The sequence below is a fragment of the Desulfofundulus thermosubterraneus DSM 16057 genome (assembly GCF_900142025.1).
In the GTDB taxonomy this organism is placed as follows: Bacteria; Bacillota; Desulfotomaculia; order Desulfotomaculales; family Desulfovirgulaceae; genus Desulfofundulus; species Desulfofundulus thermosubterraneus.
Map to the genome: position 1 here is coordinate 1 of NZ_FQZM01000023.1, position 57,143 is coordinate 57,143.

Sequence of the window (57,143 nt, forward strand, 5' to 3'; positions counted from 1 at the left end):
GCTCATTGTCTCCTAATGCAAAATGTACTTTGTGAATATATACAGAACGTGAATGCCTTGTGTCAGCAAGGTTTTTTCTTTTTTGGTCTATATAACTACTGACCGGGGGCTTTTCTCATTCCGCAATGCCGGCCAGGTTTTTGGCCAGCTTTTTCTTTTTTTCCAGGTCGGTGAGGGCGTAGAGGGCCATCTTCTGGGCCTGGGGGGATCCGGCTCCGTGCCAGGTGCCGGCACCGTGCAGTCCGGCGCACCAGTTCTGAATGAACTTGGCTATGCGCAACCTTAACCCGGCAGAAGCGGCCGCCTTAAAAAATTTCTTCACGTAATGGGCCGTTTCTGTATTTTCCAGTTCCAACTCCGAGGGCATGGTCACGGCCATACCGCCCCCGATATCCCCGGCCCACTTCATGATTTCCCAGAACCCATCGGCTACGGTGAGCTTGGCCACATTGCCGAAGATATCGTCCGGCTGGTAAAACCCCGAACCGGTCGGTTCTTCCCGGCCTTTGACGGCGGCGGCAACGGAACAGGCGTAACAGGTTTCCCTGATCCGGATCATATCGGTAATTTTTTCAACAATATGCGGGGCTTTTTGTACGCCCGCATACTCTGCCGCCAGTTGAGACGCTCCAATGATCAAATCGGCAAATCCAACTTTGCAGGCACCACCGCAATTCATGCGGTGGGTTTTGGCAAAGCGGGCAATCAGCTTGCCGGTAAATTGAGTCTCACCACATAAAAAGACCCTCTCCCAGGGAACAAATACGTTTTCGAAAACCATGGTACAGGTCTCCCTCTGGCCATACAGGGGGTTACCCAGGTATTTAACATCGGGCATTACTTCCCGTTCGGCCGTAAAGGGCGTGTACTGGCTGATATAGGTGATGCCGGGAGCACCGTTGGGAACTGCAAAGGCTACGGCAAAGTTTTCCTCCCCGGGACGCATGGCCATGGTCGGGATGACCACTGTTTCATGGCAACCGATGGCCCCGCTCTGGCTTACCTTGGCTCCTCGTACCACAATACCGTCGGAACGTTTTTCCACTACGTGGACATAAACATCCGGGTCCTCCTGTTGCGCCGGGCGCTTGGTTCTTTCTCCCTTCGGGTCGGTAACGGCACCGCTTACGGCCAGGTCATTTTCCTGTAGATACTTGAGGTATTTGATAAACCGCTGGTGATAGTCCGTCCCCAGGTCCCGGTCCATTTCCCAGGTTACGCCTGCCAGAGCGTTGAGGGTATCCGCCCCCACACACCGGTAGTTGCATGTCCCCAGCATCTGGCTGGTTAAAAGGGCCATCTCGGCCCGCATTTCCAGATCGTGAATGCTTTGGGCAATGTGCAGGCAACGGCTGACCCGCTTGCCGGTATAGGGCGATACGGCGGTCATAATCTCTTGATATTGGAGGTCCTGGGCCAGTTCATACACCCGCGCGTTGGCCCGGACCACAGTCATGGTGGTGGGGTTTTCCAGGAGATTCACCTGCTTGCCTCCCAGGAATATCCTGGGATTCAGCCCCCTCATGCTTTCCAGGTACTCCGCCGCTGTTTTCATTGCAAAACACCTCCATAATCCCGGGGATTGAATTTTCTAACAACACGAATTGGCAGCAAGAATTATGCCAGGCTGGCACGTCCTCAAAAAATGACGTGGCGCGTTATTTGTCAGAAACTAGATCCTCCCTGGGCTTATAAATTTTATAGGGATTGTAAACCTTAAGTGACAGTAGGCGGAATGAGTTGTGGACTCGGTTATTACCCGATATTAGCTTTTGAGGTGGAGAACCGTGTTGCACCCTGCGCCGCAAAGTTTTACCCGCATTATGCTCATGGCAGTTATTTTGGGTCTGGTTTATCAGGTGGCGGCCCCAGCAGCGGCGGCCCCTCCCGGTAACGCCCTGGCCGGGCGGGTAATCGTCATTGATCCCGGTCATGGCGGGGACGACCCGGGGACAGTGGGATGTCACGGCATTGTGGAAAAGGATGTGGCCATGGAAATCAGCCGGCGGGTGGCGGACGTTTTTCGGCAGGCCGGGGCCCGGGTGGTGTTGACCCGCGATGGAGAATGGGAACCGGCACGTGCCGGGGAAAGCGGTGGGGAAAGGATTGAAGCCCACGATCTGGCCCGCCGGGTGGAACTGGCCAATAAATGCGGTGCCCATCTTTTCCTCAGCATCCACTTGAATCATTTTTCCGAACCCGATGAATACGGGGCACAGGTTTTTTACCAGACCGGTTCCCAGGAAGGCCGGAAACTGGCCGAAGCCATCCAGGCGGAGCTGAACAAGAACCTGGTGGATTCGGGGCGCCAGGCTTTGGCCGGTGATTTTTACGTCTGCCGCAACTCCCGCATGCCGGCGGTAATAGTGGAAGTGGGGTTTTTAAGCCACGAACATGAATCCCGGCAGCTAACCGATCCCGCCTATCAGGAACGGGCTGCCCGGGCCATCCTCCGTGGTGTGGTCAACTACTTCCAGGGCGGCAAAGGGGAGGTGAAACAGCATGGTTAGCATTACCCGCCTGGCAGCTCTCCTGCTTGTTTTAAGCCTGACCGCCGGTCCCGCCGTCGCAGGCAATAATATGCCGGTGACCGGAGGACTTTCTCATCAACCGCTGCAGAACATTGATTACTCGCCTTTAAAAAAGCAGATGGAAAAATTTGTGCACGGCAAAAAGTCCACCTTTGCCATTTACTTCGAGGATCTGGCCTCCGGCGCCAGTTTCGGTATTAATGCCGATAAACCAATGGTGGCAGCCAGCACGGTCAAGCTGCCCATGGCCCTGTACATAAACGATTTGGTGGTGCAGGGTAAAATGCACTGGTACGACCGGGTGAGTTACCGCAAGGCCACCGATTATGAAGACGGTTCCGGAGTGCTGCGTTACGAAGCCAGGGACGGAGATACCTATTCCCTGCGCCTGCTGACCAATCTGGCCATCACCATCAGTGATAACGTGGCCTTTCGCATGCTGGCCAGGCACGTGGGCCGGCCGAATTTTTATGCCTATATGAAGGGGCTGGGCGGCCGTACGGTCTATCCGGGAGGGAAAAATTTGACCACCGCCCGGGACCTGGCCACCTATGTCAAGGCCACCCTGGATTTCGCCCGGCGCCATCCGCAGGAAGGGCAGCGCCTGCTGGATGATCTGGTCCACCCGTTTTTTCATATCGGCTTACCGGGACTGCTTCCGCACCAGGTCATGGTGGCCCATAAGGAAGGGGATTTGGATGGGATAGCCAACGACTGCGGGGTGGTTTTTAGCCGGCGGCCTTACATCCTGGTGGTTTTATCCAGCGGGGTAAAAGAGACCCGGGAGGGTTTTGCCGATATCGCCCGGTTAAGCAGGATGGCTTACGATTTTCAGGAATCTCTCCCGGCGGCTGAAATATTCCCGTTATACCAATTACCGGTAAATGTTTCAGTAAAACCGCTCCCACCGGCGCGGTGCCGTCAGCGCGGAGCACCGGAGTGAGCGTGGACAACGCGGCACCATAGCGGGGACACTGAACATTTACAATCACCGAAATAATGGTAAGGAGGTTTATCTAATGTTCGTCCGGAAAATCCTCAGTACCTTGTTGATTTGTTTATTCACCCTGGCTTGTGCCTTACCGGCCTGGGCGGTGAAAGAGAAGGAGGAAGGCACCGGGGGTGGGCTGGATACTACCGCCGAATCCGCGGTGCTCATGGAAGCCCATACGGGCAAGGTTTTATGGGCCAAGAATCCTGATAAGGAATTACCCATGGCCAGTGTAACCAAAATCATGACCCTCCTTTTAGCCGTGGAAGCCGTGGAACAGGGTAGGGTCAGTCTTAAGGACCGGGTGGTGGCCAGTGAAAACGCGTGGGAAATGGGCGGCTCCCAGATTTACCTTGAGCCCGGGGAAGAATTCAGTTTCGAAGAAATGCTTATTGCCGTGGCCGTAGGCTCGGCCAATGATGCCAGCGTGGCCGTGGCCGAGCACATCCTGGGGAGCGAAGAGGCTTTTGTGGAGGCCATGAACCAGCGGGCCAAACAACTGGGTTTAAAACACACCCATTTTGTAAACTGCACCGGCCTGCCGGCCGAGGGCCATTACACATCGGCCTACGATATGGCGGTTATTTTACGGGAATGTTTGAAATATCCCCTTTTCCGCCGCATCTCGTCCATCTACGAATATGATTTGCGCGGTGGAAAGTTCAAGCTGTGGAATACCAACAAGCTGCTCAAGTGGTACGAGGGCGTGGATGCCGGCAAGACGGGCTGGACCAACGAGGCCAAATATTGCCTGGCTTCTTCGGCGGAACGGGACGGCCTGCGGTTGATTGTGGTAGTCCTGGGTACACCCGAACCAAAGAGCCATTTCCGGGAATCCATCAAGCTTTACAAGTATGGCTTTGCCCGTTACAAGGCGGTAAACATCTACCCGGCGGGTGCTAAAGTAAAATCCCTGCCTGTAAGCAAGGGCGTCGTGGATAACCTGGATGTGGTGACAAAAGACCGGGTTACCGTGGTAGCACCAAAAGGGGAGGACCGGGGATTCACCACCCACCTGGAACTGCCCTCCCGGGTAACCGCTCCCGTAACCAAGGGGCAGCAGCTTGGCTTCTGTGTGGTGAAAAAGGACGGGCAGGAAGTGCTGCGGGTGCCTCTGGTGGCCCGGTATGAAGTTAAAAAGGCCAACTTGCTGCAGCAGATCAAAAAAGTATTTACACGCCTGCACAGCGTTCGTTAAAACGGGTGCCCCGGGACAAGGGGCGCCTTAAAATTTGCATTTCGACAGAATATATGGTAACATTTAGCAGGAGAATGCCACCCCGCCGTAGAAGTTCTAAAACTGAAACCGTAAAAATTCGTGAAAACCCGTTTGTTGATACCGTTACAAAACCAATGGTGCGGGCGGCAGTCGTTGCTAAGGAGCGACCCAGCACTCACTAGAACAACGGCCTCGTTAGAATAGTTATTGAGCATATGTGACCAATGTACTCAAAAGAAGTACCTTACCAGTGAGTGCTGGGCCGCCCAGGTGGTTATGCTACAGTATCTAAAACGCGGCAGGGGTGATCTATGGTGGAACTGGATCTGGAAATCAGACAGGATACCCTGTTTGTCCGCCCGGAAGGGGAGCTGGACCTGGGGGTAGCCGATTTACTGCGCAATGCCCTGGAAGAATCTTTAAATAAAAACCCGGTGCGTCACCTGGTGCTCAATTTAAGCCGGGTCTCTTATATTGACAGTTCCTGCTTGGGGGTTATCCTCGGCCGCTATAAGCGCCTGGCCAGGGAAGGAGGCAGGGTTTCGCTGGTGGGTTTGCAACCCCATGTGCGCCGCATTTGTGAGCTTTCGGGGCTTTTCCGGATCATGGGCGAGTATACCACGGAAGAAGAAGCTGTAGCCAGGGCCGGGTGAGGGGGGATTGCCATGAAAGTGATTAACCAGTTAAAGATGGAATTTTTAAGCCTGCCGGCCAACGTAGCCTTCGCCCGGGTGGCTGTGGCCGCCTTTGCCTCCCAGCTGGATTTTACTTTAAATGACCTGGAGGAAATTAAAGTAGCTGTTTCCGAAGCGGTGGCCAATGCCATTGTCCATGGTTATGAAAATTCCCCCACAGGCATCGTACGGGTGCTCGTCACCCTGCTGGAAACCGGGGTGGAAATCCGGGTGGAAGATAATGGCAAGGGCATTGCCGATGTAAAAAAGGCGCTGGAACCGGCCTATTCCACCGACCCGGAGCGCATGGGGCTGGGGTTTGTGTTCATGCAGTCCTTTATGGACCGCCTGCATGTGGATTCCAGCCCGGCCAGGGGAACCCGGATAACGATGATCAAAAACATTAACAACCGGGGTGCAGCAGCAGCTTCCCAGGGAGGGCACTGAGGTGACTGCCCCATGAGTACCCGATTAGTGGAAATGAATTTACCCCGCTTCCCCCTTTTGGGCGATGAAGAGATGCGGGAACTGCTGCGCCGTGCCCGGGCCGGGGACAAGGCTGCCCGGGAAAGGCTAATTAACTGCAATTTAAAACTGGTCTTCAATCTGGTCCGACGCTTTCAAAACCGGGGTTACGAACTGGAGGATTTGTTCCAGATTGGGTGCATTGGCCTGATGAAGGCTATTGATAAATTTGATTTAAACTTCGACGTTAAATTTTCTACTTATGCCGTACCCATGATTGTAGGGGAAATCCGGCGCTTTTTGCGGGACGATAATCCTGTAAAAGTAAGCCGGTCAGTTAAGGAAACTGCCTACCGCATTCAGCAGGCCCGGGAGCGCCTTACCGGGCGGCTGGGCCGGGAGCCCTCAGTGGGGGAAGTGGCTGCGGAGCTGGGGATTTCCCGGGAGGATGTGGTCACCGCCATGGAAGCGGTCCAGGCACCTACCTCCATTTACGAAACTCTTCACCAGGACGATGGCGATCCCATATACCTTTTGGATCAGCTCCGGGATGGAGATGAAGGGGAGATGCCCTGGCTGGATCATATTGCGGTGAAGGAACTGCTCATGTCCCTGCCCGAACGGGATAGAAAAATCCTCATGTGGCGGTTCTTTGAAGACAAAACCCAGGCCGATGTGGCTCGGCGGCTGGGTTTGTCCCAGGTGCAGGTATCACGGCTGGAACGCCAGGCTTTAAAAAAGCTCAAGGAGATGATGCAGCCCGGGGAGGATGGTTGAACCCCGGGTAACTGTTCAGTAAAACCGCTACCACCGGCAGTTGCCAACGCGGCACCATAGCGGGATCACTGAACATTTGCAACCCCGGGTCTTTTTATTGTTTCTTAACCGCATAAAACCCCTTTTTATCGTAGATAATAGCCTTAGCTGTTAAAAAAGTTTATCAAAGGGGGATGACTTTATGCATATTAAGGTTTCGGAATTAGTCGGTGAATCACCCAACGGGTGGAAGGCCGCCGTCCAGGCGGCCGTGGACGAAGCCTCCAAAACCATCAGCGACATCGTTGGTGTGGAGGTGGTAAACCTGACCGCCAATGTGCAAAACGGCCGGGTAACCGAGTACAAGGCCAATGTAAAGATTGCCCACCGGGGCTAGCGGCAATAAACAAGGAAAATCAGCCTTTTCCGTGTTGCTCGGAAAGGGCACCTTGCAAACTCAATCCAGAACAGTCCAGTTTGAAACCCGGTAAAATCAAAGATTCTAGAACAGTTCGTTTGCAAACGGTTTGCAAACTCCCGCTGTGGGTAACGGGGAAAAAAAGGTACCGGAGAACCAAACCTGCCTGTTTTTTTACAGGTGGGTTTTGGTTTTTTGGCACAATTTATCGCTGCCTGTTGAACTGCCCCAAATACAAAAGCCCGCCTACCATCATAGGGAATTCCCATTGGATTTTGTCGGTGCAGTCCGCGGTGTTCCGGTGGCCCTGGAGTGCGAGGGTTTTGTGTAATCTATTGTTTCCAGCCATGCCTTGGTGTACAATGGGGGTGATAAAGGCAGGTGATGACCATGCCAGAGGAAGCAATCAAGGAAATAGCGGCCACCAGCGAACAGCCGCCCGGCGGCAATATGCCACCGCATAGCCTGGTTTCACAGGAATTTTTCTTCCTGCTCCAGCGGATAGATCGCCTGGACGAAAAGTTGTCTAATCGAATAGAACAGCTGGATGAAAAAATTGATCAATTAGAAGACAGGTTAAGTGATCGTATTGATAATCTTCGGTTTTGGGCTATAGGCGCGGTAGTTGCTATTGTGGTCGGATTCATCGGCACGATTGCCACCCTGATCAACCATTAACGTGCGAAATCCAATGTAAATAACCCGTCACTGAAAAGTACCGGGAACAATCCCCGGTGCTTTTCCTTCGGTGACTCCTGTGCGGCCAATGCCAGCCACATCCGTGAAGCCACCCTGCCGGTTCTGGAAGAACTCCTGAATGTAAAGATTGCCCACCGGGGCTAAACACCAAATCGGGACACCACTGCTGGTGTCCCTTGATCTTTCTTGGCGTTTCCGGGCTCCCTCCCGGGCGCATAATCGTCTGGTTGAAAGGAAACCATAACAACCGGGGGTGAGACCTGATGGCCGAGGTGAAAGATTCTCAACCACTTGAGATACAGAAGAAAGAATATCAAAAGATGGTCCAGGAAATTCAACCGAAGCCTACTCTGGGCCGCAATGTTTTCTGGGCTTTTGTTGTGGGAGGGCTAATCAGCGTTTTAGGGCAATTATTTTTGAACTTTTTCCAGGCCCGGGGGCTGGCCTTGCCGGAAGCAGGAGCGGCTACGTCCACGGTGCTGGTTTTCCTGGCCGCCCTGCTCACCGGGCTGGGGGTATACGATGAGATTGCCAAATTTGCCGGTGCCGGTTCCATAGTACCCATTACCGGCTTCGCCAATTCCATGGTCGCCCCGGCCATGGAATACCGGGGTGAAGGACTGGTCCTGGGCGTGGGGGCAAGGCTATTCACCGTGGCCGGACCGGTGCTTGTTTTTGGCATTGTGACAGCCTGGATAGTAGCCATTTTGTACTACTTCTTCCGGTAGGAGGTGAAGCCTTTGCCGGCACCCAAAAAAAACGGGCTGCAGACCGTGTGGTTTCAAAACCCACCGGTAATCATTTCTACGGCCACCATTGTGGGAAACAAAGAAGGTCAGGGGCCTTTGGGTCATACCTTCGACAAGGTGGTGGAAGACAACTATTACGGGGAAAACACATGGGAAAAAGCAGAGCGGCGGATGCTCAAAGAGGTCATGCAAAATGCCATCCAGCGGGCCAACCTGCAACCCCAGAATATCGACTACCTGCTGGCCGGTGACCTTCTGAACCAGATCATCAGTGCTGATTTCGTCGCCAGGGATCTGGGTATTCCCTTTATCGGTCTCTACGGGGCCTGCTCCACCATGTATGAAGGCCTGGCCCTGGGGGCCATGCTCATTGACGGCGGCTTTGCCGAATATGTGCTGGTAGGGGTATCAAGCCATTATTCCACGGCCGAAAGGCAGTACCGTTACCCGACGGAGCAGGGTACCCAGCGCCCCCTGTACGCATCCTGGACGGTAACCGGGGCAGCCGCGGCAGTACTGGCCCGCCAGGGTAATGGCCCGGTGATTACCCATGCTACCATCGGCAAAGCAATTGATTTAGGCCAGGGTGACCCCATGAACATGGGGGCGGCCATGGCCCCGGCAGCTGCCGATACCATGGCCCGCCACCTTCTGGACACCCAGCGCCAACCCGATTACTACGATCTTTTTATCACCGGTGATTTGGGAACTTACGGGCGGGAACTGGCCCTTAAGCTAATGCAGCAAAAGGGTTATGACATTTCCAACCGGTTCAGTGACTGCGGGGTCCTGATTTATTCCCCCGACCAGGACGCCCATGCGGGAGGCAGCGGCTGTGCCTGTGCCGGCGTGGTTACCTGCGGGTACCTGATGCAGGAAATCAAAGCCGGCCGCTTAAAGCGCATCCTGGGGGTGGCTACCGGGGCCCTGCTCAGCCTCTGCAGCTACCAGCAGGGAGAGACTATTCCCGGCATTGCCCATGCCGTAGTCATAGAAGGACGGTGATTTGAATAACATGATTTTTTTAAAGGCGTTTATCGTGGGTGGTCTGTTATGTGTGATTGCCCAGCTCCTGATGGACTTGACCAGCCATAAGGTTACCCCCGCCCACGTGCTGGTAGGTTTTGTTACTGGAGGAGTTATTTTAAGCGCCCTGGGGTTGTACCAGCCGCTGGTGAACTGGGCCGGAGCGGGGGCTACGGTGCCCTTGAGTGGTTTCGGCCACCTGCTGGCCCAGGGAGCCATCGGTGGGGTAAAAGAAAAGGGAGTCCTGGGGGCCTTTTCCGGAGGGGTGGCCGCAACAGCCGCCGGCATAACCGCAGCGGTCGTTTTTGGTTACCTGGCCGCCCTGGCCTTCCGACCAAAAGGATAGGAGTGAATTTCATGAGCCAGCAGACGGCAGACGTGAGCCAACAGGCGGTAGATGCCAGCAATAAAACGCCGGTGAAAAAACGGCTGGAAGAAAATACGGAATTCCTGAAAAAGGCTCTGGGAATAGGGGAAAGCTACGATGTCATCCTGCGGGAACTGAACATTGGCGGGGTCAAGGCAGCCCTGATCTTTGTGGACGGGCTGACCAACGATCAGATTTTTACCCTTATTTTGGAGCACCTGGCGGAACTGGAACGGGAAGGGATGACCATCAATACCTTCCGCAAGCTTTTTTACCGCCACGTCCCCTTCACCGAAGTCAGCCAGGTGAAGCACCTGGAGGACGTGGTGGAAAAGGTGCTTTCCGGCCCCCAGGCACTGCTTATTGACGGGGAAGATAAGGCCATTATCATTGACGCCCGGATTTACCCCGTGCGCCAGCCCGAAGAACCGGATCTGGAAAGGGTGGTGCGGGGTTCCCGGGATGGTTTTACCGAAACGCTGGTTTACAACACCGCCCTCATTCGCCGCCGTCTCAGGGATCCCAGGCTGCGCATGGAAATCCTCCAGGCAGGCAAACGGTCCAAAACCGATATAGTTATTTGCTTTTTGCAGGATGTGGCCAATCCGGATCTGGTGGACAGCATCAAGGAAAAGATTAAAAACATCAACATTGACGGGCTGCCCATGGCGGAAAAAGCGGTGGAGGAATTAATCACTCCCGGCAGCTACTGGAATCCGTTCCCCCGGGTGCGTTACACCGAGCGGCCCGACGTGGCCGCCATGCACCTGCTGGAAGGGCACGTCCTGGTGCTGGTGGACACCTCGCCCAGTGTGGCCATTGTCCCCGCTACCTACTTTCATCACCTGCAGCATGCCGAGGAATACCGTCAGAGCCCGGCAGTGGGTGTGTGGTTGCGGGCGGTGCGCTTTGTGGGGGTGGCCATATCCATCTTCCTGTTACCCCTCTGGTTCTTAGCCGCCCTGCATCCCGAACTGTTACCATCGGCTTTGAAGTTCATCGGCCCCAAAAAAATTGGAGCCGTTCCCTTGATAATACAATTTATTATTGCCGAGTTTGCCGTTGACATGGTGCGGCTGGCTACCATCCACACCCCCACGGGCCTGTCGGTATCCATCAGCTTGATCGCCGCCTTGCTCATAGGCGATATTGCCGTTTCCGTGGGTTTGTTTGCTCCCGAGGTGATTTTGTATACGGCGGTTGCCGCGACCGGGATCTTTCTTACCCCCAGTTACGAACTTTCCCAGGCCAACCGCCTGGTACGCCTGTTCTTACTGGCGGCAGTGGCTGTGGCCGGCCTGCCCGGCTTTATCATCGCCGTACTGGTAACCTTCGCCTTTCTGGTGGCTACCAGGTCCTTTGGGGTCCCATACCTGTGGCCTCTGATCCCCTTTAACTGGACGGCCATGAAAAAAGTACTTGTGCGTTCCCCGGTGCCGGTAGACAACATCCGCCCCAGCATCTTAAAACCCCGGGATAAATACCGGCAGGCCGTTCCTGAACCGGCCCGAAAACGGTAAGCCCCCAGCCCGGGGGCTGTTTTATTTTTTGCCCGGTGGGCCATAATAAGAATATTGCTATGCCGGAAAGGAGTGAACCAATGACCCTTAAGGTAGGTATACCCAGAGCCTTGCTCTATTACTATTACTTACCTTTATGGCGTACCTTTTTTGAAGCCCTGGGATTGGAAGTGGTTATCTCCAGGCCAACCACTAAAACTATTTTAGATGCCGGTTTGCAGAACTCCGGGGATGATGTCTGCCTGCCGGTGCGGTTGGCCTTCGGTCACGTGCTTGATTTAAAAGACCGGGTAGATGTCCTTTTTTTGCCCCGGATGGTAAGTATTGCCCGGCGGGAATATATCTGCCCCAAGTTCCTGGGCTTTCCCGACATGGTCCGGCACGGGATTTCAGGGCTGCCGCCCCTCATAGATCCAAACCTTAACCTTTACCGCAAAGATAGTCTTTATCCTTTCTTTGCTGCCCTGGGCCGCAATTTTACCAGCAACCGGCTCGCTATTTACCTTGCCTACCGGCAGGCCGTGTATACCCAGACCCGCTATGTGCAGCTGTTGGAAAAAGGGTTTTTCCCGGAAGAGGCCCTGGCGGTAATGTACCAGGGACTTACGGAAGGACGGGAACCGGGTGGCGACGGCCCGACGGTGGCTGTAATCGGTCATCCGTACAATATTTACGACCCCTACATCAGCATGAACCTTTTGAGCCGGCTCGCCAGGAACGGGGTGCGAGTTTGCAGCGCCGAAAACCTTCCGGAAACCCTGGTCCGGGAACAGGCCGCCAGGCTGCCCAAGCATCTTTTCTGGAGCCTGGGACAGCGCATGATCGGTGCTGCCTGGCACTACCTGCAGAGCCCGGGTGTGGACGGCATCATCCACGTGGCTTCCTTTGCCTGTGGCCCCGATTCCCTTACCGGGGAACTGATCTCCCGGGAGGTGAAGCGCCGGGGTAAACCCTTTCTCAACCTGACCCTGGACGAACATTCGGCGGAAGCCGGGGTGGTAACCCGCCTGGAGGCCTTTCTGGACATGATAGAGCGCCGGCAGTTTCTTCCAGCAAGGGAGAGTGTATGATGAAGGTCACCTTTCCTCACATGGGACACATGTGGATCTGCCTTGCGGCCATGCTGGAATACCTGGGGGTGGAGGTGGTGGTACCGCCTCCTTCCAGTAAACGCACCCTGACCCTGGGAGCCAGGCATGCCCCCGAATTTGCCTGTCTGCCCTTCAAACTAAACCTGGGCAATTTCATGGAAGCGGCGGAACAGGGGGCGGATACCATTCTCATGGCCGGCGGGTGCGGGCCCTGCCGCTTTGGCTACTATGCCCAGGTGGAACACGCCATCCTGGAGGACCTGGGCTACAACTACCGCCTGGTGGTGCTGGAACCTCCCCGAAAACATGTGGGGGAACTATTGTCCAAGATCAAATACATCACCGGCCACAGTTCCTGGTGGGAAGTGGTAAGGGGTATTCGTTTCGGGTACCAGAAGGCCCGCATGGTGGACGAGCTGGAAAGACAGGCCCATTTCCTGCGTCCCCGGGAGATCCACCGGGGCAGCACAGATAGAGCGTTTAAACGTGCCCTGCAGGAGATTATTGCCATGAAACACCCGCGGGATCTGCCAGAAGCCCGGGAACGGGTGCGTAAGATCATGGACGCTGTGGCCATAAAGCCCAGGCCGGTTCTGCGCGTGGGCATCGTCGGTGAAATCTTCACCCTTTTGGAACCCTTTGCCAACCACGATCTGGAAAGGAGGCTGGGTTACCTGGGTGTGGAGACCGACCGGTCCATTTATTTAAGCGAGTGGATCAATGATCACCTTTTCCTGGGCCTGGTAAGAGGGCTGCGCAGCCGCAGGGAGGCCTGCCAGGCGGCGCCTCCTTATTTAAACCATTTCGTGGGAGGCCACGGACAGGAAACCGTGGGCAGCGCGGTTATATACGCCCGGCAGGGTTATGACGGTGTAATCCAGCTCCTGCCCTTTACCTGCATGCCCGAAATTGTGGCTCACAGCGTGCTGCCCGGACTGAGCAACAAGCTGGGCATCCCTACGTTGACCATCACGGTGGATGAGCAGTCCGGGGAAGCCGGGTTGGTAACCCGCCTGGAGGCTTTTGTGGATTTGCTGGCCAGAAAAAAAGGAGTGGTAGTATAATGAAGGGGTATCTGGGCATTGATGTCGGTTCCGTAAGCACCAACCTGGTCTTTATGGATGAAAATGGCAAAATCAGAGAAGCCATTTACCTGCGTACCCGGGGTCAGCCCATTTGTGCTTTGCAGGAGGGATTGCGGCAGCTGGCCGGACGCCTGCCCGCAAATACCGCTGTCCGGGGGGTAGGTACCACTGGCAGCGGACGTTTTTTGGCCGGAATAATTGCCGGAGCTGACGTGGTAAAAAATGAGATTACCAGCCACGCCGTGGCTGCCTCCACCCTGGTGCCGGGAGTGCAGACGATCCTGGAGATCGGGGGCCAGGACTCCAAAATTATCATCCTGCGCAACGGCGTAGTGACAGATTTTGCCATGAACACTGTTTGCGCCGCGGGTACCGGTTCTTTCCTGGACCAGCAGGCGGCCCGGTTGAATATTCCCATTGAAGAATTCGGTAATCTGGCACTGGAATCCACCGTTCCGGTACGTATAGCAGGCCGTTGTGCCGTTTTTGCCGAATCGGACATGATTCATAAACAGCAGATGGGCTACAGTCTGCCCGATATCCTGGCCGGTTTGTGCGAGGCTCTGGTCCGCAATTACCTCAACAACGTCGGCAAAGGCAAGGAGATTCTCCCCCCGGTTGTTTTTCAGGGGGGGGTAGCGGCCAACGCCGGCATGCGGCGGGCCTTCGAGCAGGCCTTGGGTCTGGAAGTACATGTGCCTCCCCACTACAACGTGATGGGAGCGGTAGGGGCGGCCATCTTAGCCAGGGAGAAAATGGCCGGCGGGGGGACCAGCCGGTTCCGGGGGTTCGGGGTGGCTGAAACCCGCTTCAAAGCCGGGGGCTTTGTCTGTGAAAATTGCCCGAACCTTTGTGAAGTGGTGGAAATCACCCGTGAAGGCGAAGTTATTGCCCGCTGGGGGGATCGCTGCGGTCGCTGGTCCGGCTCCCTGGGGTATCAAGAGAGCGCCGTTTAAAGATACTGTTGCAAAACCAAAAGGAAACGGGCGGCGGTTGTCCTTCAAGGAGCGACCCAGCACTCACTGGAACATCTCTTTCTTTAGAATAGCCATTGATCATGTGTATGTAAAGTTACTCCGAAGGAGCGCTTTACCAGTGAGTGCTGGGCTGAGGTTAGCAAACCGGCAGCGCGAATCGCGCTGGTAACAGTCTATAGAATGATTCAGCGACTTATGCTGCAGCTATCCATAAGGATAAGAGAGTCCCGGCGCATAGGCAGCGCCAGCCAGTTTCGCTTCGAACCTGCAGCACGGAGTGACGGGGACGACCGCCGCCCCGGGTAGTTAACAAGGGACGGTTAAAAAACCGTCCCTTGTTGCGGTTAAGCCCGCACAGTCCAGTTGTAACCGTTGTTGTTATCCCAGTTGTTGGCTGAATCCTTAAAGCAGAAGGACATCATGCCGTTTTGCATGCGCAGGGTACTTTCCCAACCCCGCTGGGTGCGTTCCATTTTAATGGTGCTGACATTTTGCCAGTTTTTAGGGTCACCAAATCCGCAGTGCAGGTAAACCTGGTCGGCACCACTTTTGGCCAGAAGCCCGTTGTAAATAATGTTCACTTCATTGAAGCCAGCTGGCCTTACCTCGACGCCTTTCGGAGTATCGGACCAACCTTGAATCAAAACAAAGCACCTCCTGCATTTTAAAGTGTTGCCACTGTTAGAGTCCCCCGTAGCTCTTAAGGTATGCGCGGACATTTTTCCCTGTCATGGAAATTAACACTTAAGTTAATTCGTATCTTCCAGGAGGAAATGCCTGCACGCCGGCGAAAATAAGAAGGGTGCGCTTACGGCGCAATAAAGGTATATTTTTTATAGAAGGAGCATAGAAGAGATGAGCGAAACCAAAATCCTGCTTGCGGAAAAAGAAATGCCTACGCATTGGTACAACATCCAGGCTGACATGCCCCAATTGCCCCGGCCGCCTTTACATCCGGTTACCGGAAAGCCAGTAGGACCGGATGATTTAAAGGCCATTTTCCCCACGTCATTGATTGAGCAGGAAATGACCCGGGAACGCTGGGTGGAAATTCCGGAAGAAGTGCGGGAAATTTACCGCCTGTGGCGGCCCAGTCCCCTACACCGGGCGCACCGCCTGGAAAAGGCCCTGGACACGCCGGCCCGCATCTTTTATAAATACGAGGGAGTAAGTCCCGCCGGAAGTCATAAGTTGAACACGGCCGTCCCCCAGGCTTATTTCAACAAAAAGGAAGGTATCAAAAGGTTGACCACGGAAACGGGAGCAGGCCAGTGGGGGGTGGCTCTGTCCCAGGCATGTAACTTTTTTGGCCTTGAATGTACCGTGTACATGGTCAAAGTCAGCTACCACCAGAAACCCTATCGCCGCTCTATGATGGAAATATTTGGAGCCAAAGTCTATGCCAGCCCCAGCGAACAAACTGCCGCCGGCCGCAGGATCTTAAGCGCTGAACCCGATTCCCCCGGCAGTCTGGGCATTGCTATCAGCGAAGCGGTGGAAGATGCTGCCGGCCGGGAAGATACCAATTACGCCCTGGGCAGCGTGCTCAACCACGTCCTTTTACACCAAACGGTGATCGGATTGGAGGCCAGGGAGCAAATGGCCAAGGCCGGATACTATCCGGACGTGGTCATCGCCTGCTGTGGCGGCGGGAGTAACTTTGGGGGGCTTGTTTTCCCCTTCGCCCATGACAAGCTGGCGCGGGAAGCAAAGGTGCGGCTGGTGGCCGTGGAGCCCAGCGCGTGTCCCACTTTGACCAGGGGCAAATTTGCTTACGACTACGGTGATGTGGCCGGGTTAACGCCCCTATTGCCCATGTATACCCTGGGGGCCGAATTCATGCCTCCCGGAATCCATGCGGGGGGCCTGCGCTACCACGGTGACTCCCCCCTGGTAAGCCAGCTGGTACATGACGGCGTTGCCGAAGCGAGAGCCTTTAACCAGACCGATGTCTTCCAAAGTGCCATTATGTTTGCTCGCTCCGAGGGAATCGTACCGGCTCCCGAGTCGGCCCATGCCATTGCCTGCGCCATTCAGGAGGCTCTGGCAGCCAGGGAAGCGGGGGAGGCAAAAACCATCCTGTTTAACTTGAGCGGCCATGGTTTCCTGGATCTGCCCTCCTATGACGCCTACCTGGCCGGCAAGCTCGAGGACTACCCCCTGCCGGAAGAAGAGCTGGCCAGGTCCCTATCCCGGCTTCCCAAGGTGGATTTGGGGTAGGTTAGAATTAGAAAGTTGTTGACAGTACCAGGCGTCCGTGTTACAATGGGACAAAATTGTATACATTATGCCTCATCTCCCTTTGGAGGTGGGGTAGAGGTTGCGGGCAACAAGAGTACCCTGGTGGAGGAACCGGGTTTTCGGGGAAGCCGGGGAAAAGGGTTGTCCGCCGAAGTTCAGCCGTTGCCCGGAACGGCTGGGCTGGGCCGTCATCGAACAGGTGCCGGACTGTCACCCGGTGGTTGCCCTGCTGCCGGGTGGAGCGCTATCTCACCAGGGGGAGGGGTTTTTTTACATGTGCATAAGACGGCCCCTTACCCGGGAAGCCGTCTCATTTTATGCCCCAGGACGGTAAGTATTCAGTAAAAATCGTTTTGACAAGGGTGTGGCGCAACAGCAAGCTCCGGACCCAGCACTCACTGAACAATGTTCCTCTTTCCATAGCTGCTGTGACAGGTTGTGAATTGTGGTCCTTGAAGTGCGTCTTTTTCAGTGAGTGCTGGGGCACATACGGGGACAACAGGTCTTCTTAAAACCGGAAAGCGAAGTCATGTTTTAGCGAGTGCTGGGCCGCATCCGGAGGAGCTAGCTGAATATTTCTCCGGGCGTATTATATCCGTGGGAGGTTTTGAAAAATGATGCTGCACGGCACCATGACTATCAACAGCAGGGGTCACCTGGAAATTGGTGGCTGCGATACTGTACAGCTTGCTTCTACCTTCGGCACCCCCCTTTACGTGGTGGATGAAGAGCTTTTCCGGCAGAATTGCCGGGAGTACTACCGGGCTTTCACTGAAAAATACGGTGCCGAGGTCATATATGCGGCCAAGACATTACTCACCCTGGCCATCTGCCGCCTGGTGGAGGAGGAAGGCCTGGGTATGGATGTAGTTTCCGGTGGCGAGCTATATACCGCCCTGCAGGCCAAATTCCCCATGTCCCGGGTTTATTTCCACGGGAACAACAAGTCCAGGGAAGAACTGCGCCTGGCCCTGGAGGCGCGGGTGGGGCGCTTCGTGGTGGATAACCTCTACGAGCTGGAAATGCTCAACCAGCTGGCCGGTGAGATGCACAGCAGGGCAGACGTTATCCTGCGCCTAACCCCCGGCGTCGAGGCCCATACCCATGAATATATTAAAACCGGCCAGATTGACAGCAAATTCGGCCTGGTTATTGAGAACGGCCAGGCTCTGTCCGGGGTAAAACTGGCTCTGGAAATGGATCATATTGCTCTTCACGGTCTGCACTGCCATATCGGTTCCCAGATTTTTAAGCTGGATTCTTACGCCCACGCTGCCGGAGTAATGATGGATTTTGCCGCCCGGGTAGCCAGGGAGACCGGGTGGGTTCCATCAGAACTGGATCTGGGAGGCGGGCTGGGCATTTACTACGCCGAAGGGGATCAACCCCGCCCGGTGGCCGAATATGCCGATGTAATTATGCGGGCCGTCCGGGAAAAGGCCATGACGCACGGCTTGCCCGTACCCAGGGTTATCGTGGAACCCGGACGTTCCATCAGCGGTCCGGCGGGCACCACCCTTTACACTGTCGGGGCGGTAAAGGACATACCCGGAGTGCGCAAGTACGTGGCCGTTGACGGCGGCATGGGCGATAACCCCCGCCCGGCCCTGTACCAGTCCCGTTACGAAGCCTGCGTGGCCAATAAGGCTGCCGCACCGGCGGAGGAAGTGGTTTCCATCGCCGGCAAGTGCTGTGAATCCGGGGACATGCTCATTTGGGATATCGCCCTGCCCAGGGTTGAGCCCGGGGATATTCTGGCAGTCAGCTGCACCGGCGCCTACAACTACTCCATGTCCATGAATTATAACCGCCTGCCCCGGCCGGCCATGGTGCTGGTTAAAGACGGCCGGGCCGATATCATTGTGGAGCGGGAGACCTACGCTGATCTTCTGCGTAATGACGTGATCCCGGAAAGGTTGCGCAAGAGCCGGCGGCTAAATGTGGCTTCTGCACGTTAAATCTTTCGTCCGTCAGCATCCCTAAAAAAGGGGTGCTTTTTTGTATTGTCGCAAAGCGGAGCTGTGAAGGAGCATTTTTGGTTACGAAGAAAGAAGAGTATGATATAATCAAAAAATAGTGTACCACGAGGTCTAGGAGAGAGGAGCTGCCCATGGATATTATTACCACCCACACCAATACGGATCTGGACGCCCTGGCCGCCATGGTGGGGGCACAAAAACTCTACCCCGAAGCGGTGATGGTCTTTCCGGGCAAGCTTTCTAGGAACGTGGAGGAGTTTATGGCCCTGCACAAGGACGCCCTGGCCGTGTCCAGCATGCGGGACATCCAGCTGGAAAAGGTGCGGCGGGTGGTGCTGGTGGATACAAAAAACCCCAGACGGCTGGGCAAGCTGGCGGAAGTGTTCAACCGCCGCGGGGTGGAAGTACATATTTACGATCACCATCCCTGGGCTGAAGGGGACGTGCGGGGAACGGTGGAAGTGGTGGATGCGGTAGGTGCCACCGCTACCCTGCTGGTGGAAAAGATAAGGGAACAAAACATATCCTTAAATCCGCTGGAAGCAACGATTCTGGCCCTGGGTATCTACGGGGATACCGGTTCCCTGGTATTTACCAGTACCACTCCCCGGGATGTGGCGGCAGTGGCCTATCTTTTAGAAAAGGGGGCCAACCTGGGAGTGGTAGCCGAGTTTCTCGGCCGGCCCCTGACCGAGGAACAAAAGTCCTTGCTTAAATCCTTATTGCTTTCAGCCCGCCGCCACCAGGTCAACGGGGTCAAGATCCTCCTGGCTACCGCATCGGTGGAAGAATTTGTGGTCGGCCTGGCCCTGCTCACCCACACCATTTCCGAAATAGAAAGGCTGGATGCGGTATTTACTGTCGTGGAAATGGAGGACCGGGTATACATAGTGGGCCGCAGTAACGTGGCCCAGGTGGATGTGGCCGAAATTCTGGGTCCCTTTGGAGGGGGCGGCCACCCGGCGGCGGCCTCGGCCACCATTAAAGGGGCACCTCTAAACCAGGTAGCAGAAACACTCATGAAAATCATTCAGCAAAAGGTGCGTCCTCCCCTGACAGCAGCGGGGATCATGTCCAGTCCGGTTAAAACCGTTACTCCCGAAACTACCATTAAGGAAGCCGGCCGCATCATGATGCGCTACGGCCATACGGGCCTGCCCGTGGTGCAAAAGGACCGGCTCGTCGGGGTGATATCCCGGCGGGATGTGGAAAAGGCCAACCTCCATGGCTTGGGACATGCCCCGGTAAAAGGCTTTATGAGCCAGAATGTGGTCTGGGTGACTCCCGATGTTCCCGTGACGGAAGTGCAACAACTGATGATTGAACACGATATCGGGCGCGTACCTGTGGTGTCGGAAGGTCGCCTGGTGGGTATTGTTTCCCGGACCGATGTTTTGCGTACCATGCACGGCGATTTACCCTCCCGTTACCGGACCATTCACTCCGGTCACCTGCCTGCCGCCGGGGCAAATATTTCCGAACTCATGCACCAGGTGTTGAGCCCCAGGGAATGGGAGATCATATGCCGGGCCGGGGAAATTGCCGCCCGTCTTGGCTACCGGGTTTTTGCCGCCGGCGGGGTAGTACGGGATATATTGCTTAAAGCGGGTAATCTCGACATAGATCTGGTGGTGGAGGGTGATGGCATAGCTCTGGCGGAAGCCCTGGCTGAGGCCTACGGTGCCCAGGTGCGGGCTCACCGCAAATTTGGTACTGCGGAAGTGCTGTTTTCCGATGGCTTCAAGGTTGACGTGGCCACGGCGCGGGTGGAATTTTACGAGTATCCGGCAGCTCTGCCCCGGGTAGAAAGTTCCTGCCTGCGCCATGACCTTTACCGGCGGGACTTTACCATTAACGCTATGGCCGTTGACTTGAACGGGGAAAATTTCGGTGATTTAATTGACTTTTTTGGAGGGCGCCAGGATTTACAGCAGGGGCTGATCCGGGTATTATATAACTTGAGTTTTATTGAAGACCCCATCAGGATGTTGCGGGCCGTGCGCTTTGAGCAGCGCTACGGGTTCAAGATCGAACCCCAAACCTTAAAGCTGATCCAGGAAGCTGTGCGCCGGGAAGTTCTCGCCCGGGTTTCCCCCGAACGCCTCTGGGAAGAATTAAAGCACATCCTGATGGAAGAAAAGGCCGGGAGGATGCTGGAGCGTCTGCACCAACTGGGCATGTGGCCCATTGCTTTTCCCGGGGTGACTTACTGGGAAGTACAGCCGGTACTGCATGATCTGGGTGAATCCATGCAATTGCTGGAAGAATGGGGCTTTCCCCCGGGGTGTGATCCCTGGCTTTGCTATTTTATTGCCGCTTTGCACTGGACCGGACCGGAAACCGCCAGGAGTTTGTGCGAACGCTACCACTTGAACAAGCGCCAAACCGAAAAGGTTTTGGTCTCCCTGGCCAGCTGGCGTCCGGTCTTGTCCCTGCTATGCCGGCGTGATGGGGTGCGCACCAGTGAGCTGGGCCGGAACCTTATCCTTTTGCCCCCGGAGGCCCACCCCCTTATTCTTACCCTTCTGGATGAGGAATGGTTGAAGGAACGTTTCCGGCAGTTGCTCGTACTCCTGCGGGAGAGCAAGCCAACGGTGGATGGCACCTACATTAAGAGTCTGGGCTACCGGCCAGGGCCCATTTTCCGCCAGGCATTAGATGCGGTCTGGCAGGCCCGTCTGGACGGCCTGGTGAAAAACAGCGACGAGGAAAAGGCGTTTGTGCAGGAATTTCTGCGCCGTCACCAGGGAGAGGATTCACATGTTTAACCTGCCCAGTTTATACGAAATGGGCATCATGTTGCCGGCTATTGTTTTAGGCCTTACTTTCCACGAACTGGCCCACGGCTGGGTGGCCGATCGCCTGGGGGATGCCACGGCCCGCTACCAGGGCCGGCTGACATTAAACCCCCTGGCCCACGTGGATGTTATCGGTTTGATCATGCTCTTTGCCGTTGGTTTTGGCTGGGCGAAGCCGGTACCCGTCAACCCCTATAATTTCCGCGGCGATATGCGGCAGGGCATAATGCTGGTCTCCCTGGCCGGGCCGGCTGCCAATATGTTGTTGGCAATAGCGGGGTCGGTGGCCCTGGGCCTGGGGGCGTGGAAGCTACCCTATGGCCAGGATATTGTTTTAAAAATTATCTATATCAATGTCATCCTGGCGGTTTTTAACCTTCTACCGGTTCCCCCGCTGGACGGTTCGAAAATACTGGCCGGGCTCTGGTCTGGCCAGCAGCAGTGGCTTTATACGCTGGAAAATTACGGTACCATCATCCTTTTGCTGTTATTGTTTACCGGTATTATCGGGAAGGTGCTCAGGTGGATTATTGTTCCCCTGTACCATACCCTGATTGGTCTGGCCAAAGCGGTTGCTTTCCTGGTTTCTTAATGCAAAGCAAGATGGGAAAGGAGATACCACACCAATGCCTGTACAAAGAATTCTAAGCGGCATGCGTCCCACCGGCCGGTTGCACATCGGCCACCTGAGCGTGCTGGAGAACTGGATTGAACTGCAAAAGGACAACCAGTGCTTCTTTTTTGCCGCCGACTGGCACGCCCTGACTACGGCTTTTGAACATACCGCCGGAATCAAAGACAATGTCCGGGAAATGATCGCCGACTGGCTGGCTGTAGGTCTTGATCCGGAAAAAAGCGTGATCTTCGTCCAGTCGGATGTCCCCGAAACGGCAGAGTTACACCTGCTCTTTTCCATGATTATTCCTCTGGGCTGGCTGGAAAGGGTGCCCACATACAAGGATCAGGTGCAGCAGTTCAAACAACAGGGCAGGGATATTATGACTTACGGTTTCCTGGGTTACCCTGTTTTGCAGGCTGCGGATATTTTGCTTTACCGGGCCGATGCCGTGCCCGTGGGCGAGGACCAGCTTCCCCACCTGGAACTGTGCCGGGAACTGGCCCGGCGGTTCAACCACCTTTACCGTCCCATTTTCCCGGAACCGCAGGCCAAACTGTCCCGTGTGGCCGTTCTTCCCGGCGTGGACGGCCGCAAGATGAGCAAAAGTTACGCCAACGATATAGGCTTGATGGCCGGGCTGGATGAAATCAGGGGGCGGGTAAACGCCATGATTACCGACCCGGCCCGCATTCGCAAAACCGATCCCGGCCACCCGGAGGTGTGCGTGGTGCACAAGTACCACGGCATTTATACCGGCCACCGGCTGGCCGAAATCGAGGAGGACTGCAGGGCGGGCCGGGTGGGCTGTGTGGCCTGTAAAAAGTTGCTGGTTGAATCCCTGGAGGCCGTGCTGGCTCCTTTGCGGGAGCGGCGACGCCAGATAACCAGCCGTTCCGGCTATGTCGAAGAGGTGCTCGCCGAAGGCGCCCGGCGGGCCCGGGCAGAAGCGGTAAAAACCATGGCCATGGTGCGGGAGGCCATGCAAATCTAGATGCATGATTTCCCCCTTTCCGGTAAACAATGTTGCCGAAAGGGGGAATTTAATTTGCGCAGATCACTTTTACTTATTGTCTCTCTGCTTTTGGTTTGGGGGATGGCCGGTTGCGCCGTAGCCAGAAAACCGGCCCCGCCGAAACAACCCCGGACTGTGGTTATTCCCGAAACTACCCGGGTTTCCTTTGAGCAGACGGACCTGGCCAAGGCACCGGACGCAGTCAAGGATGTGGCCAAAGCCCTGGAAAACACCGATGCCAGCACCTGGGTACGGGCGGGAAATGACCTCTACCTGCTGTTCAGCATGAGTCCCCGTAACAGGGAGTACAGGGCGGAAGTCACCGAAATCCGCCAGCGCAATCCTAGGGCGGACTTCAGCTGGCTGGATGTGCAGGTCAGATATACCAGGCAGGACACCGGGCAGGCGCCCCCCAACGCTCCCGTTTTTACTGTGGTACGGGTGGGACGGTTGGACCGGCCGGTAAGTGGCGTGGCTTTTCAATTTAACCGGGAGAAGGGTCCCGGACCTGCCCCAATGCCGGCTGCCGGGCCGCAGCCCGCCGTAAAACCTGCTCCGGCGGAATCCCCGGAAACGGCCCCCCGGGTAGAGGGAGAAGCAAGCATAGATGAACCCGCCCCGGGCCAGGAAACCACCAGCCCGGTGAAGGTAGTGGGCCGGGCCAGGCATTCTGCCGGAGAGGTGCGGATTCGTCTGGTTGATGAAGGGGGCACGGTCCTATCGGAAAAAACCATTGCTGTTGGACGGGAGAGTTTCACCGATTTCGAAACTTCCCTTAGCTATGGGCCTCCTGCTTCCCCAAAGAAAGGATTTGTGGAAATAGTAGCCCTTACCCGGGGCAAGGAGCAAAGCCTGGCCCGGGTACCGGTAACCCTCAAATAATCATCCTGGAGTAGAAGTCCGCCGGTGGCCGGAAAGTTTATGTTTAGCTTCCCGGCCATTTTCCTTTGCGTTGGATGCCCCTTCGCATACATTTGAAGGCCGGCGGGAAAATATGACCGGTGGTGTTTGGTGTGTGGTTGTGGTGGTTGATTTTAATCCTCTTTTTCCTGTTCTGCGTTCTCGTTGTGGTACCCCTGAACCTGGAGTTATATTACCGCCGCCGGGGACAGGACCATTGCCTGTTCCTGGTAGTCAGCACCTGGTTCAATATTAAATACCAGCTTATACCGCGGGAGCGCCCGCCAAAACCGGCCCCCGGGTTAAAGGCGGCAAAGAAGGAACCACGGGGTGTTTTGCCGGAAAAAGAGAAAGGGAAGTCTCCTGGCGGACCTTTAGAGTTATTCCGCCGCCTGATCAGCTATGTCCAGTTAGGACAAAGGGTATGGCCTGCCCTGAAGTTTCTCCTGCACCGCACCGAACTCCGCCGGTTTGAATGGCGAACCCTCGTCGGCCTGCCCGATGCCGCCCATACCGGCATGGCCGTGGGAGGGCTGTGGTCCATTAAAGGAGCGGTTTTGGCGGCCCTTTACCGGCTGGTCAGCAAAAAATCCGTACTGCCCGAAGTCGCCGTGGTTCCTCACTTCACCGGCTCATCCTTCGGGCTTTTGATTCACTGCATATTTACCGTCCGGCTGGGCCATATTATGGTTACGGCAGTAAAGCTGGCTTTCGTATTCATCCGCGATGGTTTAAAAAAGGCCTTGCCTTTTACGAGACTCCTCAAGGGGTGAGATGCAGGTGCCGGAACATCCAATTGAAGGCTTGATGAAAACGGCCATGGAAAGCATCAAGGAAATGGTGAATGTGAACGTGGTGGTGGGCGACCCCGTGGAAACAGCCGATGGAACAGTAATCATACCCGTCTCCCGGGTGGCCTGTGGCTTTGGCGCGGGCGGTGGGGAACTGGAAGCCCAGGGCCGCCAGGCCCAGGACGGGGAGCAGCTCCCGTTTTTCGGTGGAGGCAGCGGGGCAGGGGTATCGGTTCAGCCGGTGGGATTTTTGGTGGTGGGACAGGGTCAGGTCCGCCTTTTACCCGTAGATGGTAATGCTGTAATTGACCGCCTAATAGACCTGGCTCCCCAGCTGGTTTCCCAAATACAATCCATGTTTAAGCGGGAACACAACCGCAACCAGGTAGCCATGCCCCCTCCACCGCCGCCTCCGGGAGGAACCATTCCTCCAATGTGACTAACATCTAAAGGGTCAAGATATTGAAGTCCGTCCGGAAGAGGCGGGCTTTTTTTAATGTAGCATTTGCCTGCCGCACGCGCTCGCTCCGTTCCTCAGCACTCACCGGATCCAGGTACCTGCGTAGAGATTGAAGCTCCCGTTTGCCCCTGATCAATGACCTTTTGCTTGCCTTCGGAATATACTGGCAAAAATGAACACAAGGAGGAGGTGCGGGAAATGGTTATCGTCGTTGGGGGCGGTTGGGCGGGATGTGCGACGGCTTTTGCCGCGGCCCAGGCCGGCGCGCGGGTTACGCTGCTGGAAAAGACCGATATGCTCCTGGGCACCGGCCTGGTAGGTGGAATAATGCGTAACAACGGACGTTTTACGGCTCTGGAAGAAGTATGGGCCATGGGGGCCGGCGACTTCCTGCGGCATATAGAGGGTGTGGTCAGGCACCGCTGGCTGGATTTTCCCGGCCACCGCCATGCAACTCTTTACGATGTGACCAGAATCGAACCGGTAATACGCCGGGCTCTTTTAGATATGGGCGTTGACGTTAAGTTACAGAAAAGAGTGGTAGGAGTTTTTAAAAGGGGTAACATTATTACCGAGGTCTACACGGCCCAGGGGAACAGCTTTACCGGAGATGTGTTCATTGATACCACTGGCACTGCCGGTCCAATCAAGAATTGTTCCCAGTACGGTTCCGGGTGCGCCATGTGCATATTACGCTGCCCCGCCTTCGGCCCCCGGGTAAGCCTGACAGCAAAAGCAGGCATTGAAGAAATCAGGGCCGGCGACGGGTTCCCCCATTTTGAGGCCATGAGCGGCTCCTGTAAACTGGACAAAAAGTCCCTGGCTCCCTGGCTGGTGGAAAACCTGGAGAGGGAAGGCAAGGTGGTGCTCCCCCTGCCCGAACATCTTCAGAAACACGATTTGCTGGCCAAAAAAGCCTGCCAGCAGTACAACCTGGTAGAATTTGCCCGAAACCTGGTTTTGCTGGACACTGGTCACGCCAAGCTGATGACACCCTATTTCCCCCTGGAAATATTGCGGAACCTGGAGGGTTTCGAGAACGCCCGTTATGCAGATCCCTATTCCGGCAGCAAAGGAAACTCCATCCGGTTTATGGCCATTGCCCCCTGTAATGATGCCCTACAGGTAGAAGGTGTAGAAAATCTTTTCTGTGCAGGGGAAAAAACCGGGTTGTTGGTTGGGCATACCGAAGCTATTGCCACCGGATTTTTGGCTGGATACAATGCGGTCCGCTATCTTGCCGGTAAAAAAACCCTTGTTCTGCCCGGTGAACTGGCAACGGGAGATATCATTGCCTTCATGCACCGGGAAATGAAAACCCCCGAAGGGCTGAAGAAAAAATATACTTTCTCCGGTTCGGTTTATTTCCAGCGCATGCAGGAGCGGGGATTATACACCACTGACGTCCAGGCCATTCGGGAACGGGTAGCCCGCCTGGGTTTACTTGATATTTACAGGGAAAAGCTCTTGCGGTAGATATATTTCCACTAAAGGAAACATTAACCTGGCCGGTTCTATTCCTCTACTTTCCCTCATAAAACTGAAAATATAAAGAGCAGTGGTTTTTTTCGGGGGTGGCAGGAATGGTCAACTATGTCTGGCTGGGGATGATTGTCTTTGGCATTCTGGTGGCCGGGGCCAACGGACAGGTGGAGGTGGTGACCAGGGCAGCCCTGGAAGGGGCGGATAAAGCAGTCAAAACCTCTTTAAATCTTATTGCCATAATCACCTTCTGGCTGGGCATCATGAAGCTTGCCGAGGCCGCCGGGCTGGTGCGCGCCCTGGCCCGCCTGGTCAGGCCCGTGACCCGGTTCCTTTTCCCCGGCGTTCCGGCCAACCATCCGGCCATGGGGGCCATCATCATGAACCTCAGCGCCAACATTCTGGGGCTTGGGAATGCCGCCACCCCCATGGGTCTGATTGCCATGCAGGAACTCCAAAAATTAAACCGGGGCGATCCCAGAACGGCCACCGGCGCCATGTGCACCTTCCTGGCTCTCAATACCTCTTGCATTACCCTCATTCCCACCACCATCATCGGTATCCGCGTGATGTACGGGTCCACCGATCCCACGGCTATTGTGGGGACAACCATCTTTGCCACCGCCTGCGGGATGACCGTGGCCGTAATTATGGACCGGATGCTGCGCGTTTTCTACGGTCGCCAGGGGTGATCTGCCGTGTATGAGCTGATTAACGAAATTTCCCGCTGGGCCATTCCCCTTACCCTGCTCCTGGTGCCCCTGATTGCCATGTTAAGGGGTGTTTCCGTTTTTGAAACCTTTGTGGAAGGGGCGGCGGAAGGCTTTACCACAGCCGTCAAAACCATCCCCTATCTCGTAGCCATGCTGGTAGCCATCAGCATTTTCAGGGCTTCCGGAGCTATGGATGTCCTGGTGCACGTCCTTTCCCCTATCCTTGACCCCCTGGGTTTTCCCCCGGAGGTGCTGCCCCATGCGGTGATGCGCCCCCTTTCCGGCGGGGCGGCCCTGGGCATTGCCACCGACCTCATTGCCACCCACGGACCGGATAGTTTTATCGGGCGCCTGGTTTCCACCATGCAGGGAAGCACCGATACCACCTTTTATGTCCTTACCCTCTATTTTGGCTCCGTAGGGGTAACCCGCTACCGTTATGCCATCATCTCCGGTCTGGCCGCGGATCTCACCAGCCTGGTGGCTTCAGTGTTTATTGTCAACCAGCTGTTCAGGTGAGGCAAAACCCCTGAATCTTTCGCCCTGTTTTGTGGTAAAATGCTCCTGGGGTGATGCCCATGGAGCGCCTGCAGAAAGTGATGGCCCGGGCCGGGGTGGCCTCGAGAAGGCATTGTGAGGAACTGATTGCTGCCGGCATGGTTAAGGTAAACGGGCAGGTGGTGACCCGGTTGGGAACCCGGGTGGACCCCGGAAGGGACACCATCGAAGTGGCCGGCCGTGTATTACCCCGCCAACCGCAAGAGAAAGTGTACATTTTACTGAACAAGCCCCGGGGCTATGTGACCACGGTTAAGGACCCCCAGGGCAGGCCCAAGGTAATGGACCTGCTGCGGGGGATAAAGTTACGGGTATATCCTGTAGGACGGCTTGATTACGACAGTGAGGGATTGCTTTTGCTGACCAATGACGGGGAGCTGGCCTTTGCCCTTACCCATCCCCGGCACCAGGTACCCAAGACCTACCTTGTGCTGGTAAAGGGGCTACCCGGCAATGACAAGCTTGCCCGCATGGCCGGCGGCCTTGTACTGGAGGACGGCCCTACAGCGCCGGCTAAAGTACGCCTGGTGGGGAAGAAAAACGGCAATGCCCTTCTGGAAATCACCACCCACGAAGGTAAAAAGCGCCTGGTGCGAAGGATGTGCGCCCATATCGGCCATCCCGTGCTTCGATTAAAAAGAACTCGAATCGGTTCCCTCACCCTGAAAGGACTCAAGCCCGGCCGGTACCGCTTTTTAACCCGGGAGGAGATCCGGCAGTTACGGCAAGCGGCAGGACTCGGGACATGATGTACACCATTCCATAATCCTACAGGTCGTTCATATAAGCCCGGAACATAGGCAGGCAGTCAAAATATTCACGCCAGGTATCTTCCAGAAAAGTGAACCGGATTGGTTCGTTTCTGCTGAAAAGCACTTTCCCGCGAGTTGCATGATAGCGCAGGGCTACAGGGGCATAGTTGAGCGTTAATACATCCACCGGCATGCCCACCAGGTGGTCCAGGGACATGGCCAGCTTTGCCTCATATTCCCAGTGTTTCTGCGACAGTGCGCTGTCTTCCAGATAAATTGCAATGTCTATATCCCCACAAGGCACCGGCAAAAGAAAAGAGCCGTGCAGGTAGGCAAAAATAATTTCCTTATGACGGGACAATTCCCGCTTCAGGATTTTCTCAACCTTCTTTTTCTCTGCAGCCGTCATCAGTCGTTTTTCCCTTTCCATCTTTCCGTTCCTTTTCTGAAACAGTTCTCAGGAATAACTTGATTTCCTGGATATATCTGATCAGATCCCCGGTGTCATTTTTCATTATACGATATACAATTGAATCATCCACCTTCCCGTATTGGTGCACCAGGAGGTTCCTGAATTTAGCCATGGAGACCATCTTTTGCGCCAACTCCTGGGAGATAATCCGGCTTTTCCCCAGAATGCGAAAGCAGTCTGCGTAGCTGTCAGGAGCCTCCCTGGCCACCCGGGCAGCCAGGTGGTTGCAGATATTCTGAGCTGCTTCGATAGATAGAACAAATTGATATTTCGCTCCCGAAATCAGTATCTGATCTTCCAGGAAATCCTGTTCCGGTGTCAGGGCAATTTGATCCAGCAGGGCAAGGGCTTTTTCAATGTCGGTGATCTTTTCCCTGATTAAGTCATGGTTGATATAAAGCTTTTTCCCTCCCATAAGGCCTGCTTCATACCTCCTGCATCGCGTCGAATAAAGCGTTTATGGTTAGATTATAACGCAGTCTTCCAGACTCTGGCAATAGTTTGCCAATGGCCATTGTGCCGGTATCAGGACCGGCCGGCGCCCCGCGTCCCCCATTTTTCTTAAAGCAGCTCAAACGACAGTATTTCTTGCTGCTTTTACCATCCGGCAGGAATTTCCCGGTCCCCAGCGAAATAACAAGAAATGCGTATTTTTTTGCTGGGGGGTGAAGTTTTGGAAGACCTCACCACCGGGATCAAAGCTAAAGTGAGGTTGGATTTTAAAGGAGTAGGGCGACCCGGCCGTCTTTTTTTTGGCGGTAAATCAACCGATAAGGCTGCTGAAGAAGCCCGGGAACAGCAGCTGGCCTTACTGCGCAACGTACCCATACAGGGCATACATATTGAGGACGTGGATTTAAGCCTGGATGTTTATACCGTCTACGACGACGTAAACAACCAGGAGGTTGCCTATGCCCCGGTGGTTTTACAGTTAACCGCCGATACCCTTGAAGATCTGGTTCGTTTTGTCGCCCGGGATGAATTTCGCAAAATCGAAATTATTGCCCCCGGTTCCTTATCATTAAACAAGTATGAGATAGAAAGGCTGATGTTCCGCATTTTCGAAGAGTTTAAAAACTACCGCCAGCATTTGGAACGCAAGTACAACGTGAAGTGATTCTTTTCGGAAACACGAGAACCGCTTTAAGGTTTTGAGATCTCCAATTAAAGCAAAGTGTCCGCCGGGCCACCGGGGGAAGCCGCGGGAGCCCCGTCCGGTGCGGGGGAGGGGAGCAAACCAGAACCCGACGTCAACTGAAAGTGGAGATGCTACAGGTTACGCCCGTTGTTTTTTTGCCCTGGTTGTCCTATAATGTTTGTACCAGCGATCCTGGTTTCATGGCCCGAATGGAGGTGGGCGGGATGGTCTCGCAGGGAAGCAGGCAGGTAGCCCGGGTAGCCCTGACCATGGCTTTGAGCGAGGACAGGGAACAGGAGCGGGAGTTAAAGTCCCGTTTTGCCCGGGAGGGTTTTAAAACAGCTGCCGTGGATTACGGTGGTGATTTTATCTCTTCGGTAAATAAGATTACCGAGCGGGCGGTGGTAGCCGCCAAGCGGGAAGGCGTGATCAGGGAAGTCCACGCCGAAGAAGGAGCAGTGGCCGGAGCAACCCGGGAGGCCCTCTCCCAGATCATGCCCAAGGCCATCGGTTTAAACGTAGGAGGCAAAATAGGTATTGCCCGGCACCAGGATCATATCAGTGTTGCCGTTTTCTTTGGGGTGGGACTTTTACACCTGGATGATGTGGCTGTAGGACTGGGACACAGGGCGGTTTCTTCTTAAATAATCACATTTAAAATGTCATGTAATTGCTGTTATCTTATTACCAGGGGGACGGTAGGATGGCAAAAACATATGTACGGGGTATCCGGGGAGCCATAACGGTAGAACGGAATACGGCTGAGGATATCATTCAGGCCACGGGGGAACTGTTGCAGGCTATTATGGCGGAAAACGACCTTGACCCCGAGGACATTGCCAGTGCTTTTTTTACCGTTACTGCCGATCTTAATGCTGAATTTCCGGCTACGGCAGCGCGGGAACTGCTGGGGTGGAAATATGTACCCCTTTTATGTGCCCGGGAAATTGATGTGCCGGGGCGCCTGCCCCGGTGCATACGGGTGCTGGTTCACGTGAACACAACCCGCTCCCAGCGGGAAATCAAGCACGTTTACCTGCGGGAAGCTACCCAACTGCGCACTGATTTGCTTCCCCAGTAAGGGCACCATAAAGAATAGATGGATCAAAATATCCCGTTTCAGGGCGGAACTCGGGGGAATTGCCCCCTTGACAAAACATGTTCTCCGTGGTAAGGTACGTTTAGCTAAATATGGTGCTAGGTTTTTAGCTGAGTTAGCAGAGTTGAGTTGAGGGGAGCTTCAGTTGAGGCATGGCGAGTCTTCGTGCGGATGTAGACTGCCGGTGCTCATTGGAGCGCCGGCTTTTTGTTTTTTGACAAAGGGGGGTTTTAGGTTTGATTTTTCCCTCGGAAGAAGAGTACTTGCAGCTGGCCTCCCATTACCGGCTGGTACCCGTGAGCGCTGAATGGGAGGCGGATATGGAAACACCTATTTCCCTTTTTTCCCGACTGGCCACCAGGGGACCTTCCTTTCTATTGGAAAGCGTGGAAGGTGGTGAAAAGCTAGCCCGTTATTCCTTTATTGGTCTCGAACCCCTAGCCCTGTACCACCAGAAGGATGGTCTGGGGCAGATTATCCTTGGGGCCGGGAATTCTTCCGGCCTGATAGATGCCATTAAGTCAGTTAGAAGAGAATGTATGATAGCATACCGGAGGGGGTTGTTATCCAACGGCACAGACGGAGTTACATCAGGTGGTTCGGGATGCCGGTATTATATGGAAGGTAACCCTTTTGTTATTGTTGAACAACTGATGAACTATTTACGAGGTCCCCACCTGCCTGCGTTGCCCCGCTTTTACGGGGGTGCTGTAGGTTACTTTGGCTACGATCTGGTACGCTGGTTGGAGAGGTTGCCTTTTTCGGCCACCGATGATCTGGGATTACCCGACATGATCCTTATCTTCACCGGCACCGTGCTTATCCTGGATCACGTGCGCCACACCTTAAGGGCGGTAGTTAATACCATCCCTGGAGGGGAGCCTTCAGGCGCATACAGGCAAGCAGTAGGAACGATTGAAAAAATTTACCGGTTAATTAACGGATCCTCTGCTCACAGGGAAGCTATCAGTGGTCTTAAGCCCTGTAGAAAGCTGGACATGCACGGATTTCAACAACAAGCATTAAAGAAATGCTCCTCAACGAACAAAAGCGCCGGCTCCAGTATAAGCACCAACCTGACTCAAGGAGAATTTATCTCCCTGGTGCAAAAGGCCAAGGAATATATCAGGCAGGGGGAAATCCTGCAGGTGGTTCTTTCCCAGCGTTTGCAGGTGCCCTTTAACGGAGATCCCTTCCAGGTTTACCGGCGGTTGCGCCGCATTAACCCCTCCCCCTATCTGTATTACCTGAACTTGGGGCCAGTAGTAATGGCCGGTTCTTCACCGGAGATGCTGGTACGCGTGGAGGGCGATACGGTAGAAACCCGGCCCATTGCAGGAACACGCCCCCGGGGAGCTACCGTTTCAGAAGACGAAGCGCTGGCGGCGGAGTTGCTGGCCGATCCCAAGGAGCGGGCGGAACACGTAATGCTGGTGGACCTGGGACGCAACGACCTGGGCCGGGTATGCACCCCGGGGAGCGTAACCGTACCCCAGTTCATGAGCGTCGAGAAATATTCCCACGTCATGCATCTCGTTTCATCGGTACAGGGCGTTCTAGCTCCCAACGCGTCAGCTTTCGATGCCTTCAAGGCCTGTTTTCCGGCCGGTACGGTTTCCGGAGCGCCCAAAGTACGGGCCATGGAGATTATCGAAGAACTGGAACCCTTACGCCGCGGTCCTTACGCCGGTGCCGTGGGTTACCTGGGGTATAACGGCAACCTGGATACAGCCATCACTATCCGCACCGTCACTTTTTACAAGGGTTTTGCTTACGTGCAGGCGGGGGCAGGCATTGTGGCCGATTCCGTACCGGAAAGGGAGTACCAGGAAACCTTGAACAAAGCCCGGGCACTGCTGCAAACCCTTGACCTGGAAAATGAGGGGTGAGAGCAATGTTTGCCGCACCGGTAGGGACCGAACAGCTCAGGTTACCGGCAGGTGAAGAGATAAGGTTACTTATGATCGATAACTACGACTCCTTTACTTATAACCTTGTGCAGTATTTTGGGGAACTCGGTGTACCGGTCGAGGTAAAGCGCAACGATCAGATTACCCTGGATAAAATAAGAGCCTTAAGCCCCACCCACATAGTCATTTCCCCCGGTCCCGGAAACCCCGACGGGGCGGGGATTTCCCTGGCGCTGGTGAAGAACCTGGCCGGGAAAGTACCTATCCTGGGGGTGTGCCTGGGTCACCAGACCATAGGCCAGGCCTTTGGCGGCTGCGTTGTTCAGGCTCATCAGCTGATGCACGGCAAAACCTCGGCCATCCATCACGACGGCCGGACCATTTTTCACGGGCTGCCTTCCCCCTTCACGGCTACCCGCTACCATTCCCTGGTGGTGGATGAGCATCACCTGCCCGGTTGCCTTGAGGTAAGTGCCTGGACGGTGGAAGGGGAAATCATGGGTTTACGCCACCGGGAGTTTACCGTTGAAGGGGTGCAATTCCATCCCGAATCCATTCTTACGGAATACGGGCGGGATTTGCTGGCCAACTTCCTGCGGTGCCGGGGTGGCCGGTGGGCCGCCTGAAGCGATTTAACTTTTGCTGAGGGGAGACGAGTGAAGATGATCAAAGAAGCCATCAGCCGGGCAGTGGCCGGGCAAAGCCTGACCGAAAAAGAAGCGGAACAGGTAATGGATGAAATCATGACCGGACAGGCGAGCCCGGCGCAGATTGCCGCGCTGCTCACTGCCATGCGTTTTAAAGGGGAAACAATAGAAGAAATTACCGGCTTCGCCCGGTCCATGCGCCGTCACGCCACGCCGGTTCGTTCCAGGCACCCCTTGCTGGTGGACACCTGCGGCACGGGGGGAGACGGAGCCAACACCTTTAACATTTCCACCATCGCCGCCTTCGTGCTGGCCGGGGCAGGGGTTCCGGTAGCAAAACACGGCAACCGTTCCGTATCCAGCCGCTGCGGGTCTGCCGACGTACTGGAAGCACTGGGGGTAAATCTGGAGTTATCTCCCGCGGACCTGGAGAAGTGCCTGGACAGAGTAGGAATGGCCTTCCTTTTTGCCCCGGTTCTGCATAAAGCCATGAAGTATGCGGCGGGACCCCGGCGGGAAATAGGCATTCGCACGGTCTTTAACGTCCTTGGCCCCTTAACCAATCCTGCCGGAGCAAAAGCCCAGATTATAGGGGTGTACAGTGCGGAACTGGTACCCGTTATCGCCCGGGTACTGGCCCGGCTGGGGACCAAGCGAGCCTTTGTAGTGCACGGAGCGGGGGGGCTGGACGAAATCTCCCCGGCCGGCCCGGCAGTGGTGGCCGAAGTGCGGGAAGAAGAAATCAGGGAATATTCCCTGGATCCGGCCGATTACGGTTTTTCTTACGTTCCCGTGGAGGCCCTGGCCGGGGGCGACCCGGAACACAATGCGGCCCTGGCCAGGGAAATACTCCGGGGAGCTCCCGGTCCCTGCCGGGATACCGTGCTCCTTAACGCCGCTCTGGGCCTGGTGGCTGCCGGCAAAGCCGAAGATCTGGCCGGGGGTCTGGCCCTGGCCGCCGCCAGTATTGACAGCGGCGCGGCCGCAGGAAAGCTTGACGAACTGGTGGCCTTCACCCGCCGGGCCGGCAGGCAGGTGGTCAGCCTTTGATCCTGGAAAAAATTATTGCCCACAAACACCGGGAGATTCAATCCCGCCGGGAAATGCGCCCCCTTTCCCGGTTAATTGACCGGATCCAGGCGCTTGGACCCACCAGGCCCCTGGGCAGTTTCTTGCGCCGGCCCGGGAAAGTGACCCTCATAGCCGAGATCAAGCGGGCATCACCATCTAAAGGTTGGCTGGTAAAAGGCCTGAAACCGGTAGAAACAGCCCGGATTTATACCCGGGCCGGTGCCGCGGCCATTTCCATACTTACCGATAACCGCTTTTTCCGGGGGCATCGCGCGTTCCTGCCCCTGGTGCGCCGGGAAAGCCCGTTGCCACTTTTGTGCAAGGACTTTATCATCGACCCTTATCAAATTTACGAAGCCCGCTGCCTGGGGGCAGATGCCGTCCTGCTTATTGTCGCGGCGCTTAATGACCGGCAGTTGACCACCTTTCAAGCACTGGCCGGTGAGCTGGGCATGAGCTGCCTGGTGGAAGTGCACACTGCGGAAGAACTGGAGCGCGCCCGGGCATCTGGAGCCACCATCATCGGCATTAATAACCGGAACCTGCACACGTTTTCTACGGATCTCAGCACTACCTTCCGCCTGCGGGAGAAAATCACCGACCCTGGAGTGGTGGTGGTCAGCGAAAGTGGCATTAATTCCAGAGAGGATATGCTGGCCCTGGCCCGCTACCGGGTGGATGCGGCCCTGGTGGGAGAGGCCCTGGTAAAAGCCGGAGATGTGGAGCAAAAGGTGAAAGAACTGCTGGGAGAAGGTATCGTTCCATGGTAAGGGTAAAAATCTGTGGTATCACTGATATTTCCAGTGCCCTGACGGCTGCTGAAGCAGGAGCGGATGCCGTGGGTTTTATCTTTGCTCCCAGCCCCCGGCGCATCACCCCGTCCCAGGCCTGCCGGATTTGCAGGGAATTGCCGCCCTTTATCACCCGGGTGGGAGTATTTGTAGATGCCCCGCTGGAAGAGGTGCGGGCTGTGGCGGAATACTGCGGGCTGGACGCGATCCAGCTGCATGGCAGCGAATCCCCGGACTACTGCCGCTCCCTGGGCCGCAGGGTGATCAAGGCCTTCCGGGTTGGTGATGAAATCGACCCGGCAGAGTTGTCCGATTATCCGGCAGATGCCATATTGCTTGATACCTTTGTGGCCGGTCAAAAGGGAGGCACCGGACAGCCCTTTGACTGGCAGCTGGCCGCTGGCTTAAAGCTTTCCCGTCCCCTCATCCTGGCTGGCGGCCTGACACCGGAAAATGTCGGCCGGGCCGTTTCCATAGTGCAGCCCTACGGGGTGGACGTCAGCAGCGGGGTGGAAAAGGAGGGTCAGCCGGGAAAAAAGGACCCGGACAAAATCCGCCGCTTCATTGCCGCAGTCAAAGGCCTTTAACTTAGAACACAAATAAATATTCAGTAAAACCGTTATGACTGGGATGCGGCGCTGTTCTGAGCGAACGACGCAGCACACGCCGGTAACAGCACCCGCCCAGCACTCACTGGTAATGATGTCCTTGATAAGCCTGCAACAACAAGTTATCAGTCTAGGGCCTCGCCGCATCCAACGGGATTCACTGATATTGACAAACACAAGGAGGAAAAACACATGCCTTTACCGGATGAACGGGGCTACTTTGGATCCTTTGGAGGTCGTTACGTGCCGGAAACCCTTATGCCGGCCCTGGAAGAACTGACCGCGGCCTACCAGGAAGCCCGCCGGGACCCGTCCTTCTGGCAGGAGCTGGAATATTATCTGCAGCAGTACGTGGGACGGCCCTCACCATTGTATTTTGCCCGCCGTCTGAGTGAATACTGCCGGGGGGCCAGGATTTATCTTAAGAGGGAAGACCTCAACCACACCGGTGCCCACAAGATAAATAATACCATTGGCCAGATTCTCCTGGCCCGGCGCATGGGTAAGAAGCGGATTATTGCCGAAACGGGTGCCGGCCAGCACGGGGTGGCCACAGCTACCGCCGCTGCGCTGTTCGGCATGGAATGTGCCGTATACATGGGCGAAGAGGATATGGCCCGCCAGGCCCTGAACGTCTTCCGCATGCGCATCCTGGGTGCCACGGTGGTTGGTGTGACGGCGGGGAGCCGTACCCTGAAAGATGCCATGAACGAAGCCATGCGGGATTGGGTGACCAATGTCGATACCACTTATTACCTGATCGGATCGGTAGCCGGCCCCCATCCCTATCCCGTGATGGTGCGGGATTTCCAGCGCGTGATTGGGGTGGAGACCCGCCGGCAGGTGCAGGAACAAACCGGGAGGTTGCCCGATGTAATCGTGGCCTGCGTGGGCGGGGGGAGCAATGCCATGGGTATATTCCACCCCTTCCTTGAAGACAGGGAAGTAAAACTGGTCGGGGTGGAAGCAGCGGGCTGCGGGTTGGATACCGGTAAACACGCCGCCACCCTTAACCGGGGCCGCCCGGGTATATTGCACGGCTCGAAAAGCTACGTCCTGCAGGACGAAGATGGCCAGATCAACCTGGCCCACTCCATTTCCGCCGGGCTGGATTACCCCGGTGTTGGCCCCGAGCACAGCTATTTGAAAGAAACGGGCCGGGTTGTCTACACTGCCGTAACCGATGAGGAGGCCCTGGAAGCCTTTCAACTGCTCTGCCGCACCGAGGGAATCATTCCGGCCCTGGAGAGTGCCCATGCCCTGGCCCAGGCAGTGAGGATGGCCGGGGAAATGCCTCAAGATGCCATCATCGTGGTAAACCTCTCCGGCCGGGGGGACAAGGATGTGCAAACCGTGGCCCGCGCCCTGGGAGGGGAGGACTAAAAAAATTTAAATCTTAAAGGAAAGGAGTAACCAGGCCCTCCTGGGAAACAGCCATGAAAGGAAACCGTATCACCCAATGTTTTTCCGCCCTGGCTCAAGAAGGGAAAAAGGGGCTAATCACTTACATTACCGCCGGGTACCCGGATCTGGATACAACCGCCCGGCTGGTCAAGACCATGGTAGATGCCGGGGCCGACCTGGTGGAAGTGGGCATCCCCTTTTCGGACCCCGTAGCCGACGGCCCGGTCATCCAGCAGGCCTCTGCCCGGGCCCTGGCCAACGGCATGCGGGTGAAGGACATCATCCGCATGTGCGCCGGCATCCGGCAAAAAAGCACCGCTGTTCCTTTAATCCTGATGACCTACTACAATCCCGTTTTTCAGTACGGCCTGGAGGATTTTGCCCGGGACGCCGCCGGGGCCGGGGTAGACGGCCTGATCGTGCCCGACCTGCCCTTTGAAGAGAGCGAAGAATTGCTGGGGCATACTGATCATTACGGACTCGCCCTCATACCCCTGGTGGCTCCCACCACCACCGAAAAAAGGCTGGCCGCCATGGCTCCCGCGGCCCGGGGCTTTGTCTACTGCGTTTCGGTTACCGGGGTGACCGGTGCCCGGGAGGAAATTCACACTGACCTGGCGAAATTCACGCAGAAGGTGCGCCGGCACATACAGCTTCCCTGCGCCATTGGCTTCGGCATTGCCGGTCCGGCGCAGGCTGCCGCGGTGGCACCATACTGTGATGCCATGGTGGTGGGCAGCGCCATCGTCGACCTGGTGGCCCGGGCGGGTATGGGCGATCCCGCTCCGGCGGTGGCTGCCCTGGTTAAGGATATCAAGTGCGCTATCGAAAAGTGTGCCTGATGTTCAAAGGGTTGTTAAGGAGGTCTGCACCTTGCCTGCCTATGAACTGGCTGGCCGGGAACACCAGCCGCAAAACACAGTGATTGATCTGAAAACCTGCCGCCTCGGGGATGGACAGGTGGTAATTATTGCCGGTCCCTGCGCCGTAGAGAGTGAGGAGCAGATGCTGGGGCTGGCCCGGACCCTCAAGGAGATGGGGGTACATATCTTAAGGGGCGGAGCCTTTAAACCCCGCACCTCTCCCTATTCCTTCCAGGGACTGGGAGAAGAAGGTTTGCGTATTCTGGCCCGGGCCCGGGAACTGACCGGTTTGCCCGTGGTCACCGAGGTCACCGACGTGCGCTACCTGGACCTGGTTTTGAAATATACCGATATTCTCCAGATCGGCAGCCGCAACATGCAGAACTTTGACCTGTTGCGGGAAGCCGGACGGGTTCAGCATCCCGTGCTGCTTAAAAGAGGGTTCGCCGCCACCATCGAGGAGTGGCTGCTGGCCGCGGAATATATTCTGGCCGGGGGCAACCACAAGGTTATCCTGTGCGAGCGGGGCATACGCACCTTTGAAACCTATACCCGTAACACCCTGGATATAAACGCCATCCCTGCCGTTAAGGAGCTTTCCCACCTGCCTGTAATTGCCGATCCCAGCCACGGCACGGGACGCCGCTCCCTGGTGGCCCCGGTGGCCAAAGCGGCGGTAGCGGCGGGAGCCGACGGATTGATGCTGGAAGTTCACCCCTGCCCTCAAGAGGCCCTTTCCGACGGCTCCCAGTCCCTGTTCCCCGAACAACTGGGGCGGCTAATGGCAGAACTGCGCCCCCTGGCTGAAAGCCTCGGACGCAGGCTGTGCTAAAAAGCCAGAGCTATCATAACTTACAATAACCACTATCACTCTAAAAAGCGTTGCCAGCAATGGTGGCATATGCTAAGATAAAACTGTGTTATTGTTGCAGGATGGTAGTACGGTAGGGGAGGGATGGTCTGTGTATTTTTGATCTTGCGGGCACCACCTGAAAGGGTGCCCTGTTCAGTTTTACGGGTAAAATAACGGCAGTACGGGCAGTACGGGAGGTAAGAAAATGATTGTCGTTATGCAACAGGATGCAACCAGTGAGCAGGTAGAAGCAGTAGTGGATCGGCTGGAAAAAAGCGGTTTTCAAGTGCATCTCTCCCGGGGTGTAGAGCGGACCATCATCGGGATCATTGGCGACCGCACCCGCCTGGGGGATATGGCCCTGGAAGCCATGCCCGGCGTGGAAAAGGTAATGCCGGTGCTCCAACCCTACAAGCTGGCCAGCCGGGCCTTTCATCCGGAAGACAGCGTGGTCATGGTGGGGGATCTGGCCATCGGGGGGGAAGAGATCCATGTGATGGCCGGCCCCTGTGCGGTGGAAAGCCGGGAACAGTTGCTGGAGGCGGCCCGGCAGGTAAAAGCTGCCGGGGCTACCATTTTACGAGGGGGGGCTTATAAGCCCCGTACTTCCCCCTATTCCTTTCAGGGGCTGGAAGAGGAGGGTTTGAAGCTTCTGGCCGAGGCCCGGGAACTCACCGGGCTGAAAGTAGTCACGGAAGTGATGGATGTACGCACCCTGCCCCTGGTGGCAGAATACGCCGACATTCTACAAATCGGTGCCCGGAACATGCAAAACTTCTTCCTCCTGCGGGAAGTGGCCCGGGTCGATAAACCTGTCCTTTTAAAACGCGGCCTTTCATGCACCATTGAAGAGTGGCTCATGGCGGCAGAATACATTATGTCCGGGGGCAACCAGCGGGTGATCCTTTGCGAGCGGGGCATCCGCACTTTTGAAAACTACACCCGCAACACGCTGGATCTTACCGCTGTGCCGGTGGTCAAATACTTAAGCCATCTGCCGGTGGTGGTAGACCCCAGCCACGGCATCGGTAAATGGCAGTTTGTGCCCACCATGGCCCGGGCGGCGGTCGCCGCCGGTGCCGACGGCCTGCTAATCGAGGTGCACCCCAACCCGGCGGAAGCCCTGTGCGACGGCCCGCAGTCATTAACCCCGGAAAATTTTGCCCACATGATGAAGGAATTACGCAGTGTAGCCCGGGCCGTAAACCGCCAGCTGGCCGGGGGAGTTGCTGATGTTTAACCGGGTGACCATCATCGGCGTGGGTTTAATAGGCGGCTCTCTGGGGCTGGCCCTGCGCCGCCGCTCCCTGGCCCGCCGGGTGGTAGGGGTGGATAAAAACCCGGAAAACCTTCGCTTGGCCCGGGAATCAGGGGCCGTACACGAAGCGTCGTTTGATGCTGCGGAAGCGGTATCCGGATCGGAACTGGTCATCCTGGCCACACCGGTGGGTGAAACCCTGTCCGTCCTGGCCCGGCTGAAATCACATCTTTCGCCGGGTACGGTGGTCACCGATGTGGGCAGCACCAAAGCGGTGGTCTGCGCCCGGGCGGCAGAAATAATGCCGCCCCAGGTCTGGTTTGTGGGAGGCCACCCCATGGCCGGCTCGGAATATACGGGCATGGCCGGGGCGGATCCCTACCTTTTTGAAAACGCCTTCTACATCATCACCCCCCTCCCGGATACACCCCCGCCGGCCCTGGAGCGGGTAAGGTCACTGGCCGCCGGGGTGGGGGCTAAAGCAGTGGAAATGACCCCTGCAGAACACGACCGGGCGGTGGCCGCCGTCAGCCACCTGCCCCACTTGGTGGCGGTGGCCCTGGTGAATGCCCTGGTGGATTTACCAGGGGGAGAAGCATTTCTCCCCCTGGGTGCCGGGGGGTTCCGGGACACCACCCGGGTGGCCGCCGGCAATCCCCTGATGTGGCGGGATATTTTTCTCTCGAACACACCGGCCGTTGCCGGGGTGCTGACCGTCTTTCGCCGGCAGCTGGATCAGCTGGAAGAAGTAATCAAAAACGGTGATGGCGAAAAAATCCTCGCCCTTTTAGAACGGGCCAGCCGGGTGCGCAAAAAAATCCCCGCTCGCATGCGGGGATATCTGGGGGCCATGCATGAAATAGTGGTGGGGGTTCCCGACCGCCCGGGTATGATTGCTAAAATAGCCGGCCTCTTGGGAGACGCGGGCATCAACATTAGCGACATCGAAATCCTCCGGGTGCGGGAAGGGGAAGGTGGTTCCATACGCCTGGCCTTCGCCACCGCCACCGAACAGGACGAAGCAGCGAATATCTTAAGACAGGCCGGCTACCAGGTAGTGAAGCGGTAGTGAAGAGACACTTATGACGCTTTCAGCGCCACTGCCGTTTTGCACGGAAGCGAGCGACATTGACCCAGCACTCACTGCAACCAGAGTTCTCTGATGGTATGATGCTAACTAGAGACTTTTTAAATGCCTGCGAAGGTCCTACGCCCGATGGGTGAATGCTGGGGAACGGAGCGAGCGCGTGCAAACGGCAGCAAGTACTATTTTCAAAGTCAGGTAAAAAATAAGTGAAAGGCAGGCAGGGTATGAACCTGGAAATTACTCCACCCCGGGCACTGCGGGGAATCACCAGGGTTCCCGGGGATAAATCCATCTCCCACCGGGCGGCCATGCTGGGCGCCCTGGCTAAAGGTGATACCCATATTGAAAATTTTCTCACGGGTGCCGATTGCCTGGCCACGGTGAAATGCCTAGCCGAAATGGGAGTATCTTTCACCGGTCCCGATGAAAAAGGCCGGCTCACGGTACACGGCCGGGGTCCTGCGGGCCTGAAGGAACCGGAAAACGTGCTGGACGCAGGCAATTCAGGGACAACCATACGCCTTATGCTGGGCATCCTGGCCGGGTTGCCCTTTTTTACCGTGATTACCGGCGACGCTTCCCTGCGCCGGCGGCCCATGAAACGGGTCACCGCCCCTTTATCCCTGATGGGTGCCCGCATCTGGGGACGCCAGGAGGCCAATCTGGCTCCACTGGCACTACGGGGTGGTGAACTGCAGGGTGGCAGCTTTTCCCTACCCGTAGCCAGCGCCCAGGTTAAGTCGGCCCTGTTGCTGGCCGGCCTTTCGGCCCGGGGCGAAACACGGGTCGTTGAACCCGCTCCGTCCCGGGATCATACGGAGCGCATGCTGCAATACTTCGGTGCCGAAATACATAAAGAGGGGCTTACCGTTTGGATAAAGGGCGGGCAGGTCCTGACGGGGCGGCGGGTAACAGTGCCGGGCGACATCTCCTCGGCTGCTTTCCTTATGGTGGCGGCGGCGATGATACCTGGTTCCGACGTGACCATACGGGAAGTCGGGGTCAACCCCACCCGGGACGGCATTCTGGAAGTGCTGCGGGCCATGGGTGCCGATCTGGAGATTTTTAACCGGCACCACCTGGGTGGTGAGCCGGTAGCCGACATCCGGGTTCGCCATTCCCGTCTTAAAGGTGTTACCATTGGTGGGGAATTGATTCCCCGCCTCATCGATGAAATTCCCATTCTGGCCGTGGCCGGTGCCCTGGCAGAAGGAGAACTGGTGGTACGGGATGCTGCGGAGCTGAAGGTGAAAGAAAGCAACCGCATTGACACCGTGGTGAGAGAGTTAAGGAAATTCGGCGTGGAAGTGGAGGCGCTGGCCGACGGCCTGCGGGTACGGGGTGGCCGCCCCCTCACGGGGACCTCATGCGCCAGCCACGGCGATCACCGCATAGCCATGGCTATGGCCGTAGCCGGTCTGGTCGCCCGGGGCAAAACGGTAATCCAGAATGCGGGGTGTGTTGATGTTTCCTTCCCCGGGTTCGCCAGTATTTTAAGCTCTTTACGGGTAGACTAATGCCGGGAGGATTTCCCCCGGCTTCTTTTTTCTCTTATTGAAAGGAAAAAATTTTGCGGTGTCGAAATTAATATGATATTTGTGTTACTATAATAGGGAGATGACCATGGTTCCCAGGATGTCTGTTGCCATCGATGGCCCGGCCGGGGCGGGTAAAAGTACGGTGGCCCGGGAACTGGCCCGGCGGTTGGGCTTTTTATATATCGATACCGGAGCCATGTACCGGGCAATAACCCTGAAGGCCTTGCGCTGGGGGTTAAACCTTACCGATGAAGAGTCTTTAAAGGCATTGGCCAAGGAGAGCCGGATAGAATTAACCACTGATCCCGACCGTCTGACCCGGGTTTTTCTTGACGGCGAAGACGTAACCCGGGCCATCCGGGAGCCGGAAGTCTCACGCCACGTTTCACTGGTGGCCAGCCTGCCCGGAGTGCGGGAAATCATGGTGCGCAGGCAGCGGGAGATGGCGAGCTGTAAAAATGTGGTTATGGATGGGCGGGATGTGGGTACAGTGGTTCTTCCGGACGCAAAAGTGAAAATTTTCCTTACCGCCTCGCCCGAAGCACGGGCCAGGCGCCGCCAGCTGGATTTGCTGGCCCAGGGGCACCACGTTCCTCTGGATTCCTTAATTCAGGAAATTGCGGAACGGGACAGGCAGGACAGCTGCCGCTCCGTGGCTCCGTTGATACCGGCTCCTGATGCCTGGATTATTGATAGTTCACACCTGAGTGCCGAACAAGTAGTGGAAATGATTGCCGCCCGGGTCCTGGGGAGGTTATCCTGATGTTCTACCGTTTTGCCCGGGCATTATGCCGGGTGATCCTGGCCCTTGTCCGTCGTTGGGAAGTGGTGGGGGCACATAACCTTCCCCCTTCGGGAGGGGTGCTGGTGGTCAGTAACCACGTCAGCTACTGGGATCCCGTGGTGGTCGGTTGTGCCCTGGAGCGCCAGGTGCACTTTATAGCCAAGGCCGAGTTATTTGGCATACCCCTCCTGGGACCGGTAATACGGGCTTTAGGTGCTTTCCCCGTGCACCGGGGCGGTGGCGACAGGAAGGCCATCCGGCGGGCACTGGAACTATTGAAGCAGGACCGGGTGGTAGGTATTTTCCCCGAAGGAACCAGAAGCAAAAGCGGTGAGCTCCTTGAACCGCATCTGGGGGCGGCCATGCTGGCCCTGCGGGCAAAAGTGCCGGTACTGCCAGTGGCGGTGATCAACACCCGGGGAGTCTTCGGCAAGGTCCGGGTACGTATAGGTAAACCGCTGGTGTTTTCCCGTGACGACCAAACCGGCCGGCCGGATTACCAGGCGGTCAGCCGGGAAATAATGCACGAAATTGCCAGGCTCATGGACAGCGGGTTAGTAAGTCGGTGATTTGTCAATGCAAGTGCGGCGGGCTGCAAAAGCGGGTTTTTGTTTTGGCGTAAAAAGAGCATTAAATCTGGCGATGATCACGACCAGGGAACGGGACGGGCCCGTTTACTGCCTGGGCCCCCTGATCCATAACCCCCAGGTAATGGAAAAGTTGGCAGCAGCGGGGGTACAGGAAATAGCCGGGGTGAAAGAAGCCCGTCCCGGGGGGAAGCTAATCATTCGCTCCCACGGCGTAGGCCCCGGTATTCTGGCCGCTGCCAGGGAACGTGGTTTGAAGGTAGTGGATGCGACTTGCCCCTTTGTGGGCAGGGCACAAAAGCTGGCCCATTCGGAAGCTGCCGGCGACACGCTGGTAGTGGTAGTGGGCGATAAAAATCATCCCGAGGTTCAGGGTATTGTGGACTGGACCGGTGGGCGGGCGGTAGTGGTGGAAGGGCCCCAGGAAGCCCAAAAGTTGCCGGCGGTGTCCCGTGTGGCCGTGCTGGCCCAAACCACCCAACCGCTGGCCAACTTCCAGGCAGTGGTGGATGTCCTGCAACAAAAAGCGGGACAACTAAAAGTATACAATACCATCTGTCACGCCACCGGGGCCAGGCAGCAGGCCGCCCTGGAACTGGCCCGGGAGGTGGATATGATGGTGGTGGTTGGTGGAGCGTCAAGCGCCAACACCCGCAAGCTGGCTACCCTGTGCCGGCAGGCGGGTGTACCAACCTACCAGGTGGAAACCGCTCGGGAACTGGATCCCGCCTGGTTCAGGGGGGTGAAGGTAGCGGGATTGACAGCGGGGGCATCCACACCTGACTGGATTATAGAGGAGGTAGAACGACGGATGAAGGAGTTGGGCGAGATGGTAGCTGTGGAGGAAAACATTAAAGACACCAATGTAGCCGGGGAGGAAGGACAAATGGCAGCTCCAGGCGGTGCTGCCGGGGAGACTGCCGGAGAAGCTCCCCATGCCGCCCAGGACACCACTGCCAGCACTGCCGTCCGGGAAGCTGTGCCAGGTATAACTGCCGCCGACAGCGCAACCGGTGAAAATGCCGCGGAAGCCGCCAGTGGCGAAGAAGGCATGAAAGAAGCCGTAGAGGTAAAGTCACTGCGTCCGGGGCAAATCGTGAAGGGTGTAGTGGTTCAAGTAGGTACCGATGAAGTGCTGGTAGATGTAGGAGCCAAATCGGAAGGCATTATTCCCTTAAGGGAATTATCCTGTTGGAATGTAAGTTCCCCCGCAGAAGTGGTAAAAGTCGGGGATGAGATAGAAGTAGCCGTCATTAAAGCAGAAGACAATGAGGGCCGGCTCATCCTTTCCAAGGAACGGGCCGATGCAGAAAGGGCCTGGGTTAAATTAAATGAGCATTTGGAGAGCGGCGAACCGGTGGAAGGCACCGTGCGGGAAGTTGTCAAAGGCGGTCTTCTGGTGGATGTGGGCTTAAGAGCCTTTTTGCCTGCCTCCCTGGTTGAAAGGGGCTATGTGGAGGATCTGAGCAAGTATGTGGGAGAAACGGTCAGAGCCAAGGTAATCGAGTTGAACCGGGGCAGGCGGAAAGTGATCCTGTCCCGCAAGGCGGTACTGGAGGAAGATGCGGTCCGCAAGCGCAGAGAGATGCTGGAAAGTTTGCAGGAAGGCCAGGTGGTACGGGGCGTGGTACGCCGGCTGACCAGCTTTGGCGCCTTCGTGGACATTGGCGGTGTGGATGGACTCCTGCACATTTCTGAAATGGCTTGGTACCGGGTCAACCACCCCTCGGAAGTAGTAAATGTGGGCGACGAAGTAGACGTGATGGTCCTCCGGGTGGACCGGGAGAATGAAAAAGTTTCCCTGGGCTTGAAACAGGTGTTGCCCAACCCCTGGGATAACGTGGAAGAAAAATATCCCGTGGGCAGCATCGTACGGGCAAAGGTAGTCAGACTCGCACCCTTTGGGGCCTTTGTACAGCTGGAACCGGGGGTGGAAGGCCTGGTGCACATTTCTCACCTGGCCGACCGGCATGTAGCTACTCCCGATGAAGTGGTCCAGGAAGGAGACGAGGTGGAGGTCAAGGTGCTCAACGTTGACCGCGCCGAAAAGCGGATCCGCCTGTCCATCCGGGAAGTCAACCGGGAAAGGGAAAGCCGGCGCGCTAAGGAGCAGAAGCACCAACACACCGACAACGGTGGCAGCGTAACTATAGGTGAGGTCGTAGGGGACCTTTTTGAAAAATAAACTTGCCTTTAAGGAACAGTGGCGTGTAAGACGCCGCTTTTTTTTTGCATATTTACACCCCGCCGGGGCAGTCTAAAAAAAGAATTAACAAAGAGGAGGATTGCAGATGACCGGCTTTCCCGTGGGTTTCACCGCACTGATTATTGTCTCCCTTTTAATCTTTTTCGGCCTGGCACACCGGGCCCTGGACCGCATGCGTCTTACCGACCGGGGTGCCCTGGCGGTAATTGTGGCCATGATCATAGGCAGTTTTATCTCCCTACCTATTCCGGGCGGCCGCTACCCCGTTTCCATTAACGTCGGCGGCGGTCTGATTCCCCTGGGTTTGGCCATTTACCTCCTCTCCAAAGCAGGTACCGCTGCGGAACGCACCCGTGCCCTGGTGGGGGCGGGGGTGACAGCCCTGGTAGTCTATGCTGTAGGCTCCTTAGTGATGCGCGGCCTACCGGAACCCGGGGGCAGGTACGAAATCCTGGATGCCTTGTGGCTTTACCCGCTGGTGGCTGGATTGGTGGGTTACCTGGCCGGACGTTCCAGGCGGGCTGCTTTTGTCTCAGCAACCCTCGGGTTACTGGCTCTGGATATAGGTTACTATTTCTGGCTGATCGCCCGCGGTGCTCCTACAGGCCGGGTGGCCATTGGCGGGGCCGGCGCCTTTGATGCCATTGTGCTGGCGGGAATCGTGGCCGTACTCCTGGCCGAAGTGGTAGGCGAGGTGCGGGAACGGCTTCAGGGGGGTCCTGTAATGAAGGGGCGGCCGGAAGCACTGCTCAAGGCTTTGCGCAAACCAGGAACGGATCCCGACGAGGGCAAAGAGAGCACAGCCGGAAAAGAGGGTCCGGAAACCGGTGAAAGGGGGTCATTAAAGTGACCGGGGCAAAAAGCAGGATCATTTGGGGAATCGGCCTGCTACTGGTAGGGATGTCCTTGCTGGTGGGTTTATCAGCTTCCCGGCTCACCCAACCGGTATGGTCATTGGCTTCCTTTTTCAAAGAAGCAGAAAACGACCACCGGGTGGGCAACGTATGCACGGTAAAGGACGAGCATGGCCGGGTAATCAGTCAGGTTTCACGCCGGGTTGCGGGGGGTGACGAAATTTTCACCGCCGAAGGCCGTCATTACCGGGTGGTCCGAGTACAGAGTAATACCGCCTACGCCCGTTTTATCGGGATGGACAAGGACCTGCTGGCCTACAACGAATTTTACAGCCGGCTGGAGGTTCCCGTCGTCCAGATGGCCCGCAACACCCGGCCGGTGGGTATCTACCATACCCATAGCGATGAATCCTATGTGCCTACGGACGGCTCGGAATCCATCCCCTTTAAGGGAGGCATTTATCAAGTGGGGGAGTCCCTGGTGAACCGCTTGAAAAATGGTGGGGTGAGAGTGGATTACGACAAAACCCCTCACGACCCCCACGATGATAACGCCTACTACCGTTCCCGGAGAACGGCAGTAAGATTGATGCAAAATAACCCCATTGCCCTTTTCGATGTGCACAGGGATGGCGTACCCGACGCCACCTATTACCGGCGTTACATTTCCAATGAACAAGTGGCTCAAACACGGCTGGTGGTGGGACGAGAAAACCCCCGGATGCAGGCCAACCTTGATTTTGCCAAGAGGCTGATGTCCTATGCCAACAGCGTGCACAAGCCGATAGTCAAAGAAATCTTCACCGCCCGGGGTGACTACAACCAGGATCTCATGCCTACCGCCCTGCTCATTGAAGCAGGTACCCACACCAACAGCAAGGAGGAGGCGGAGCGGGGCATCGCCCTCCTGGCCGACGCCGTCCCGGTTGTACTTGGTCTCACCGGGCCCACGCCTGAAGGAATGCCCAAACCAATTACCGACCGCACGGCGGGAACACCGGGCAGCTGGAAAGCCCTGGGCTGGATTATCGCCTTGACCCTGTTGGGTGGTGGTGCCTTTCTGCTCATCAGCGCCGGCAGCTGGGACAGGGCCAAAAGCAGGCTCAGCGACTTCTTTGGCCGGGAACTTGCCAGTTTCTTTGCTCCCCGGCGGGCCAGAAAACCAGATCTGGATACTGCCGAAAAGGCTACCCATACTCCAGCACCGGGTCATAAGGACCCCGATGCCAGCGAAGCGGCTAAGGATCACCTGGAACGCATTCGCCAGGATTAGGAGTGGGAAGTAAATTGGAACATTACCTTGGTACCATCATTGCCGGGACACTAGCCGGGACTGTGGCCCGCATGGTCATGCTGCGCCTGGACTACCGCCAATATCCCGGCTACCCTCACGGCTATCTCTCCCACCTATCCCTTGGTTTTATTGCCTCAGCCCTGGGAGCGGTGGCCATCCCGGCTATCCTGAAACCGGATTATACTGCAGTAACCTTTCTGGCCCTGGCCGCCAGTCAATTCCGGGAAATCCGGGGTATTGAAAGAAAAACCCTGGAACATCTGGATGAAAACGAACTGGTCAAGCGAGGCAGCGATTATATCGAAGGGATAGCCCGTACCTTTGAAGCCCGCAACTACCTGGCCATGGCCTGCGCCCTCCTTACCGGCATTGCCTATGAGCTGGGGAGGGCTCCGGCGGCAATAATTATGGCCCTGCTTTCCATAATCTTTGTGCGTACATTTATGGCCGGGGAGACCATTGGGGATATATGCGAGGTTGTTCCGGCCAAACTGTGGTTTAAAGATTCCATCCTCATGGTGGAAAATATCGGGTTTATTAATATCGGCCTGAAGGAAATACGCGAAAAGATTACGGCTGAAGGCCTGGCGGTTTTAATCACGCCAAAGAATGCCGATGCCCGGGCCACCATCCATGATCTGGGACAGCGCCAGGCCATGGCTCACACCGTCACGGTTCTCCTGGGAACCAAAAAGGACGTGGATCTTCCCGAATTCACCCCTCTGGCCCGCATCGACCCTGACAGCGGGGCGGTGGGGCTTTATGCAGTGCCGGTGGAAAGGGACATTGATGCTTTAATTCTGGCGGTAAAACGCACCCCCGTGTTGGAAAGTGCCCGCTCCAGACCTTTGAAAACCCAGGCGGGACGCATGGCCGCTAGGTAGAAAACGGTGGAGATGATGGCAAAATGACAGACCGTATCCTGGCCGTGGTAACCTTGAACATGGATATTGTCGCCGGAGGAGCGCCTATTTTTTTTGCCCGCAACCAGGAAGAGCAGGTCAAAATGGCCCGTTATCTGGCCCGCACCCTGGACGCCATGGTCCACGACCTGGAAAACGGCGTCTACATCATTGTGAAGCACTAAGGACACGCAGCATTCCAATACTTGCGATACGGCGTGAAGTTACAATATAATACTGTTACGTATTACTAAGCGATCGATAAATGTTCAGTAAAACCGCTCTGTTAATGCAAAGGCACGGCGTTGTCTAGAGCGAACGATTTTGCGGAGCGCCGGTAACAGCACCCGGCAACCCAGCACTCACCGGCAAAAATGCCCATTCTAAGCCTGATGCAACAGACAGTAGATGACTTGGTCTTTGCAGTACAGCTTATTCAGTGAGTGCTGGGCGGCTCGGCTCTCGAGGATGCATGATGAACTACCCGGGAGAAGACGTTTAAGACATATTTATTTCAACAGGTAACAACGAAGAACAATTGGTGGCGGGCAATCCGCAGAGAGCCAGAGCCGGCCCGAAGCGAACCGTGGTGCTGTCGGCGCGGAGCATATGAGTGAGCGGGACAACGCCGTGCCTTAATAGGGTTGACTAAACATTTACAGCGGTCATAACGTTTTCCAGCGAAAGGTGACTACCATGACGGTGCAGGGTCTCGTAATAGAAAGAGTAGCCCCCGGCAGCATTGCCGCCGAACTGGGCATGGAGCCGGGAGACCGGCTGGTGGCCGTAAACGGCCTGCCGGTGGAGGACATTCTGGACTACCGCTTTTTGACCTGTGAAGAAGAACTGACGATTACCCTGGTCAAAGCCAACGGTGAGGAATGGCTTTGCGACGTGGAAAAGGATTACGATGACGACCTGGGCGTGGATTTTGCCGGCGGGGGGCTGGAACCCATCCGCCGCTGCCAGAACCGCTGCCTTTTCTGCTTTGTCGATCAAATGCCTCGGGGCCTGCGCCCCACCCTGTACGTCAAGGATGACGACTACCGCCTTTCCTTCACCCAGGGGAACTTTATTACCCTGACCAACTTAAGGGAAGGAGATTTGGAGCGCATTATTAAGCAGCGGTTGTCTCCCCTTTATATATCAGTGCATACCACCAACCCCGCTTTAAGGGAAAAAATGCTTGGCCACCCCCGGGCCGGCAAAATCATGGAGCAACTGCAGCGGCTGGCCCGGGGGGGAATTGAAATGCACACACAGGTGGTTCTGTGCCCGGGGATAAATGACGGAGTGGAGCTGGAACGCACCGTAAGGGATCTGCTAAATTACTGGCCGGCAGTGCGTTCCGTAGCCATCGTTCCGGTAGGTCTCACCCGTTACCGGGAGGGGCTATTTCCCCTGCGCCCCTTTACCCGGGAAGAGGCGGCAGAGATAGTGGAACAGGTACAAACCTGGCAGGATCATTGTCTGGAACGCTGTGCCCGCGCGGTGGTTTTTGCCAGCGATGAGTTTTACCTGCTGGCGGAGAAGGAAGTTCCTCCCGCCCTGCGTTACGATGATTTTCCCCAGACGGAAAACGGTGTAGGACTGGTGCGCCTCTTTCTGGATGAATGGGAGCAGGTGTCCCCATCCCTACCCCGGGCACTGCCCTGCCCCCGTAGGGTGACCGTGGCTACGGGAGTGCTGGCCGAAAGTGTCCTGGCGCCAGTGGTGGACAGGTTAAATGAGATTGAAAATCTGGCGGTGGAACTGGCCGTCATCCCCAACCGTCTGTTTGGCCCGCAGGTGACCGTGGCCGGCCTTGTTTCTGGAAAAGACATTTTAGAAGCCCTGGAAGGCCAAAATCCGGGACAAACCTTAGTTCTGCCCGCAGTAATGCTGCGCCAGCCGGAGCAGGTTTTTCTGGACGGTATGACTGTGCAGGAACTTTCCAACCGTCTGAACCGCCTGGTGATAGTGGTTGGCGGACCGGCAGGCCTGGTAGAAGCCTGTGTGAAATGTTGACATAAATAAACGGTACTGCAGCCAGTGGATTGACAGAATATTTACGTCTATTCATAAAGGGAGGGTCCTCCCCTTGCCGAAACCAATTGTAGCCATTGTGGGCCGCCCAAATGTAGGGAAATCCACCCTTTTCAACCGCCTGGTGGGGAGCCGCATAGCTATAGTGGAAGATGAGCCTGGAATAACCCGGGACCGGCTCTACCAGGATGCCGAGTGGGCCGGACGCGTTTTTACCCTCGTGGATACTGGCGGGCTGGATTTTATAGAAGCGGGGGATATTCCCAATCAGGTGCGCCGGCAGGTAGAGCTGGCTATAGAAGAAGCCGACGTCGTACTCTTCCTGGTGGATGCCCGGGCGGGATTAACCAGTACGGACGAGGACGTGGCCGCCCTGCTGCGGCGAACCAAAAAGCCAGTATTGCTGGTGGCCAACAAGGTGGAAAATTTCCAGCGCACCGGTCAGCTGGTGGACTTTTTCCGCCTGGGCCTGGGCGAGCCCATTCCCATTTCGGCCGCCCAGGGGATGAACACCGGGGATTTGTTGGACCGCCTGGTGTCGGTTTTGCCTCCCGAAGCCGCGGAGGAAGAAGAACCGGATACCGTCCGCATTGCCGTCATCGGGCGGCCTAATGTGGGTAAGTCTTCCCTGGTCAATGCCATTCTGGGGGAACAGCGGGTGATCGTGAGCGAAATCCCCGGTACCACCCGGGACGCCATTGACACCTATTTTGAGCGGGAAGGGCGCCGCTACCTGCTGGTGGATACGGCGGGCATCCGGCGCAAGAGCCGCATCGAGGAGGCCATAGAAAAATACAGCGTAATCCGTTCCTTAAGGGCGGTAGACCGCTGCGAGGTGGCCCTGGTGGTGCTGGACGCCCTGGAAGGCGTAACCGATCAGGACAAACGCATTGCGGGCTATGCCCATGAGCAGGGCAAGGCCAGCGTGCTGGCAGTGAACAAATGGGACCTGGTGGAAAAGGATACCCATACCTCCCAGCGCTTCACCGAGCTTATTCGCCGGGAACTGGCCTTCATGACCTATGCCCCGGTAGTTTTCATCTCCGCCCTGACCGGGAAGCGAGTACCCAGGCTTTTAGAGATGGTGGATCTGGTGGCGCAGCAGCAGTGTTTGCGCATCAGCACTTCCGATCTAAACAGGCTGATCAGGGACGCCGTTTTGCATAACCCCCCGCCGGCCGGTAAAAACCGGCGTTTGAAAATACTCTACGCCACCCAGGGTGGGGTAAAACCACCCACTTTCATCATGTTTGTCAACGATCCGGAGTTGATGCACTTTTCTTACCTGCGCTACCTGGAAAACCAGCTCCGGGCAGCTTTTGGCTTTGAGGGAACGCCCATCCGCTTTGTACTGCGGCAGCGGGATTAAAAGGGGGGAGAAAAATGGGTGTTCTGGCCGTGGTGGTCAGCTATCTGATTGGCTCAATTCCCGTTGGTTACCTGCTGGGACGTGCCCGGGGGATAGACATCCGGCAACACGGCAGCGGCAATATCGGGACAACAAATGTCTGGCGGAACCTGGGCCCTGTGGCGGGAGCAATTGCCCTGGCCGGTGATACCGGCAAGGGTCTTGCGGCCGTACTCCTGGGGCGCTATCTAGGGGGGCACGGTCTTGAGCTGGCCTGTGGCCTGGCCGCAATCGCCGGGCACAGCTGGCCAGTGTTCCTGGGCTTTAGGGGGGGGAAAATTATTGCCACCGGCCTGGGGGTTTTCCTGGGTCTTACCCCGGCAGCAGCCATTCTAGCCCTGGGGCTGTGGGTAGTGGTGGTGGCAGCTTTTCGTTACGTCTCCCTGGGCTCCATAGTGGCTGCCGTTTCAATGCCCTTGTGGATGTTAATTTTAAAGCAACCTCGTGAGTACCTGTTTTTTGCGCTGGTGGTGGCGGTTATTGCCGTATACAAGCACATGCCCAATATCCGCCGGCTGCTGGCCGGCACCGAATCAAAAATCCGTTAAAGGGAAGGGTTGGCGGTAGTGAAACAAAAGGTAGCCATCCTGGGAGCCGGCAGCTGGGCCACTGCCCTGGCCGTGCTGCTGGCCGGCAAAGGAATACCGGTGGACATGTGGTCGCGCCGGGCGGGCCTGGCCGATCAAATTAATGCCGAAGGCCAGAACAGCCGTTACCTGCCGGGAGTTTCTCTCCCCCCCAACATACGTGTGGACACAGCTCTTGCCGCGGTGGTAAAAAACGCCCAGGCAGTTATTTTCAGCGTACCTTCCCATGCTTTCCGGGAAGTCCTGCGCGCGTCACTCCCGCACCTGCCGGCCAGGGCATTGTTGATCAATGCGGCCAAAGGCATTGAAGAAGACAGCCTCCTCACCCTTTCCCGGGTATTTGCTGCGGAAGCCGGGGAGGAGGAAACCAGCCGTTACGTGGTTCTCTCCGGCCCCAGTCATGCCGAAGAAGTGGGGCGGGGGATTCCCACTGCCGTCGTGGTAGCCAGCCGGGATATGGCCGCGGCAGCGGCCGCCCAGGACCTGTTCATGACCGGCAACTTCCGGGTTTATACCAATCCCGATGTAGCCGGGGTGGAGCTGGGGGGCGCCCTCAAAAATATTATTGCCCTGGGTACGGGGATTGCCGACGGGCTGGGTTTCGGGGACAACACCAAGGCAGCCTTGATGACCCGGGGCCTGGCCGAAATCACCCGCCTCGGACTGGCTATGGGGGCCAACCTCCTGACTTTTGCTGGCCTGGCCGGGGTAGGGGATTTAATTGTCACCTGCACCAGCATGCACAGCCGCAACCGCCGGGCCGGGATTGAAATCGGCCGGGGGAAGAGCCTTTCCGAAGCGGTGGCCAGTGTGCAGATGGTGGTGGAAGGGGTGCGCACCACCCGGGCGGCCTACCGCCTGGCGGGCCGGTACGGGGTGGAAATGCCCATTACCGAGCAGATGTACCGGGTGCTTTTTGAGGGTATGTCCCCCCGGGAAGCGGTAGTCAACCTGATGAGCAGGGGCCGCCGGCGCGAGATGGAGGAAGTGGCTCTGGCCGCCGCCCAGTGGCGTGAAAAAAACTGTAAATAAAACGCCCGCTTGTCCAAGGCGGGCGTCTTTTTTAGGTTTGTTTAGATTAACGAAGGATTCTGGTTGCTCCTTTGTAATTGGCGGCATAGTAGGACTCGGTAAGGGAAGAATATTTTACTCCTTGGCTGGAAGAAGCATGAATAAACCGGTCCTGGCCCACATAAATACCTACATGGTCAATGCCACCGCTGCCGTAATAGCTGAAGAAAACCAGATCCCCGGGGGATAAATCATCACGACCAACCCGGGTGCCGAGCCGGGCTTGGGCCTCCGCGTTGTGGGGCAAGCTTATACCTGCTGCTTCCCGAAAAACATAGGAAGTAAAGCCCGAACAATCAAATGCTCCAGGACCACTGCCCCCGTATGCGTAGGGCTTGCCCAACAGGGAAACAGCCTTGGCCAGCACTGCCCTTGCGCCGTCTGTTTCCCCGCGGGAAACTTGAGGAGCAGGAGACACCCGGGTAGTGCCGCCGGGTATAATTAAAACCTGTCCCGGAAAAATCAGGTCGGAGGTTAGGTTATTTGCCTGCTTTATCGCCTGTACTCCCAAACCGTAACGCTGCGCGATCGTATACAAAGAATCCCCCGGACGGACGGTGTATCTGTTAACCCCGGCACGGGTATTTTTACTGGCCGCTACGGTGTTCTGAGCTGGCTTTGCCTCTGCCGAGCCGGGGATAACCAGTGTCTGACCAGGGTAGATCAAATGTCCGTTTACACCATTGGCGGCCTGTAAAGCCTCAACGGTTATTCCATACCGCCGGCTCAGTTCGTATAGTGTTTCACCGGCCGCCACCGTGTGCTTGAGGGCAGCCCACGAAATTGAAGGAACCAGGGACACCAGTAAAAAATTCAACAAAAGGACCCGCCACAGGAACCCTGCCTTTACTGGCGGGCAAGGTCTCCTTTTCATGCATCACTCCCCTCTCCTGACAACTTTTTCTTCTGTTAAAGATTGTTCGACATTAATAGCAGGAGTCCTCCTGAATATACAACTTTTTTTCTGACTAAAACCAACCTCATGGAAATCCCGCTAAAAAAAAGTTACCCCGGTCATAATCTGCCGGGGTCTTAATATATATATATTGTTAATGTATGCCATTGGAAAAAACTAGTCTCGTAAGCTTTAGGCTGCAAAACCTTTTAGGGAGGGAATACATCCATGGAAAAGGTGGATATCTTCCGGGATATCGCGGAACGTACCGGTGGCGATATCTATCTGGGGGTGAGTGGCGGCGTCCGCACGGGCAAGTCCACTTTTATCAAGCGTTTTGCCGAACTGCTGATGATACCAAACATCGAAAATCCCTACGACCGGGAACGGGCCAAGGATGAGCTGCCCCAGAGTGGTGCCGGCAGGACGGTAATGACAACCGAACCCAAATTCGTGCCCAATGAAGCTGTGGAAATTACCATTTCGCCCAACCTCAACGTGAAAATGCGCCTGGTGGACTGCGTGGGTTACCGGGTGGAGGGCGCCCTTGGCTACGAGGATGAAAGCGGACCGCGGATGGTATCAACACCCTGGTTTGACGAACCCATTCCCTTCCAGGAGGCGGCGGAAATCGGCACCCGCAAGGTGATTACGGATCACTCCACTATGGGTGTGGTAGTCACCACTGACGGAAGTATTACCGATATTCCCCGGGAAAACTACGTGGAAGCTGAGGAAAGGGTCATTGCCGAGTTTAAGGATATCAACCGTCCCTTCGTAGTGCTTCTGAACAGCACCCATCCCCACGACTCCCAAACGGTAGCCCTGGCTGAAGAGTTGGCCGAAAAATACGATGTTCCAGTTTTGCCGGTGGATTGCCTGCAGATGAGCCAGCAGGACGCCCTGTTTATTCTGGAA

General features: G+C 56.3%; 58 protein-coding genes and 1 riboswitch (1 of these 59 running past the window's edge). Of the genes, 53 read left to right on the forward strand and 5 right to left on the reverse strand.

Annotation, left to right across the window (positions count from 1 at the left end; all coding sequences use genetic code 11):
- Positions 1-115: 115 nt before the first annotated feature.
- Positions 116-1,555 carry a 4-hydroxyphenylacetate 3-hydroxylase N-terminal domain-containing protein gene (locus BUA65_RS09680; protein WP_072869271.1) on the reverse strand — a complete coding sequence of 480 codons (1,440 nt, stop codon included), beginning with the start codon at positions 1,553-1,555 and terminating at the stop codon, positions 116-118.
- Between the two features lie 235 nt (positions 1,556-1,790).
- On the opposite strand from BUA65_RS09680, the gene BUA65_RS09685 reads away from it, so the two are divergent.
- The 15 genes from BUA65_RS09685 to BUA65_RS09760 all read left to right on the forward strand — a co-directional run bounded on the left by BUA65_RS09685 (position 1,791) and on the right by BUA65_RS09760 (position 14,547).
- Entirely contained in the window at positions 1,791-2,510 is a 720-nt protein-coding gene (locus BUA65_RS09685) for an N-acetylmuramoyl-L-alanine amidase family protein (RefSeq protein WP_084062266.1), read from the forward strand.
- Complete coding sequence (locus BUA65_RS09690; protein ID WP_072869273.1) at positions 2,503-3,474, forward strand: serine hydrolase; 972 nt, start codon at positions 2,503-2,505, stop codon at positions 3,472-3,474. Before BUA65_RS09685 ends, BUA65_RS09690 begins: the two co-directional genes overlap by 8 nt.
- A 76-nt stretch (positions 3,475-3,550) precedes the next feature.
- Entirely contained in the window at positions 3,551-4,720 is a 1,170-nt protein-coding gene (locus BUA65_RS09695; RefSeq protein ID WP_072869275.1) for a D-alanyl-D-alanine carboxypeptidase family protein, read from the forward strand.
- A 332-nt stretch (positions 4,721-5,052) separates the two neighbouring features.
- Complete coding sequence (spoIIAA, locus tag BUA65_RS09700; protein ID WP_207543881.1) at positions 5,053-5,394, forward strand: anti-sigma F factor antagonist; 342 nt, start codon at positions 5,053-5,055, stop codon at positions 5,392-5,394.
- A gap of 12 nt (positions 5,395-5,406) precedes the next feature.
- Positions 5,407-5,862, forward strand: a complete 456-nt coding sequence (gene spoIIAB, locus BUA65_RS09705; RefSeq protein ID WP_013822962.1) for an anti-sigma F factor — start codon at positions 5,407-5,409, stop codon at positions 5,860-5,862.
- A 12-nt stretch (positions 5,863-5,874) separates the two neighbouring features.
- Positions 5,875-6,657 (forward strand): RNA polymerase sporulation sigma factor SigF, encoded by a 783-nt coding sequence (sigF, locus tag BUA65_RS09710; protein ID WP_072869277.1) that lies wholly within the window; start codon positions 5,875-5,877, stop codon positions 6,655-6,657.
- A 181-nt stretch (positions 6,658-6,838) separates the two neighbouring features.
- Entirely contained in the window at positions 6,839-7,033 is a 195-nt protein-coding gene (locus BUA65_RS09715) for a dodecin family protein (RefSeq protein ID WP_013822960.1), read from the forward strand.
- Positions 7,034-7,444: 411 nt separating this feature from the next.
- The gene (locus BUA65_RS09725; RefSeq protein WP_114281486.1) at positions 7,445-7,732 is read left to right on the forward strand and encodes a hypothetical protein; all 288 of its coding nucleotides are present in this window, start codon (positions 7,445-7,447) and stop codon (positions 7,730-7,732) included.
- A 284-nt stretch (positions 7,733-8,016) separates the two neighbouring features.
- Positions 8,017-8,481 carry a stage V sporulation protein AC gene (spoVAC, locus tag BUA65_RS09730; RefSeq protein ID WP_072869281.1) on the forward strand — a complete coding sequence of 155 codons (465 nt, stop codon included), beginning with the start codon at positions 8,017-8,019 and terminating at the stop codon, positions 8,479-8,481.
- Positions 8,482-8,493: 12 nt separating this feature from the next.
- Positions 8,494-9,507: a stage V sporulation protein AD gene (spoVAD, locus tag BUA65_RS09735; protein ID WP_072869286.1), complete on the forward strand. Its 1,014-nt coding sequence runs from the start codon at positions 8,494-8,496 to the stop codon at positions 9,505-9,507.
- 10 nt (positions 9,508-9,517) lie between these two features.
- Positions 9,518-9,874: a stage V sporulation protein AE gene (spoVAE, locus tag BUA65_RS09740; RefSeq protein ID WP_072869361.1), complete on the forward strand. Its 357-nt coding sequence runs from the start codon at positions 9,518-9,520 to the stop codon at positions 9,872-9,874.
- 11 nt (positions 9,875-9,885) lie between these two features.
- On the forward strand, positions 9,886-11,415 hold the full coding sequence (locus tag BUA65_RS09745) for a spore germination protein (protein WP_242656299.1): 1,530 nt from the start codon (positions 9,886-9,888) through the stop codon (positions 11,413-11,415).
- A gap of 80 nt (positions 11,416-11,495) precedes the next feature.
- Positions 11,496-12,485 (forward strand): acyl-CoA dehydratase activase-related protein, encoded by a 990-nt coding sequence (locus BUA65_RS09750; protein WP_072869288.1) that lies wholly within the window; start codon positions 11,496-11,498, stop codon positions 12,483-12,485.
- Positions 12,485-13,570, forward strand: coding sequence for an acyl-CoA dehydratase activase-related protein (locus BUA65_RS09755; protein WP_072869290.1), 1,086 nt, complete (start codon positions 12,485-12,487; stop codon positions 13,568-13,570). Before BUA65_RS09750 ends, BUA65_RS09755 begins: the two co-directional genes overlap by 1 nt.
- Positions 13,570-14,547: an acyl-CoA dehydratase activase gene (locus tag BUA65_RS09760; protein WP_072869292.1), complete on the forward strand. Its 978-nt coding sequence runs from the start codon at positions 13,570-13,572 to the stop codon at positions 14,545-14,547. The genes BUA65_RS09755 and BUA65_RS09760 overlap by 1 nt, the downstream gene beginning before the upstream one ends.
- A gap of 365 nt (positions 14,548-14,912) precedes the next feature.
- On the opposite strand, the gene BUA65_RS09765 is transcribed toward BUA65_RS09760, so the two are convergent.
- On the reverse strand, positions 14,913-15,212 hold the full coding sequence (locus BUA65_RS09765; RefSeq protein WP_072869293.1) for a carbohydrate-binding protein: 300 nt from the start codon (positions 15,210-15,212) through the stop codon (positions 14,913-14,915).
- Between the two features lie 211 nt (positions 15,213-15,423).
- Here BUA65_RS09765 and BUA65_RS09770 point away from each other — a divergent pair, with 211 nt between their 5' ends.
- From BUA65_RS09770 to BUA65_RS09830, 12 genes are all read left to right on the forward strand, one after another.
- Complete coding sequence (locus tag BUA65_RS09770; protein ID WP_072869295.1) at positions 15,424-16,788, forward strand: TrpB-like pyridoxal phosphate-dependent enzyme; 1,365 nt, start codon at positions 15,424-15,426, stop codon at positions 16,786-16,788.
- 86 nt (positions 16,789-16,874) lie between these two features.
- Positions 16,875-17,064, forward strand: a riboswitch (Lysine riboswitch).
- Between the two features lie 359 nt (positions 17,065-17,423).
- Positions 17,424-18,767: a diaminopimelate decarboxylase gene (gene lysA, locus BUA65_RS09780; protein ID WP_072869298.1), complete on the forward strand. Its 1,344-nt coding sequence runs from the start codon at positions 17,424-17,426 to the stop codon at positions 18,765-18,767.
- 152 nt (positions 18,768-18,919) lie between these two features.
- On the forward strand, positions 18,920-21,556 hold the full coding sequence (locus tag BUA65_RS09785; RefSeq protein WP_072869299.1) for a CBS domain-containing protein: 2,637 nt from the start codon (positions 18,920-18,922) through the stop codon (positions 21,554-21,556).
- The gene (locus BUA65_RS09790) at positions 21,549-22,178 is read left to right on the forward strand and encodes a site-2 protease family protein (RefSeq protein WP_072869300.1); all 630 of its coding nucleotides are present in this window, start codon (positions 21,549-21,551) and stop codon (positions 22,176-22,178) included. The genes BUA65_RS09785 and BUA65_RS09790 overlap by 8 nt, the downstream gene beginning before the upstream one ends.
- A gap of 34 nt (positions 22,179-22,212) precedes the next feature.
- Positions 22,213-23,196: a tryptophan--tRNA ligase gene (gene trpS / locus BUA65_RS09795; protein ID WP_072869301.1), complete on the forward strand. Its 984-nt coding sequence runs from the start codon at positions 22,213-22,215 to the stop codon at positions 23,194-23,196.
- Positions 23,197-23,250: 54 nt separating this feature from the next.
- Positions 23,251-24,099, forward strand: a complete 849-nt coding sequence (locus BUA65_RS09800; protein ID WP_165613231.1) for a Gmad2 immunoglobulin-like domain-containing protein — start codon at positions 23,251-23,253, stop codon at positions 24,097-24,099.
- Positions 24,100-24,230: 131 nt separating this feature from the next.
- Positions 24,231-24,890, forward strand: a complete 660-nt coding sequence (locus tag BUA65_RS09805) for a DUF2953 domain-containing protein (RefSeq protein WP_131821488.1) — start codon at positions 24,231-24,233, stop codon at positions 24,888-24,890.
- Position 24,891: 1 nt separating this feature from the next.
- On the forward strand, positions 24,892-25,347 hold the full coding sequence (gene ytfJ, locus BUA65_RS09810) for a GerW family sporulation protein (RefSeq protein ID WP_072869304.1): 456 nt from the start codon (positions 24,892-24,894) through the stop codon (positions 25,345-25,347).
- Between the two features lie 219 nt (positions 25,348-25,566).
- A complete protein-coding gene (locus BUA65_RS09815; protein WP_072869305.1) occupies positions 25,567-26,844 on the forward strand; it encodes an FAD-dependent oxidoreductase in 1,278 nt (425 codons plus the stop codon).
- A 107-nt stretch (positions 26,845-26,951) separates the two neighbouring features.
- Positions 26,952-27,542: a nucleoside recognition domain-containing protein gene (locus BUA65_RS09820; RefSeq protein WP_072869306.1), complete on the forward strand. Its 591-nt coding sequence runs from the start codon at positions 26,952-26,954 to the stop codon at positions 27,540-27,542.
- 6 nt (positions 27,543-27,548) lie between these two features.
- The gene (locus BUA65_RS09825; RefSeq protein WP_072869308.1) at positions 27,549-28,082 is read left to right on the forward strand and encodes a spore maturation protein; all 534 of its coding nucleotides are present in this window, start codon (positions 27,549-27,551) and stop codon (positions 28,080-28,082) included.
- A 53-nt stretch (positions 28,083-28,135) separates the two neighbouring features.
- Positions 28,136-28,870 carry a pseudouridine synthase gene (locus tag BUA65_RS09830; RefSeq protein WP_084062269.1) on the forward strand — a complete coding sequence of 245 codons (735 nt, stop codon included), beginning with the start codon at positions 28,136-28,138 and terminating at the stop codon, positions 28,868-28,870.
- Between the two features lie 19 nt (positions 28,871-28,889).
- Here BUA65_RS09830 and BUA65_RS09835 read toward each other — a convergent pair whose 3' ends face one another.
- Together BUA65_RS09835 and hepT are read right to left on the reverse strand one after the other, a co-directional pair.
- Positions 28,890-29,282, reverse strand: coding sequence for a nucleotidyltransferase domain-containing protein (locus BUA65_RS09835; RefSeq protein ID WP_242656300.1), 393 nt, complete (start codon positions 29,280-29,282; stop codon positions 28,890-28,892).
- Entirely contained in the window at positions 29,254-29,760 is a 507-nt protein-coding gene (gene hepT, locus BUA65_RS09840) for a type VII toxin-antitoxin system HepT family RNase toxin (RefSeq protein WP_072869313.1), read from the reverse strand. Before hepT ends, BUA65_RS09835 begins: the two co-directional genes overlap by 29 nt.
- Before the next feature lie 258 nt (positions 29,761-30,018).
- Here hepT and BUA65_RS09845 point away from each other — a divergent pair, with 258 nt between their 5' ends.
- From BUA65_RS09845 to BUA65_RS09965, 25 genes are all read left to right on the forward strand, one after another.
- Positions 30,019-30,462, forward strand: coding sequence for a hypothetical protein (locus BUA65_RS09845; RefSeq protein ID WP_013822937.1), 444 nt, complete (start codon positions 30,019-30,021; stop codon positions 30,460-30,462).
- A gap of 245 nt (positions 30,463-30,707) precedes the next feature.
- Entirely contained in the window at positions 30,708-31,127 is a 420-nt protein-coding gene (locus BUA65_RS09850; protein ID WP_013822936.1) for a HutP family protein, read from the forward strand.
- A 59-nt stretch (positions 31,128-31,186) separates the two neighbouring features.
- Positions 31,187-31,564: a chorismate mutase gene (aroH, locus tag BUA65_RS09855; RefSeq protein ID WP_013822935.1), complete on the forward strand. Its 378-nt coding sequence runs from the start codon at positions 31,187-31,189 to the stop codon at positions 31,562-31,564.
- A 254-nt stretch (positions 31,565-31,818) separates the two neighbouring features.
- Positions 31,819-33,471, forward strand: coding sequence for an anthranilate synthase component I family protein (locus BUA65_RS09860; protein WP_072869316.1), 1,653 nt, complete (start codon positions 31,819-31,821; stop codon positions 33,469-33,471).
- A gap of 5 nt (positions 33,472-33,476) precedes the next feature.
- Entirely contained in the window at positions 33,477-34,118 is a 642-nt protein-coding gene (locus BUA65_RS09865) for an anthranilate synthase component II (protein ID WP_072869318.1), read from the forward strand.
- A 36-nt stretch (positions 34,119-34,154) separates the two neighbouring features.
- On the forward strand, positions 34,155-35,189 hold the full coding sequence (trpD, locus tag BUA65_RS09870; RefSeq protein ID WP_072869319.1) for an anthranilate phosphoribosyltransferase: 1,035 nt from the start codon (positions 34,155-34,157) through the stop codon (positions 35,187-35,189).
- Positions 35,186-35,980, forward strand: coding sequence for an indole-3-glycerol phosphate synthase TrpC (gene trpC, locus BUA65_RS09875; RefSeq protein WP_072869321.1), 795 nt, complete (start codon positions 35,186-35,188; stop codon positions 35,978-35,980). The genes trpD and trpC overlap by 4 nt, the downstream gene beginning before the upstream one ends.
- On the forward strand, positions 35,974-36,588 hold the full coding sequence (locus BUA65_RS09880) for a phosphoribosylanthranilate isomerase (protein WP_072869323.1): 615 nt from the start codon (positions 35,974-35,976) through the stop codon (positions 36,586-36,588). The genes trpC and BUA65_RS09880 overlap by 7 nt, the downstream gene beginning before the upstream one ends.
- A 213-nt stretch (positions 36,589-36,801) precedes the next feature.
- The gene (trpB, locus tag BUA65_RS09885) at positions 36,802-37,992 is read left to right on the forward strand and encodes a tryptophan synthase subunit beta (RefSeq protein ID WP_072869325.1); all 1,191 of its coding nucleotides are present in this window, start codon (positions 36,802-36,804) and stop codon (positions 37,990-37,992) included.
- Between the two features lie 53 nt (positions 37,993-38,045).
- Complete coding sequence (gene trpA, locus BUA65_RS09890; protein WP_072869326.1) at positions 38,046-38,855, forward strand: tryptophan synthase subunit alpha; 810 nt, start codon at positions 38,046-38,048, stop codon at positions 38,853-38,855.
- Between the two features lie 31 nt (positions 38,856-38,886).
- A complete protein-coding gene (gene aroF, locus BUA65_RS09895; protein WP_242656301.1) occupies positions 38,887-39,708 on the forward strand; it encodes a 3-deoxy-7-phosphoheptulonate synthase in 822 nt (273 codons plus the stop codon).
- Positions 39,709-39,934: 226 nt separating this feature from the next.
- Positions 39,935-40,969 (forward strand): 3-deoxy-7-phosphoheptulonate synthase, encoded by a 1,035-nt coding sequence (gene aroF / locus BUA65_RS09900; protein WP_072869329.1) that lies wholly within the window; start codon positions 39,935-39,937, stop codon positions 40,967-40,969.
- The gene (locus tag BUA65_RS09905) at positions 40,962-42,056 is read left to right on the forward strand and encodes a prephenate dehydrogenase (RefSeq protein WP_072869331.1); all 1,095 of its coding nucleotides are present in this window, start codon (positions 40,962-40,964) and stop codon (positions 42,054-42,056) included. Before aroF (BUA65_RS09900) ends, BUA65_RS09905 begins: the two co-directional genes overlap by 8 nt.
- A gap of 242 nt (positions 42,057-42,298) precedes the next feature.
- Entirely contained in the window at positions 42,299-43,591 is a 1,293-nt protein-coding gene (gene aroA / locus BUA65_RS09910; RefSeq protein ID WP_072869333.1) for a 3-phosphoshikimate 1-carboxyvinyltransferase, read from the forward strand.
- A 106-nt stretch (positions 43,592-43,697) separates the two neighbouring features.
- A complete protein-coding gene (cmk, locus tag BUA65_RS09915) occupies positions 43,698-44,375 on the forward strand; it encodes a (d)CMP kinase (RefSeq protein WP_072869335.1) in 678 nt (225 codons plus the stop codon).
- On the forward strand, positions 44,375-44,965 hold the full coding sequence (locus BUA65_RS09920; RefSeq protein WP_072869336.1) for a lysophospholipid acyltransferase family protein: 591 nt from the start codon (positions 44,375-44,377) through the stop codon (positions 44,963-44,965). The genes cmk and BUA65_RS09920 overlap by 1 nt, the downstream gene beginning before the upstream one ends.
- A gap of 7 nt (positions 44,966-44,972) precedes the next feature.
- Entirely contained in the window at positions 44,973-47,168 is a 2,196-nt protein-coding gene (locus BUA65_RS09925; protein WP_072869338.1) for a bifunctional 4-hydroxy-3-methylbut-2-enyl diphosphate reductase/30S ribosomal protein S1, read from the forward strand.
- A 106-nt stretch (positions 47,169-47,274) separates the two neighbouring features.
- The gene (locus BUA65_RS09930) at positions 47,275-48,039 is read left to right on the forward strand and encodes a DUF1614 domain-containing protein (RefSeq protein WP_072869340.1); all 765 of its coding nucleotides are present in this window, start codon (positions 47,275-47,277) and stop codon (positions 48,037-48,039) included.
- Complete coding sequence (gene spoIIP / locus BUA65_RS09935) at positions 48,036-49,316, forward strand: stage II sporulation protein P (RefSeq protein WP_114281485.1); 1,281 nt, start codon at positions 48,036-48,038, stop codon at positions 49,314-49,316. The genes BUA65_RS09930 and spoIIP overlap by 4 nt, the downstream gene beginning before the upstream one ends.
- Before the next feature lie 14 nt (positions 49,317-49,330).
- Entirely contained in the window at positions 49,331-50,221 is an 891-nt protein-coding gene (locus BUA65_RS09940) for a YIEGIA family protein (protein ID WP_072869341.1), read from the forward strand.
- A 23-nt stretch (positions 50,222-50,244) separates the two neighbouring features.
- On the forward strand, positions 50,245-50,424 hold the full coding sequence (locus BUA65_RS09945) for a capping complex subunit for YIEGIA (protein WP_072869343.1): 180 nt from the start codon (positions 50,245-50,247) through the stop codon (positions 50,422-50,424).
- Between the two features lie 511 nt (positions 50,425-50,935).
- Positions 50,936-52,246, forward strand: a complete 1,311-nt coding sequence (locus BUA65_RS09950) for a DUF512 domain-containing protein (RefSeq protein ID WP_072869345.1) — start codon at positions 50,936-50,938, stop codon at positions 52,244-52,246.
- Positions 52,247-52,319: 73 nt separating this feature from the next.
- Positions 52,320-53,633 (forward strand): ribosome biogenesis GTPase Der, encoded by a 1,314-nt coding sequence (der, locus tag BUA65_RS09955; protein ID WP_072869347.1) that lies wholly within the window; start codon positions 52,320-52,322, stop codon positions 53,631-53,633.
- A 14-nt stretch (positions 53,634-53,647) separates the two neighbouring features.
- Entirely contained in the window at positions 53,648-54,220 is a 573-nt protein-coding gene (gene plsY / locus BUA65_RS09960; RefSeq protein ID WP_072869349.1) for a glycerol-3-phosphate 1-O-acyltransferase PlsY, read from the forward strand.
- An 18-nt stretch (positions 54,221-54,238) separates the two neighbouring features.
- The gene (locus BUA65_RS09965) at positions 54,239-55,291 is read left to right on the forward strand and encodes an NAD(P)H-dependent glycerol-3-phosphate dehydrogenase (protein WP_165613232.1); all 1,053 of its coding nucleotides are present in this window, start codon (positions 54,239-54,241) and stop codon (positions 55,289-55,291) included.
- Between the two features lie 46 nt (positions 55,292-55,337).
- Here the strand turns inward: BUA65_RS09965 and BUA65_RS09970 are convergent, their stop codons facing one another.
- A complete protein-coding gene (locus BUA65_RS09970; protein ID WP_072869352.1) occupies positions 55,338-56,204 on the reverse strand; it encodes a C40 family peptidase in 867 nt (288 codons plus the stop codon).
- Positions 56,205-56,453: 249 nt separating this feature from the next.
- On the opposite strand from BUA65_RS09970, the gene spoIVA reads away from it, so the two are divergent.
- On the forward strand, positions 56,454-57,143 hold the 5' portion of the coding sequence (spoIVA, locus tag BUA65_RS09975) for a stage IV sporulation protein A (protein WP_072869354.1). 789 nt of this gene lie beyond the right edge of the window; the window shows 690 of its 1,479 coding nt (coding positions 1-690); its start codon is at positions 56,454-56,456; its stop codon lies off the right edge, out of view.

Excerpts from the sequence above, each read along its gene's own strand:
- BUA65_RS09835 (WP_242656300.1), bottom strand. The coding sequence starts at position 29,282 with ATGACGGCTGCAGAGAAAAAGAAGGTTGAGAAAATCCTGAAGCGGGAA.
- aroH (WP_013822935.1), top strand. The coding sequence starts at position 31,187 with ATGGCAAAAACATATGTACGGGGTATCCGGGGAGCCATAACGGTAGAA.
- BUA65_RS09850 (WP_013822936.1), top strand. The coding sequence starts at position 30,708 with ATGGTCTCGCAGGGAAGCAGGCAGGTAGCCCGGGTAGCCCTGACCATG.
- BUA65_RS09690 (WP_072869273.1), top strand. The coding sequence starts at position 2,503 with ATGGTTAGCATTACCCGCCTGGCAGCTCTCCTGCTTGTTTTAAGCCTG.
- BUA65_RS09680 (WP_072869271.1), bottom strand. The coding sequence starts at position 1,555 with ATGAAAACAGCGGCGGAGTACCTGGAAAGCATGAGGGGGCTGAATCCC.
- BUA65_RS09945 (WP_072869343.1), top strand. The coding sequence starts at position 50,245 with ATGACAGACCGTATCCTGGCCGTGGTAACCTTGAACATGGATATTGTC.
- BUA65_RS09745 (WP_242656299.1), top strand. The coding sequence starts at position 9,886 with ATGAGCCAGCAGACGGCAGACGTGAGCCAACAGGCGGTAGATGCCAGC.
- spoIIAB (WP_013822962.1), top strand. The coding sequence starts at position 5,407 with ATGAAAGTGATTAACCAGTTAAAGATGGAATTTTTAAGCCTGCCGGCC.
- plsY (WP_072869349.1), top strand. The coding sequence starts at position 53,648 with ATGGGTGTTCTGGCCGTGGTGGTCAGCTATCTGATTGGCTCAATTCCC.
- aroA (WP_072869333.1), top strand. The coding sequence starts at position 42,299 with ATGAACCTGGAAATTACTCCACCCCGGGCACTGCGGGGAATCACCAGG.
- spoIIAA (WP_207543881.1), top strand. The coding sequence starts at position 5,053 with ATGGTGGAACTGGATCTGGAAATCAGACAGGATACCCTGTTTGTCCGC.
- BUA65_RS09865 (WP_072869318.1), top strand. The coding sequence starts at position 33,477 with ATGTTTGCCGCACCGGTAGGGACCGAACAGCTCAGGTTACCGGCAGGT.
- BUA65_RS09770 (WP_072869295.1), top strand. The coding sequence starts at position 15,424 with ATGAGCGAAACCAAAATCCTGCTTGCGGAAAAAGAAATGCCTACGCAT.
- spoVAE (WP_072869361.1), top strand. The coding sequence starts at position 9,518 with ATGATTTTTTTAAAGGCGTTTATCGTGGGTGGTCTGTTATGTGTGATT.
- BUA65_RS09750 (WP_072869288.1), top strand. The coding sequence starts at position 11,496 with ATGACCCTTAAGGTAGGTATACCCAGAGCCTTGCTCTATTACTATTAC.
- aroF (WP_072869329.1), top strand. The coding sequence starts at position 39,935 with ATGATTGTCGTTATGCAACAGGATGCAACCAGTGAGCAGGTAGAAGCA.
- trpD (WP_072869319.1), top strand. The coding sequence starts at position 34,155 with ATGATCAAAGAAGCCATCAGCCGGGCAGTGGCCGGGCAAAGCCTGACC.
- lysA (WP_072869298.1), top strand. The coding sequence starts at position 17,424 with ATGATGCTGCACGGCACCATGACTATCAACAGCAGGGGTCACCTGGAA.
- BUA65_RS09905 (WP_072869331.1), top strand. The coding sequence starts at position 40,962 with ATGTTTAACCGGGTGACCATCATCGGCGTGGGTTTAATAGGCGGCTCT.
- BUA65_RS09755 (WP_072869290.1), top strand. The coding sequence starts at position 12,485 with ATGAAGGTCACCTTTCCTCACATGGGACACATGTGGATCTGCCTTGCG.
- BUA65_RS09785 (WP_072869299.1), top strand. The coding sequence starts at position 18,920 with ATGGATATTATTACCACCCACACCAATACGGATCTGGACGCCCTGGCC.
- BUA65_RS09820 (WP_072869306.1), top strand. The coding sequence starts at position 26,952 with ATGGTCAACTATGTCTGGCTGGGGATGATTGTCTTTGGCATTCTGGTG.
- trpB (WP_072869325.1), top strand. The coding sequence starts at position 36,802 with ATGCCTTTACCGGATGAACGGGGCTACTTTGGATCCTTTGGAGGTCGT.
- BUA65_RS09695 (WP_072869275.1), top strand. The coding sequence starts at position 3,551 with ATGTTCGTCCGGAAAATCCTCAGTACCTTGTTGATTTGTTTATTCACC.
- BUA65_RS09930 (WP_072869340.1), top strand. The coding sequence starts at position 47,275 with ATGACCGGCTTTCCCGTGGGTTTCACCGCACTGATTATTGTCTCCCTT.
- trpS (WP_072869301.1), top strand. The coding sequence starts at position 22,213 with ATGCCTGTACAAAGAATTCTAAGCGGCATGCGTCCCACCGGCCGGTTG.
- BUA65_RS09950 (WP_072869345.1), top strand. The coding sequence starts at position 50,936 with ATGACGGTGCAGGGTCTCGTAATAGAAAGAGTAGCCCCCGGCAGCATT.
- BUA65_RS09880 (WP_072869323.1), top strand. The coding sequence starts at position 35,974 with ATGGTAAGGGTAAAAATCTGTGGTATCACTGATATTTCCAGTGCCCTG.
- sigF (WP_072869277.1), top strand. The coding sequence starts at position 5,875 with ATGAGTACCCGATTAGTGGAAATGAATTTACCCCGCTTCCCCCTTTTG.
- BUA65_RS09725 (WP_114281486.1), top strand. The coding sequence starts at position 7,445 with ATGCCAGAGGAAGCAATCAAGGAAATAGCGGCCACCAGCGAACAGCCG.
- ytfJ (WP_072869304.1), top strand. The coding sequence starts at position 24,892 with ATGCAGGTGCCGGAACATCCAATTGAAGGCTTGATGAAAACGGCCATG.
- hepT (WP_072869313.1), bottom strand. The coding sequence starts at position 29,760 with ATGGGAGGGAAAAAGCTTTATATCAACCATGACTTAATCAGGGAAAAG.
- spoVAC (WP_072869281.1), top strand. The coding sequence starts at position 8,017 with ATGGCCGAGGTGAAAGATTCTCAACCACTTGAGATACAGAAGAAAGAA.
- BUA65_RS09815 (WP_072869305.1), top strand. The coding sequence starts at position 25,567 with ATGGTTATCGTCGTTGGGGGCGGTTGGGCGGGATGTGCGACGGCTTTT.
- BUA65_RS09830 (WP_084062269.1), top strand. The coding sequence starts at position 28,136 with ATGCCCATGGAGCGCCTGCAGAAAGTGATGGCCCGGGCCGGGGTGGCC.
- BUA65_RS09715 (WP_013822960.1), top strand. The coding sequence starts at position 6,839 with ATGCATATTAAGGTTTCGGAATTAGTCGGTGAATCACCCAACGGGTGG.
- BUA65_RS09920 (WP_072869336.1), top strand. The coding sequence starts at position 44,375 with ATGTTCTACCGTTTTGCCCGGGCATTATGCCGGGTGATCCTGGCCCTT.
- BUA65_RS09925 (WP_072869338.1), top strand. The coding sequence starts at position 44,973 with ATGCAAGTGCGGCGGGCTGCAAAAGCGGGTTTTTGTTTTGGCGTAAAA.
- BUA65_RS09760 (WP_072869292.1), top strand. The coding sequence starts at position 13,570 with ATGAAGGGGTATCTGGGCATTGATGTCGGTTCCGTAAGCACCAACCTG.
- cmk (WP_072869335.1), top strand. The coding sequence starts at position 43,698 with ATGGTTCCCAGGATGTCTGTTGCCATCGATGGCCCGGCCGGGGCGGGT.
- BUA65_RS09970 (WP_072869352.1), bottom strand. The coding sequence starts at position 56,204 with ATGAAAAGGAGACCTTGCCCGCCAGTAAAGGCAGGGTTCCTGTGGCGG.
- BUA65_RS09790 (WP_072869300.1), top strand. The coding sequence starts at position 21,549 with ATGTTTAACCTGCCCAGTTTATACGAAATGGGCATCATGTTGCCGGCT.
- trpA (WP_072869326.1), top strand. The coding sequence starts at position 38,046 with ATGAAAGGAAACCGTATCACCCAATGTTTTTCCGCCCTGGCTCAAGAA.